Source organism: Arthrobacter ipis, from assembly GCF_014694315.1.
In the GTDB taxonomy this organism is placed as follows: domain Bacteria; phylum Actinomycetota; class Actinomycetes; order Actinomycetales; family Micrococcaceae; genus Arthrobacter; species Arthrobacter ipis.
In genome coordinates this window covers 264,579-307,908 of sequence record NZ_JAAOXD010000003.1, presented here as the reverse complement: position 1 = coordinate 307,908, position 43,330 = coordinate 264,579, and the positions used below count along the sequence as shown (strand labels likewise).

The window sequence follows — 43,330 nt, the reverse complement described above, 5'->3', positions numbered from 1 at the left end:
CGGAGGCGGATAGGCCCGGCAAATTCAACCAATTTAATAAAAAATCGGTATCAACAAACTTGGCACACTATTGAGTTCTCAAACAACAGACACACCCGGCACCACCCAAACCAACGTTCAGGATCGCTCCGGAGCAACTTTTCAAACTTACCCGCTCGCTTCATCCGAGTCAAATCGGCGGTTTCCATCCGGCCCAGCCTGTTGGCTTCCGGATCACCTTGCCGACTCGCTCCGGGGAGCGGCGCGGAAATAAACTCTACCACTACCTTGGCGGAATGCCAACTGCGCCGGAGCAACGCCGAGGAGGGCCCGGAATCCCACGGGATTCCGGGCCCTCCTCCTAGAGAAACAACCATCCGGGTCTCCGGCTTCCGCTGGGTCTTAGGCCAGCGGTCCGCCAGGACTTAGACGAGCATTCCGGTGAGCGGTGCGTCGGGACTCAGGCGAGCGGCCCGCCGGGCAGCGCCGCCTTCCCGGTCCCACCCTTCGGTGCAGCAGCCTTCGGCTCGGCACCGTTCGGTTCAACAACCCGGGTCCCGGCAGGCCGTGTCTCAGCGGCCCGAGTCTCAGCGGCCCGAGTCTCAGCAGCCCGAGTCTCAGCAGCCGTGGGCGCGGCAAAGACTGATTCAGCCTCGGTAACCTTGGCCTTGGCTGCGGCCGCCGAGGTGATCACGCTGGACTCAGCCGGCTTGAAGTACGCGGCGCCCAGCGGAGGCAGCGTAACCGTAAGAGTTGCCGGCTGGCCGTCGATGCCCTCGTCCTCCGCGGTCAGCGTGCCGCCGTTGAGGACGCCCGATCCGCCGAAGTCCTCGGAGTCCGTGTTCAGGACTTCGGTCCAAGCTCCGGTCGAGGGCACGCCCAGGGCGAACTCCTTGTGCGGGCCGCCGGAGAAGTTGACGGCACAGACCAGCGGGTTGCCCTCGGTGTCCCAACGGACAAAGGTCAGGACGTTGCGGTCAGCGTCGGCCCCGTTGATCCACTGGAACCCGCCGGGCTCGTTGTCCCGGGAGTACAGTGCCGGCGTGGACTTGTACAGCTCGTTCAGTTCCTTGAGCAGCAGCTGAATGCCCTTGTGCGCCGGGATGTCGGCGAGCCACCAGTCAAGGCCGTGCTGTTCGGACCACTCCGCTTCCTGGCCGAATTCCGTGCCCATGAAGATCAGCTGCTTGCCCGGGTGTGCCCACTGGTAGCCGAGGAAGGCGCGGAGGTTGGCCAGCTGCTGCCAGCGGTCGCCCGGCATCTTGCGGAGCATGGACCCCTTGCCGTGGACTACCTCGTCGTGGCTGATGGGCAGCAGGAAGTTCTCGGTGAATGCGTACACCAGGGAGAACGTGACCGTTCCGTGGTGCCACTTGCGGTTGACCGGATCTTCGGAGGTGTACTTGAGCGAGTCGTGCATCCAGCCCATGTTCCACTTGAGGCCGAAGCCGAGGCCTCCCTGGCTGGTGGGCGCTGTGACGCCGGGGAAGGCGGTGGATTCCTCCGCGATCATCACGGCGCCGGGGTGGGTTTTGTACACCGTGGCGTTGGTCTCCTGGAGGAACGAGATGGCCTCCAGGTTTTCCCGGCCGCCGAAGCGGTTGGGCTGCCACTGGCCGTCTTCACGCGAGTAGTCCAGGTACAGCATGGACGCGACCGCGTCCACGCGCAGGCCGTCGATGTGGAACTCTTCGAGCCAGTACAGCGCGTTGGCCACGAGGAAGTTCCGGACCTCGGTGCGGCCGAAGTCGAAGATGAGGGTGCCCCAGTCCGGGTGCTCGCCAAGGTTCGGGTCAGCATGTTCGTAGAGCGGCTGCCCGTCAAACTGCGCCAGGGCCCAGTTGTCCTTCGGGAAGTGCGCCGGCACCCAGTCCAGGATCACCCCGATGCCTGCCTGGTGGAGCGAGTCCACCAGGAACCGGAACTCATCGGGATGCCCGAAGCGGGACGTGGGCGCGTAGTAGGAGGTGACCTGGTAGCCCCAGGAGCCGCCGAAGGGGTGCTCAGCCACGGGCATGAACTCGACATGGCTGAAGCCGAGCCACTTGACGTACTCGACGAGTTCCTTGGCAAGTTCACGGTAGTTCAGGCCCAGGCGCCAGGATCCGAGGTGGACCTCGTAGACGCTCATGGGCGAGTTGTGCGGATCCCGGGCTGCACGTTCCTTCATCCAGTCCGCGTCCTGGAACCGGTAGTGGGACTCGACAACCCTCGACGCGGTGAGCGGCGGCACCTCGGTGCCGAAGGCCAGCGGGTCGGCCTTCTCTACCCAGTAACCGCCCTTGGTTTTGATTTCGTACTTGTAGCAGGCGCCGGCCGGGACACCCGGGATGAACAGTTCCCAGACGCCCGAGGAGCCGAGGGACCGCAGCGAGTTTTCCCGCCCGTCCCAGGCATTGAAGTCGCCCTTGACCCGGACCGCTTCGGCGTTGGGCGCCCACACGGCAAAGGACACGCCGTCAATGTCGCCCATCGAGGACTTGTAGTGCTGCACGTGCGCGCCCAGCACGCTCCAGAGCTTCTCGTGGCGTCCTTCGCCGATCAAGTGCAGGTCCACTTCGCCCACGGTGGGAAGGTAGCGGTACGGATCGTCCAGGGTCACCGGAGCGGCGCCCTCGTACGTCACCTCGAGGCGGTAGTCCGGCACGTGGCCGTGCTGCAACGGCTCGAGCACCGCCACCCAGACGCCCTCGGCCTCGTGGGTCATGGGCACGGTTCCGGCCTGGGTCACCACGTTGACCGCCTCCGCAAGGTGCTTGACGGTGCGGATGGTCACGTGACCGTAGTCGTCCAAATGGGCACCAAGCACGGAGTGTGGCGCGTGGTGTTCACCGGCCGCAACGCGTGAGAGCGTGTGCGCGTCCACGTGCAACGGTGCGTGGGGGCTGTCGGTGTGTGCAGAGCCTGTCATGTTCTTACCTTCCGCTGCTGCTCCGGCCGGTTCGCCGGAGCTTTTAGTGCTGAGGAGCCGCCTGGCCGCATTCACCGGAATGGCCAGCCAGCCCGGCCGGTTGCGCAACTCGTACACGACTTCGTAGAGCGCCTTATCCAGCCACAATGCCACAAAGAGCGGCGAATTACGGTCCACCGTTCCGGGAGTTACTTCCGCGTAGCCTGCAAGGAAGGCCTCGGTGCAGTCGTCAACCCAGGATTCCGGGACACGGACGTCCGGCTGTTCGCGTTCGGCGGCGCCCGCCGCATAGTCAAAGGAGCGCAGCATGCCCGTCACGTCCCGGAGCGGGGCGTCGGGGAAGTTGCGCTGCGAGATCGGCCGGAGCGGCTCCCCCTCGAAGTCGAGGATGGCCCACCGGTCATGGCCGCCTTCGGCGCCGGGAACCTGGAGGATCTGGCCGAGGTGGAGGTCGCCGTGGATGCGCTGAAGCGCTCCGACGGGGGTGCCTTCGAGCTGGCTGAGCAGGGTTTCCAGCGCTTCTTCGTAAGGCCCGACGACGGGTCCCGCCTCCGCCCACATCTGGCGCACGCGCTGGGCTACTCCGGGGGCAATATCCCCGCCCGGAACCGCTTCGGCGGACACACCGAGCGTTTCGGCGAGCCTGCGGTGGACAGTGGCCGTTGCATGGCCAAGGGCATGCGCTTCGGCCGTGAAGTCCACTCCCCCGGCCGCCGCGTCAACGGCGAGCCGCCAAGCGTCCCGGCCGCCGGCCAGGAATTCGTGGGCCACTGCCAGTTCGCCCTGGGCAGGGCCGCCCGATGCGGGTTCGCCCTCGCGAAGTTGCCCCTGCGGGTACCACTCGCCGGTGACCCAGCCCAGCGTGGCGGGGACCTCCGGGGTGCGGGCCGCGGACAGCGCGGCGCCGACCTCCACCTCCGGGTTTCGCCCGGCCGAAAGCACACGGAAGAACTTCACAATGGCCGCGGAGTCGCCGTCGTCCACTATCACCGACGTGTTGGACTGTTCGCCGGACAGGACACGGACCGCGCCGGAAGCCTGCGGCAGCGGCTGTCCTCCCCCGGAAAGGTGGCCGCTGGCGGTGCCGACGGCTTCCTCCCTCCGGATCAGATCCAGCCATGCGGCAATGAAGGCGGGGTCGTGGACGGCGTCGTAGACCCAGCGGTGCCCCAGTTCGGGGTTGTCGCTTTCACCGATCAGGGCGCGTTCGGCCCCCGGCAGCGGCTGGCTGCGGTAGCTGAGCGGGATCTGGACGACGTCGGTGCGGGAGACGCCGTCGGCCGTTTTGGACTCAACGGAGGCGAGGAACACCTCCAGGCCGGCCTGGCCGGTAGCGTCCTCCAGGACCAGGCCGCCCACCGGCGCCAGGGTGAAGTCCGGGGACTTCACGGGGAACCACCGCTGGCCCGGAAGCCAGTCGCGGAGCAGGTGTTCGAGTGTGGGTGTCAGTGTTGTTTGGATCATCTCATCCCTCAATCGACAGTATCGGCATCGCTTGCGTAAAGGGTGAAGCGGGGTTGGAAGCAGCGGCCCGCACGCGCAGCCAGAAGAAGTCGTGGCTGCCCAGCGTCAGCGTCAGATGGCCGTCGTCGCTGATGCCGGGGAACGGCTGGCCCCCGAAAACGTCCCGCAGGCCGCGGCCGGAAAAGTCCGGAAGCCTCAGGGTGGAGGACACGGGGTGCTGGGAAAGGTTGAAGACACACAGGATGGATTCAGCCGGCTCCCCGGCCGTGTTGCCCTCCGGCAGTTCGCGCAGATAGGCCAGCACCACCTCGTGATCGGCCTCCACGTGCTTGAACGCCCCGAGGCCGAACGCCGGATGGTTCTTCCGCACGCTGAGGATCTGCCGGGTCCAGCGCAGCAGCGATCCGGAATGGGCGGCCTCGGCCTCCACGTTCGCCATGGCGTAGTTGTAGACCAGCGACTGGATCACGGGGAGGTACAGCTTGCCGGGATCGGCGTTGGAGAAGCCGGCGTTGCGGTCTGGGTTCCACTGCATGGGAGTGCGGACGGCGTCACGGTCCTCGAGCCAGATGTTGTCGCCCATCCCGATCTCGTCCCCGTAGTACAGGAACGGGCTGCCCGGCAGGGACAGCAGCAAGGCGTTGATGAGCTCGATTTCCGCCCTGGAGTTGTCCAGCAGGGGTGCCAGCCTGCGCCGGATGCCGATGTTGGCCCGCATGCGCGGATCCGGCGCGTACCAGCCGAGCATGGCGGCCCGCTCATCGGCGGTGACCATTTCCAGCGTCAGCTCGTCGTGGTTGCGCAGGAATGTTCCCCACTGCGCACCTTCCGGGATGGCCGGGGTGTCGTGCATGGTCTCGATGATGGGGGCGGCCTTCTGGTCGCGCAGCGCGTAGTAGAGCCGCGGCATGATCGGGAAGTGGAAGGCCATGTGGCATTCCGGTTCCTCCTCGGTTCCGAAGTACTCCACCACCTCGTTGGGCGGCTGGTTGGCCTCGGCGATGATGACTCGTCCCGGGTAGCTCTCGTCCACCATCTTCCGCAGCTTGCGCAGGAACTCGTGCGTCGCCGGCAGGTTTTCGCAGTTCGTCCCCTCCTCCTCGAACAGGTACGGGATGGCGTCCGCCCGGAACCCGTCGATCCCCTGGTCCAGCCAGAACCGCACGACGTCGAACACGGCGTCGATGACCTTCGGGTTCTCGAAGTTCAGGTCGGGCTGGTGGCTGAAGAACCGGTGCCAGAAGAACTGCCGCCGGATGGGGTCGAAGGTCCAGTTGGATTCCTCCGTGTCCACGAAGATGATTCGCGCGTCCTGGTATTTCTCGTCCGTGTCGCTCCACACGTAGAAGTCGCCGAAGGGACCCTCGGGGTCCTTCCTGGACTCCTGGAACCAGGGGTGCTGGTCCGAGGTGTGGTTCAGCGGGAGGTCGATGATGACCCGGACGCCTCGTGCATGCGCCTCGGCCACCAGCCGCTTGAAGTCGCTGATGGTGCCGAACTCGTCCAGGACGGAGTTGTAGTCCGAGATGTCGTACCCGCCGTCCCGCAGGGGTGACTGGAAGAACGGCGGCAACCACAGGCAGTCCACGCCCAGCCACTGCAGGTAGTCCAGCTTCTCGATCAACCCGTGGAAGTCGCCCGAACCGTCGCCGTTGGCGTCCGCGAAGCCCCGGACCAGCACTTCATAGAACACCGCTTTCCGGTACCACAGCGGATCATGCTGCAAACCCGGTGCATTGAGCTCAAACGTGCTCTTGGGGGTGAAGTGTTGGGTGGAGCCCTGCGGACTGAAACTCACTGGCGGCTACCTCCGGATGCTCAGGATGTGTGCAGGTTCAACATGTGCATCCAGCCGCACGTAGTTGTACTCGCCCCATTCCCAAGACTCACCGGAGATGAGGTCATCCACCCAGAATCCGCCGTTCGGAGTGAGGTCTGCCGGGTCGAGGCCCAGCGCGGACAGATCCAGCGAGACCATGCCTTCCCTAGCGCTGTGCGGGTCCACGTTAGCCACCACGATGATGGTGTCCTTCGTGCCGTCCGGGAGGGTCTTGTGCTTCGAGTAGACCACCGTGGCGTCGTCCGTGCTCTGGTGCACGGTGAGGTTCTGCAGGTCGCCCAGCGCGGGGTGGGCCTTGCGGATTTCGTTGAGCCTGGTCAGGTACGGCGCGAGGGTCCGGCCGGAGGCGGAGGCTGCTTCCCAGTCGCGGGCTTTGTACTCGAACTTCTCGTTGTCGATGTACTCCTCGGCACCGGGCCGGGCCACGTGCTCGTACAGTTCGTAGCCGGCGTACACGCCCCACAGCGGGCTCGCGGTTGCTGCAAGGGCAGCACGGATCTTGAACGCCGCCGGCCCGCCGTACTGCAGGTACTCGGTCAGGATGTCCGGCGTGTTGACGAAGAAGTTGGGCCGGAAGAAGGCCGCCGACTCACGGCTCACGTGGTGGAAGTACTCTTCGAGTTCCTTCTTGGTGTTGCGCCACGTGAAGTAGGTGTAGGACTGCTGGAAGCCTGCCCTGCCCAGCGCGTGCATCATGGCGGGGCGGGTGAAGGCCTCGGCCAGGAAGACGACGTCGGGGTCCTTCTTGTTCACCGTGCCGATGAGCCACTCCCAGAACCACACCGGCTTGGTGTGCGGGTTGTCCACCCGGAAGATCTTCACGCCGTGGCTGACCCACAGCTCGACGATCCGCAGGATTTCCCTGGACAGGCCCTCGGGGTCGTTGTCGAAGTTGAGCGGGAAGATGTCCTGGTACTTCTTCGGCGGGTTCTCGGCGTACGCGATGCTGCCGTCCACGCGGGTGGTGAACCATTCCGGATGCTCGGTGACCCAGGGGTGGTCCGGGGCGGCCTGGAGTGCCAGGTCGAGTGCCACTTCCAGGTTGAGCTCCTTCGCCCGCGCCACGAAGGCGTCGAAGTCCTCGAACGTTCCGAGGTCGGGGTGGATGGCGTCGTGCCCGCCTTCCTTGGCGCCGATGGCCCACGGCGACCCGGGATCGTTCGGGCCGGCGATCAGCGTGTTGTTGGGGCCCTTGCGGTGCTGCACGCCGATCGGGTGGATCGGCGGCATGTAGATGACGTCAAAGCCCATGCCGGCCACGGCGTCCAGCCGGTTCGCGGCGGTCCGGAAATTGCCGGACGTCCAGGCGCCGGTGCCGGGGTCGCGCACCGCGCCCTCGGAGCGCGGAAAGAACTCGTACCAGGAGCCGCGGCCTGCGCGGTCCCGCTCTACGAGCAGGGGAAACGGTTCGGAGACGGTGACAAGCTCACGGATCGGCTCGCGCTCAACCACGCCGGCGACGTCCCGGCTGAAACCTGCAGCCAGGCGGTCCTCCGGTGAAAGGGAGGTGTCCGCGAGGATGGTGGCGGCGGAGCGCAGCGTCTGGCGGTCCGAGTCGTTCCGGTCCGGCTCCTCGGCTGCCTGCGACAGCAGCGCGGCTCCCTCGGCAAGCATCAGCTCGACGTCGATGCCCGCGTCCACCTTGACCTCGGCATTGTGGTGCCACGTGCCGTAGCGGTCGTGCCAGGCCTCGATGACGAACGACCAGTTCCCGGTGGATTCCGGCGTGAGCAGGCCTTCCCAGAGGTCGGTTCCCTTGCCGCGGTCCCCGGGCGGCGGCTGGAGCCTGACCCGCTGGCGCTCGTTGCCCTTCGGGTCCAGGAGGACAGCGCTGACGCCCAATTGGTCGTGGCCCTCGCGGAAGGACCTGGCGCTGACCACGATTCCTTCACCGGGCAGCGCCTTGGCCGGGAACTTCCCCCCTTCGACAACAGGCTGAACGTCCGTGATAGGGAAACGGCCAAACCGAAGGCCTTCCGTGATCGAAACCTTCGGCGTTTGCTTTGCTGGGGCGCTGGTTCGCGTGTTAGTCGTCACAGGCTCGACGTTAGCGAGAAATGGGGCGAATTGCTAAGCCTGCGAACTTAATTAGTGAAGCGATTCGTCATTTACCGGAAAGTAATCAAAAGCGGTTCCTGCCGTTCACCCAGTCGGTTAGTGTGGCGCAGGTGAAGGCAATCCGCAGATTTACCGTCCGTACCGTTCTTCCCGAGCCGATCCGGCCACTGGCCCGGTTGGCGACCAACCTCCGCTGGTCCTGGCACCGGCCCACGCGGGAGCTTTTCGAAAGCTTGAACCCGCGCGTCTGGGCCCAGTGCGGCAATGACCCGGTCAGCTTCCTGGGCCTGGTGGGCCGTGAGGAGATGCACCGGCTCGCGATAGACCAGGACGTGGTGGCCCGGGTGCAGGCGGCAGCAGCGGACCTGGACAGGTACCTGACGGAACCACGCTGGTACCAGGGCCTGGGCAGCGACGCGCCCGCCTCAATCGCCTACTTCTCCCCGGAATTCGGCATCACCGAAGTCCTGCCGCAGTATTCCGGCGGCCTCGGCATCCTCGCCGGCGACCACCTCAAGGCCGCCTCCGACCTCGGCGTGCCGCTGATCGGCGTCGGTCTGCTCTACCAGGCCGGCTACTTCAAGCAGTCACTCTCCCGGGATGCGTGGCAGCAGGAGACCTACCCGGTCATCGATCCCGACGGCCTGCCGCTGACGCTGCTGCGGGAGCCTGCCGCAGACGGGAACGGCAAGCCGTTGGAGATCTCACTGCCTCTGCCTAACGGCCGGTGCCTTCTGGCACACATCTGGCGTGCCGACGTCGGACGCGTCCCTCTCCTGTTGCTGGATTCCGACGTTCCCGGAAACGACGACGCCGCCCGCGGCATCACTGACCGCCTGTACGGCGGCGGCGGCGACCACCGTCTACAGCAGGAACTGCTGCTCGGCATGGGCGGGGTAAAGGCGCTGCGCGCCTACCAGAAGCTCACCGGCACGCCCGCGCCCGAGGTGTTCCACACGAATGAGGGCCACGCCGGATTCCTCGGCGTCGAACGGATCCAGGAGCTGATGGCCGGCGAGCAGGCGCTCACCTTCGACGAGGCCCTCGCCGCCGGACGCTCGTCCACGGTGTTTACAACGCACACGCCTGTTCCGGCCGGAATCGACCGCTTCGAAGCCGCACAGATCCAGCACTTCTTCGAAGCCGGCCTGGCGCCGGACGTGCCCACGTCGCGGATTCTCGACCTGGGCCGGGAGAACTTCAGCGAGGGCAACCCCTTCGTCTTCAACATGGCCGTGATGGGCCTGCGCCTCGCACAGCGGGCCAACGGTGTTGCCAAGCTCCACGGCGAAGTCTCCCGCGGCATGTTCTCGGCGCTGTGGCCGGGATTCGACCACTCCGAGGTGCCCATCACCTCCGTGACCAACGGCGTGCACGTGCCAACCTGGGTTGATCCCCGCATCGCGAAACTCGCCCGGGAGCGGTTCGGACCCGAAGCTGAGGTAATGGGCCGCTGGGACCTCGCGTACAACGTCTCCGACGCCGAGGTCTGGGCGCTCCGGCGTGAGATGCGCGTTTCCCTCGTGGAGGATGTGCGGCGCCGGCTGCGCGCTGCGTGGAAGAAGCGCGGCGCAGCCGATGCCGAGCTGGCATGGACGGACTCGGTGCTGGACCCGGACGTCCTGACCATCGGGTTCGCCCGGCGCGTGCCCACGTACAAGCGGCTGACCCTCATGCTGCGGGACCCGGAGCGCCTGAAGGCCCTCCTGCTGCACAAGGAACACCCCATCCAGCTGGTCATCGCCGGCAAGTCCCATCCCGCGGACGACGCCGGCAAGAAGATGATCCAGGACCTGGTCCGCTTCACCGACGATCCCGCCGTCCGTCACCGCATCGTCTTCCTGCCGAACTACGACATCGCCATGGCCCGCACGCTGTTCCCGGGCTGCGACGTGTGGCTGAACAACCCGCTGCGGCCGCTCGAAGCCTGCGGCACCTCAGGCATGAAGGCCGCGATCAACGGATCCCTGAACCTGTCTGTCCTGGACGGCTGGTGGGATGAGATGTACGACGGCGAAAACGGCTGGGCGATCCCCACGGCCAACAACGGCGCTTCCGCCGATGAGCGGGACGACATCGAGGCCGCGGCGCTGTACGAGCTGCTTGAGACGCAGGTGGCGCCGCGGTTCTACGGCAACACCGTCTCCGAAGCGGCCGGGGCCGCAGGGCCGTCCGAGTCCGGCCACGAGAAGATCCCCACGCACTGGGTTTCCATGATCAAGCACACCCTGGCACACCTCGGCCCGGCGGTCTCGGCCGAGCGGATGCTGCAGGACTACGTCAACGTCCTCTACCGGCCCGCGGCGGTCTCGGGACGCGAAGCGGTGGCAGGCTCCTACGCCCAGGCCAAGGCGCTGGCGGCGTGGGTCGCCAAGGTCCGGGCGGCCTGGCCCCAGCTGCACGTGGAGCACGTGGACTCGCTGGGCGTCTCGGAGGACCCGCAGATCGGTGACACCCTGCAGGTCCACGCCTATGTGGGACTGCACAACCTGTCCCCGCAGGACGTGGCGGTGGAGGTGGCCTACGGGCAGGCAGCCGAAAGCGACGAGCTGGCCAACGTGACAATGGTGGAACTGGAAGCCAAGGAGGAGCTGGGCAACGGCCGTTTCCTCTTCGCCGGGTCCATCGTCATCGACCGCTCCGGGTCCTTCGGCTACACCGTGCGGGTACTCCCCAAGCACGATGCCCTCGCGTCCAAGGCCGAGCTGGGGCTGATCGTCAACGCGTAAGTGCCTCTAGCCCGCCGCAGGCGGGTCATCCTCCGTGTGCTAGCTCGTTCCTCGCTTTTGACGCACGCTTCCGGACAACCCGCCTGCGGCGGTGCCGTTAAACCAGCACCGCGATGACGGCGAGGTCCTTGCCGGCGTAGCTCTCTGCTTCTTGGAGGATCTCGCAGATGACGCCGAACGAGCGGTCGCCGCGGAAGGCTGCGGGGACCTGCCAGATCACGGTCAGGGGCTTCGCGCCGTCGTCGGAAATGGCGTCGGCGAAGTCATGCAGTGAGTCGTTGAGCGCATCGAGGTTCACCCCGAAGTGTTCCGGAAAATCCAGGGCCTCGCCAAACGCTGCGAGCACGGACTTCTTGGAGTCGGCAGCAGGGACCAGCAGGCTCCGGCGGCCGGCGTCGGCCACCTGCTCCCGGAGTTCCTCAAGGGTCCAGGTGTCGCCGGAATAGATCTTCATGGGCTATTTGCCTTCTGCTATGAACTTGAACGATACGTAGTGGTCCGCCGTGTAGTACTTGTCGCCGGCCTGTCCTGCCACGATCCTGCGGGCTCCCCGGTCCGACTCGCCGGGCGTCGGCACCGTGTACTCCTTGTAATATCCGCCGGCCTTGCGCGGCAGGATGCGTTCAAAGTTTCCGAATGTCACGCCGTCGCGGGGGTACGGGTAGGGTCCGCCCTGCCGGATCAGCGTCAGTGTCCGCCGGCCTTCCGCCGGCAGCTGGGACTCCCGGATGGTGGAGAGCCCGGACACGCTCGGGACGCCGGTGACCTTGCCGGCCGACGACGGCGGCGCTGCGGCGGGTGCCGACGTCGGACGCGCGGCGGGTGCCGACGTCGTCGTTCCCTGGACCCCAATGGGCGGCGTGCCGCCCGGTGCGATGAAAAGGTTGAAGACCGCGAGGGCAGCCACGGCAAGCCCCAGCAGCAGCGTTCCGATAGTCCAACGCCTGCGCATGCCCGTTTCCCCGTAAGTTAAGTGCGGTAAATGTTGATGGTGTAGGCCTGCACCTCGTCAGGCTCGCCGGAAGCGACCAAGGCGCCCTGGCGCCGGTCGTGGAGCTCGGACGTGGTGAGGCGCAGATCGAAGACCCGCTTGCCGGTGCCGTCGTCGTTGGTCACCTGCGGAAGGGTGACCTCGATGTCCTCCGGACCGCCGTTGACCACGATGAGCCCGGCTTCGTGCCCGTCATCGGAGCCGAGCAGCAACTGAACCACCCGGTTTCCGGAATCGTTCCACCGTTCCATGGTCATGGGCTGCCCGCCCTGGTCGTACCAGTAGAGGTACGAGCGGGCGTCGCGGACCGGGTAGTCGGGCGGCTGGGCGGTCAGGAACTCCCGGCGGAGCCGGATAACGCGCTTGGTGCTCCGCAACATGGCATGGGACTCCGGCGTGCTGGTCCAGTCAACCCATGTGAGGGGATTGTCCTGGCAGTACGCGTTGTTGTTGCCCTGCTGGGTGCGGCCAAGCTCGTCCCCCGCCGTAATCATGGGAACGCCGAGGGAAATCATGAGCGAGGCCATGAGGTTGCGCTTGCTCTGGTCGCGGCGCGCCAGGATGCCCTCGTCCTCGGTGCGTCCTTCGAAGCCGTGGTTGTAGCTTCGGTTGTCGCCATGCCCGTCCCGGTTCTGCTCGCCGTTCGCCTCGTTGTGCTTGCGGTCGTAGGACACGAGGTCGGTCATTGTGAAGCCGTCGTGCGAGGTGATGTAGTTCAGCGAGGCCAGCCGCGAGCGGCCCGACGGTTCGAACAGGCTCGCCGAGCCGGACAGGGCATCGGCCAGCCGGGCCACGGACGCGCCCCGGCCTCCGTTGTCGAGCGCTGCACGGTCCGCCACCCAGAAGGAGCGCACGGCGTCGCGGTAGTGGTCGTTCCAGTCCACCCAGCCGCTGGGGAACCGGCCGGTCTGCCACCCGCCGTAGCCCACGTCCCACGGTTCGGCGATCAGTTTGACGCGGGAGAGCACCGGATCCGCGGCGACCGCCACGAGGAAGGGGTGGTGGGGATCGAACTCGTTGGCTGCGTTCCTGCAGAGCGTGACTGCCAGGTCGAACCGGAAGCCGTCGATATGGAACTCATCCACCCAGTACCGCAGGGAGTCCAGCACCATCTGGATCACGCGGGGTTCGCCGAAGTTAAGCGTGTTGCCGCAGCCTGTGGTGTCAACGTATTTTCCGTTGCCGTCTGTGCGGTAGTACTTCTGCTCGCCGAGGCCCCGGAAGCTCAGGGTATGGCCGTCGGGCCCGCCTTCGGCGGTGTGGTTGTAGACGACGTCAAGAATGACCTCGATGCCGGCCGCGTGCAGCAGCTTGACCATTCCCTTGAACTCGTCCTGGACGGCCTGCGGCCCGGCTTTCTGGGCCGACTTGGTAGCGTACCCGGGGGACGGTGCAAAGAACGCTGCTGTGTTGTAGCCCCAGTAGTTGGTGAGGCCGAGGTTCTGGAGGTGTGGCTCGTCCAGGTGGAAATGCACCGGCAGCAACTGCAGGGCTGTGATGCCAAGACCGGTGAGGTGCTCGATCATCGCGGGGTGGGCCATGCCGGCGTACGTGCCGCGCAGGGCCTCCGGGATGTCCGGATGGAGCATGCTCTGTCCGCGGATGTGTGCCTCGTAGACGATGGTGTTGCGCCACGGTGTATTCGGCTTTTCGTCAGCGGCCCAGTCGAAGTCCGAAGACATCCTGACGCTGGTCAGGAATCCGTCGCGTTCGTCCACGGCTCGGCCGTAAGGGTCCAGCAACAGCGGTTGCCGGCTGCCGTCGTCGTCGTCGAAGTCAATGGTGGGAACCGCAAGCGGCAGAACCTCTTCACCCTTGGGAACCGAGCGGAAGCCGTACCGTGATCCCGCGGGGAACCCGTCCACCACGCCGTGGTGGACGCCGTTCGGAAGGCCGGACAGGGTCTGAAGGCGCCAGCTTTGGCCTGGCGCCTGGTAAGCCACCTCCAGCTTGGTGATGCCGGGCGCATAGACCGCAACTCTTGCACGGTCGCCTGATACCCCGTCCCCGCCCGGAACTTGGCGCGCTTCGCTGACCCCGAGGGGAAAGGCCTGGGGGTCGTCCACCGTCAAGGCTGTGTCTAAAAGGGGCATTACCATCAATTAAAGCTTAGCTGTCACATCGAAATAGCTGATCTATTCCGGCATGTTACGCATGCGGGGAACGTGACGGCACGCTGAACGCCGTAATGACGCACCGACGTGGAGGTTTTCGTGAAGATTGCATTGGCTCAGATCATCACCGGCAGGGATGTGGCCGGGAACCTCACCGTGGTCGAGGAATATGCCCGCCGCGCCAAGGACGGGGGCGCCGAGATGGTCGTTTTCCCTGAGGCGACGATGCGGGCATTCGGCAATTCACTGGTGGACATCGCCGAGCCTCTGGACGGCCCCTGGGCCAGCCGCGTCCGCTCGATCGCTGACGATTTGGGGATAGTAATCGTTGCCGGAATGTTCACCCCAGGTTCATCGCCGTCCGCAGGGCAGACGAAAGTCCGCAATACGCTGCTGGTGGCCGGGCCGGGGGTGGCCGCCAGCTACGACAAGGTGCACCTTTTTGACGCCTTCGGGTTCCTGGAGTCGGACACCGTGGACGCCGGGACCGGCCCCGTAACGTTCGACGTGGGCGGCCTCACCTTTGGCTTGGCCACCTGCTACGACATCCGCTTCCCGGCCCTCTTCACGGCCAACGCTGATCGCGGAGCCGTGGCCAACATCGTCTGCGCGTCCTGGGGTTCCGGCCCCGGCAAGGTCGACCAGTGGCAGCTCCTCGCCCGCGCCCGCGCGGTGGACACCACCACGTACGTCCTCGCCTGCGGCCAGGGCGATCCCGCCACCCAGGGCATCGAACAACGGGGCGCGGCGCCCACGGGCGTCGGGCACAGCGCGGTTGTCTCGCCTTTCGGGCAGGTCCTCGAAGAGCTCGACGGCGCCCCCGGCCTGATCTTCGCCGACCTGGACCCCGATCTGGTCAAGGAAGCCCGCGCGAAGCTCCCGGTCCTGGCCAACCGCCGCGAGTTCTAGAGGACAACCCCTTCCTCAGATCCTGCAGGAAAAGAGCAAACCCTCCCGCACCTTTGTGAGGAAGGGTTTGCCGTTTCGCTGCGAAAGCTGAGGAAGCGTCAGGAGTTCCCAAGGTGACTCAACCGCTATAGCGCCCATAGCGGTGGACTGCACCGAACAACGGCGGTCCCGACAGGCTCGACCAGCGAAGAGCTACTTGGCGGAGCGCTGGCGGGAGACTTCGTAGAGGGAGATGCCGACGGCCATGGAGGCATTCAGGGATTCCATGGCGGAGTCGATCGGGATGGAAACGATCTGGTCGCAGTTCTCCCTGACGAGGCGGCTGAGGCCCTTGCCCTCGGAGCCGACCACGATGCACACGGGTTCGGTGGCAACGGTGAGGTCCGGCAGCGAGACGTCGCCGTCGCCGTCGAGCCCCAGCACGAAGACGCCCATGTCCTTGAACTGCTTGATGGCGTTGTTCAGGTTGGAGGCGCGGGCCACGGGAACGCGGACCGCCGCGCCGGCGCTGGTCTTCCATGCGGCGGCCGTGACGCCCACGGAGCGGCGCTCAGGGACGATGACACCGTGGCCGCTGAAAGCCGAGACCGAGCGGATGATCGCGCCGAGGTTGCGGGGATCGGTGATGCCGTCCAGGGCGACGAAGAGGGGCGCATTCGCGATGTGTCCCTTCTTCCAGCCTTCCACGGTCTCTTCGGCCAGGTCGTAGGCGTCCTGGTACTCGTACGGCGGGATCTGCAGGACGAGCCCCTGGTGCACGGCGTCGTCGGTCATCCGGTCCAGCTCGGGCTTGCCGGTCTCCAGCAGCGGGATGCCCCGTTCGGCGGCGATCTTCAGCGATTCCTTGACGCGGTCGTCCATCTCGATGCGGATGGCGACGTGCAGGGCCTTGGCCGGAATTCCGGCGCGCAGGGCTTCGACGACGGAGTTGCGGCCGGTGACGACCTCTTCGGTGGCACGCCCCTTCGGGCCCGACCGGGCACCGGCACTGCGGGCGCCGCCGGCACCAGCTGGCCGCTTTGCTGCAGAGCGATCCGCGAGCTGCTTGTTCTTGTGCGCCTTGTGGTACGGGCGGTCCTCGGCCTTGGGGGTTGGCCCCTTGCCTTCGAGAGCCTTGCGGCCGTGGCCACCGGTTCCGGTGGTGGGGCCCTTCTTGAGCTTGCGGACTGCGCCCGGGCGACCTTTGTTGGCCATGAATTCCACCCTTGGTTGTATTGAGTAAGTCTGGACTCCAGTCTACTGACTGGCCTCAAATCGTTGACCGGGCGGGCGCTGAGCCCCGGAGGCTAGCCGCGCTGCAGGCTCCAGGTGGCGCCATCGGCGTTGTCTTCGACCAGGACGCCGGCCGCGGCCAGGGTGTCCCGGATGGCGTCGGAGGCGGCCCAGTCCTTCTTGGAACGGGCTTCGGCGCGGGCGGCGAGCTGCGCTTCAATGAGCGTCCCGAGCGCACTGGTGGCCTGGTCGTCGACGGGGGGCTGCGCGGCTTCGCTGATGCCCAGGACCCTGAGCATGTCGGTCACGCCGGCCAGGGCCTGCCGCGTCGCAGCCAGGTCGCCGTCGGTAAGGGCTGAGTTTCCGGCCCGGACCGTGTCGTGCAGAACCGCGAGGGCCTGCGGGACATTGAGGTCGTCATCCATTGCAGCCGCGAACGCCTCCGGAACGGTGCCGTAGCTGAAGAGGCCGGCAGCGCCGTCTTGCGTCATCGTGCTCCGAAGGGCGCGGCTGATGAAACCGTCAATGCGTTCCACGGCGGCCGCGGCCTCCTGCAGCGACGTCGGCTGGTAATCCAGAACCGAGCGGTACTGTGCCTGGCCCAGGTAGTAACGAACCACGCGCGGCGGCGCGATTTCCAGCATCTCGGCCGGGCTGACGGTGTTGCCGACGGACTTCGACATTTTCTCGCCCTGGTACGTGACCATGCCGTTGTGCATCCAGAAGTTCGCGAAGCCGTGGCCCGCCGCCTGGGACTGGGCCATCTCGTTTTCGTGGTGCGGGAAGCGCAGGTCCAGGCCGCCGCCGTGGATGTCGAATTCGGTGCCAAGGTATTTCGTGACCATCGCCGAGCATTCGAGGTGCCAGCCCGGACGGCCGGTGCCCCACGGCGAAACCCAGCTCGCCGTCGTCGGCTCCCCCTCCTTGTAGCCCTTCCAGAGGGCGAAGTCGCGGGGGTCCTTCTTGCCGCGCGGGTCCGCGTCCGTGGCACCCTGCATGTCATCAATCTTCTGCCGCGTCAGCGCGCCATACTTGTTCCAGGAGCGCACGTCGAAGTAGACGTCCCCGGAGCCATCGAGGGCGGGGTACGCGTGCCCGCGGTCGATCAGCTGCTGGATGAGCGCATGCATCTCCGGGATGTGGCCGGTTGCCCGCGGCTCGTACGTTGGCCGGGACACCCCGAGGGTGTCGTAGGCCTTGAGGAACTCCTGCTCGTAGCGGTAGGCCAGCGCCCACCATTCCTCCTCCGGCACGGCACCGGGCTCCTGCTCGAAGTCCGGGTGGAAGGAGGCCTCGGACTTGGCGAGGATCTTGTCGTCGATGTCGGTGACGTTCCGGACCACCGTGACGCGGAAGCCGCGGTATTCAAGCCAGCGGGTGAGCTGGTCGAAGGCGATGGCGGAGCGGATGTGCCCCACGTGCGGCATGCCCTGCACCGTGGCACCGCAGTAATACAGGCTTACCTTGCCCGGTACCAGGGGAACAAAGTCGCGGACTTCGGCGGATGCAGTGTCATAAAAGCGCAGGGTCACCGCTCCAGATTAGCCGATGCCAATGTCCCGGCTTACTTGCAGACTTCACCGATCCGGTTGTTCTGCCTGGCGAGTTCAGCCGTCTGCTCCGAGCTCTTGTTTCCCAGCGAGGTGCCGGCCACCTGCTTCATGATGTCGGCCATCTTCTGGATGGGGTCTGCGACGTCCTGGGCCACCTTGTCGGCGACCTCCTGGTAGTGCTTGGCGATCTGGTCGGCCTGCTGCTGCTGGTTGCCCGTGGGCCTGAACGTGTCGCCCTGCAGGAACTTGCAGCTCTCCTCCACGCTCATGCGGGGGCTGCCGGCACAGCCGGCCAGAAGCATCGCTGCGATCACGACGGCGGGAAGCAGCTTTTTCACGGCGGGTCTCCTGGGATTGCGGTACTGGTGCTTATTCCAGCGTAGGTGATTTGGCTGTAGGGGCGGACAGCCCTCCTGCCGACCGGTTACGTCGGGGCAGCTACGCCGCCGGGTAGACCAGGGCCGTGGCCACTGCAGAAATGCCTTCGCCGCGGCCGGTGAAGCCGAGGCCGTCGCTGGTGGTGGCGGTAACGCTGACCGGGGCGCCCGCGGCCTCGGTGAGGACGCGCTGGGACTCTTCCCGGCGCGGGCCGAACTTGGGCCGGTTGCCCACGAACTGCACCGCGATATTGCCGATCTCGAAGCCCGCTGCCCTGACGATCCGCGCTGCTTCGGCCAGAAGTGTGACTCCGGAGGCCCCGGCGAATTCGGGCCGGTCTGTGCCGAAGTGAGTGCCCAGATCGCCGATCCCGCAGGCGGAGAACAGGGCGTCGGCGGCGGCGTGGGCCACGGGATCGCCGTCGGAATGGCCGGCGAGGCCCCGCTCCCCCTCCCAGAAAAGCCCGCCCAGCCAGAGCGGCTGCGGGTCGCTGTCCGGGGCGAAGCCGTGCACGTCGATGCCGATGCCTGTCCGGGGCAGGAGTACCGGGGTCCGCGAAGCGTTGTGGGTCATGGCGCCTTCCGTCATGTGCTTTGTCAGCCCTCCACCCAGCGGGCGCCGAGGGGTCCCTCGAGCAGGCCCTCGGCGATGATGAGGTCCAGCGGTGTGGTGATTTTCAGGGACTGGCTGGCTCCCCGGACGGCGTGCACGGGAACGCCGAGGAGCTCCACCAGCATGGCGTCGTCGGTCACCGCGGCGGCCTGGCGCTCATCGAAGCCCGAGGCCGCTTGGTGCGCCTGCCGCAGCACGGAGAGCTTGAAGCCCTGCGGGGTCTGGACTGCCCGGAGCTCCTCCCGGGGCGCGGTTCCGGTGACGAGTTCAGGTGCGATGTCCGTGGCGGCCCCCTCGGTGGCGGCGACCGTCTTGACCGTGTCCACCACCGGAATCACCGGAATCACTGCATCGGCGCCGGCAGCCAGAGCCTGGGCCACCCGGTGGAAAACCTGCTCCGGTGCAAGGGCACGGGCGGCGTCGTGGACCAGAACCGCTTCCGTGCCGTCCTCGACGGCGGCCAGAGCGGAACGGACGGAATCCGCCCGGGACGCCCCGCCGTCGACCATTGTGAGGAGCGGGCCGCCGTCGACCAGCTCCACCCGGAAGTCTTCGCAGAGCCGGCGGAGCTCCTCATCACCGGCCGGCAGCGCGATGCACACCTGGCTGGCAATGCCTGCCGCGACGATCCCGCGGAGCGCGTGCATCAGGATCGGTTCACCGCCCAACGGCACGGCGGCCTTGGGCATGCCATACCCCAGCCTCTGCCCGGACCCGGCGGCGACGAGGATCACGGCGGTCACGGGGCGCTTGGGTGCAGTGTTCATGCGCTCTAGCCTACGTCCCAGCCGCACTCCCCCTCCATGACCCAGCTGCTCCCAACTAAGTAGCAGCTGCGGGCGTTTTCACTGCTGGGAACGCCGTCAGGTGCTACCTGGATGGGGGTTTTTGGGCAAGAAGAAACCCCGGCGGCACTCTGCCACCGGGGTTCAATTCTTGTTAGGAAGCCAAGACCTCGTCGAGAACGCTTGCAGCCTTCTCTTCGTCGGTCTTTTCAGCCAGGGCCAATTCCGAAATCAGAATCTGCCGGGCCTTGGCCAGCATTCGCTTCTCGCCTGCGGAAAGGCCCCGGTCGTGATCCCGGCGCCACAGGTCGCGGACGACCTCTGCAACCTTGATAACGTCACCGGAAGCAAGCTTCTCCAGATTTGCCTTGTAACGACGCGACCAGTTGGTGGGCTCCTCAGTGAACTCGGCACGGAGCACGTCAAACACGTGCTCCAAACCGTCTTTGCCCACTACGTCGCGAACCCCAACAAGGTCAACGTTCTCTGCTGGAACTTCAATGGTCAGATCACCCTGAGCCACCTTGAGCTTGAGATACATCTTCTCTTCGCCCTTGACAGTGCGCATCTTGATCTCTTCAATTTTTGCTGCACCGTGGTGAGGGTAAACTACTGTCTCGCCGACCTCAAAAACCATGTGGACTTTCCCCTTTCCCGCAGACCAGTTTATCACGATTAAGGCATATGACTGGCACGGAAACGGTCCAGGAACCCCGTAAATCCGCGGAAAATAGCCGAAATCGACCGCTCAGACCCCTTGACGAATGCGAACAATAGTGCATCGCATGCAGGCCCACAAGCGTTACGCGCGGGTAGCTGCGGGTCCCCGCCGGCGGTCGCGGGGGTGGCTTAAGTCGCGGCGGAGGGGCCGGTCATGTGGAGGGGCCGAATCCTTGTTTGGTCCTCTTTGCCGATAGGCTATGCCTGAAAACTGTTTCAAGACTTTTCGAGGAGTGCGTGACGTGCGTTTCACTGCGATGAACCGGGGCCAGAGCGGCAAGATGGCAATGGCGGCAGCCGCCCTGAGTGCCGGCCTGCTGGCCCTGACGGGCTGCGGCTACATCAACGCCCAGCAGACCTCTCACCAGTACGCTGCCTCCGACGGAACCCGCGCCGACGTCGGACCGGTGCAGCTGCGAAACATGCTGATCGTTTCCGCGGGCGAGAACCAGCCGGGCCGCGTCATCGGCGCCGTCTACAACTCCTCGTCGAAGGACGTCAAAGTCACCCTCAAGGGAGCCGAAGGTGCGCAGACTGAAGTTTCCGTCAAGCAGAACGCCTACACCCTGCTGAACGAATCAGCGGACAAAGCCATCCTGAGCACCTCCGGCGGTAAACCCGGGTCCCTCGTGGACGTCCAGGTGACCGAGAACGGCACCAACGTCAACAAGACCGTGAAGATTCCTGTGGTGGACGGCACGCTGAAGGAATACGCCACCTACCTGCCCGGCAGCACGCCCAGCGGGTCTGCGACGCCGAGCGGGTCTGCCACTTCTAGCCAGACCGCAACCCCGGGCGAGACTGCAACGCCGAGTGACACCGCCTCGGCCACGCCCACCGAAAGCCACTAGCAGCGCAGGCCACTGACGGCCGCTTGCTAGAACAGCAATACAAGAAGGAGGGGTTCCCAGCCGGGAACCCCTCCTTCTTCGTGTTTATCGGTGCTTCGCGTTGCCGGTGCCGCGCCCGGGCGCCTCGCCCGGGCTGGAAACAAGCTTCTACGGCTCGAACTTGTAGCCCAGTCCGCGCACGGTGACGAGATACCGCGGCAGGGACGGGTCGGGCTCGATCTTGCTGCGCAGCCGCTTCACGTGGACGTCGAGCGTTTTGGTGTCGCCCACATAGTCGGAGCCCCAGACCCTATCAATCAGCTGGCCCCGGGTCAGCACGCGGCCGGAGTTGCGCAGCAGCATCTCCAGCAGTTCAAACTCCTTCAGCGGCAGCGACACCTGCTCGCCGTCGACGCTCACCACATGCCGCTCGATGTCCATCCGCACAGGGCCGGCGTGGACGGTGGACGCGATGAGTTCCTCCGGTTCGCCCTGGCGCCGCAGTACGGCGCGGACGCGGGCCACCAGCTCGCGGGAGGAGTAGGGCTTGGTGACGTAGTCGTCCGCGCCCAGCTCCAGCCCGACGACCTTGTCGATCTCGGTGTCCTTGGCCGTCAGTATGATGACCGGGACGGTGGAGCGCTGACGCAGCTGCCGGCAGACCTCCGTGCCGGACTGTCCCGGCAGCTGCAGGTCGAGCAGCACGAGGTCTGCCCCGTTGCGGTCGAATTCCGTGATGGCGTCGAGGCCGTTGTCCACGACCTCCACCTCGAATCCTTCCTTGCCCAGTAAATAGGACAGGGGATCGCTGAACGACTCCTCATCCTCGACAATAAGAATCCTGCTCAAGCGTTAGCTCCTCGTTCGTGGACGCCGGCGGCGTCGCGTGGGTCGTTGGCCTGTTGCGGCCGGTCGTGCCGGCCCTGCGGTGAGTCGGGGGCCAGCGTTCTGACTTCCTGGGCAGCGCGGGCGCGCGGTTCCGGCGCCGACGTGCCTTCCTGCCCTTCCATCTCCGGCAGCCGGAGGGTGAACGTGGAGCCCTGGCCGGGCTGGGACCAGAGTGTGACTTCCCCGCCGTGGTTGGAAACGACGTGTTTGACGATGCTCAGGCCCAGGCCGGTTCCGCCGGTGTGGCGGGACCGGGCCGCGTCCACCCGGTAGAAACGTTCGAACACCCGCTCCTGGTCCTCGGGTGACAGGCCCTCGCCCTGGTCCGTGACGGAGACGGAAACCAGTCCTTCCCTGGACCGCACACCGATGCCCACCCGGGTGTTCTCCGGCGAGTACCGGATCGCGTTGTCGATGAGGTTCCGCAGCGCCGTGACCAGCAGGTCCTGGTCACCGTAGACCTTCGCCTCCGCACGGCCGCCAATGACGATCTGGATGTTCTTGCTTTCGGCGGGCAGCTGCGACCGGTCGACGGCTTCGGAGATGACGTCGTTGATGTCCACAGTGTGCCCCTGCTGCGCCACGTTCGCGCCCTGCAGCCGTGACAGCTCAATGATGTCCTGCACCAGCGCGGCGAGGCGGGCCGACTCCTTGTGCATGCGTTTGGCGAAGCGGCGGACGGCGTCCTCGTCGTCCGCGGAAGATTCCAGCGCCTCAGCCAGCAGCGAGATGGCGCCCACCGGCGTCTTCAGTTCATGGGACACGTTGGCCACGAAGTCGTTGCGGATCTCCTCGGTCCGGGTGATCTCCGTCCGGTCGTCGGCCAGCAGGACAATGTATTCCTCACCCAGCATTGCTGCCCGGACCTGCACGATGATGGTTCCCTGGCCGAGCGGCCCCCGGGGCAGTTCAAGCTGCCTCTCCAGGATCACGCCGTCCCTCCGGACGTTCGCCGTCATCTCCAACAGCTCGCGGTGCACCACCGTGTGGCCGCGCACCAGGCCGTAGGCGTAGGCCGCCGGGCTTGCCCGGACGACGCCGTCGATCGCGTCCACCACCACAAACGCCTGCCCGACGACGGCGAGGACTTCCGCGGACCCCTGGGGCAGCGCCGGTTCGTCGTACTCAATGTCTACGAGCTCGCGCTGCTTCTCGCTGGCCCGGAAGGCGAGCACGCCAAAGACGCCGAACGACAGGCCCAGCAGGCCGGCGATGACACCTAAGAGCATTGGATCCACGCCTCCAGCTTATGCTTCCGGGAACCCCCGATATCCGATAAACGGCCCACGCGGTGCGGATTCAGCTAACGTTCATCTTGAGGTGTGTAACAGTTCACCGAAGACTGGAAGAGTGTGCGGTTGGACTGCCGGAACGGTGACACGAAATTCTGACCGCCGCGGCGGGGCGGAGTTTCCAAGGAAAGGACGCCTACGTGCGCAAGGTTTTTCAGGAGGAGCTGGCCCACGTGGGCGAGGACCTCATCGAGATTTCAAAGCTGGTCAGTGAAGCGATCGGCAAGGCTACGACGTCGTTCGAGAGCGCCGACGTCGATCTGGCACAGGACGTCATCGCCGCGGACGCCAGGATCGACTTCCTGCAGAACAGCCTCGACGAGCGCGCCATCGACATCCTCGCCCTGCAGGGCCCCGTGGCCAGCGACCTGCGCATGATCGTCGGGTCGCTGCGGATGAGCGCCTCCTTGGAGCGCATGGGCGACCTCGCCCGCCACATTGCCCAGCTGGCCCGGCTGCGCTTCCCCGCCATGGTGATCCCGGAGTCCCTGACCGGGACATTCAAGAGCTTCGCCGAGCAGGACATCGAGATCGCAAACAAGCTCACCCAGCTGCTGGAGACCCGTGACCTCGAGGTTGCCCGCGACATCCTCAAGGCCAACTCCGCAGTCAACGACCTCCACCTCAGTGTCTTCAAGGCGATCGCACGCCCCGACTGGCAGGAATCCCCGGCCACCACCGTGGACGTCGCCCTGGCCAGCCGCTACTTCGAGCGGTTCGCGGACCACGGCGTGTCCGTGGCGCAGAAGGTCACCTACCTCGTGACCGGAGCCTGGCACCCGAACAGCATCGAGCACGGCTAACGATAACTTCCAGTGCATTAAACGGACGACGCCGGCTGGTCACCTGAGGTGACCGGCCGGCGTCGTCCGTTTTGGTTTCGACAGGCTCAACCCGCGGAGTTTACTTCTTGCCCTGGTTGGCGACGGCCAGGATGGCCTGCTCGGCTGCCTCGGGGTCGAGGTAGGTGCCGCCGGGGGTGAGCGGCTGGAAGTTCTCGTCCAGGTCGTAGACCAGCGGGATGCCGGTGGGGATGTTCAGGCTGGCGATGGCGTCGTCGCTGATGCCGTCCAGGTGCTTGACCAAAGCGCGCAGTGAGTTGCCGTGGGCGGTGACCAGGACCGTCTTGCCTGCCTTCAGGTCTTCCTTGATGTCCGATTCCCAGTACGGGAGCAGGCGGATGAGGACGTCCTTGAGGCACTCGGTGCGGGGCAGGTCGTCACCGAGGTCCGCGTAGCGCGGATCGCGGGACTGGGAGAACTCGCTGCTGTCGTCCAGGGGCGGCGGCGGGGTGTCGTAGGAGCGGCGCCACAGCATGAACTGGTCCTCCCCGAATTCGGCGAGGGTCTGGGCCTTGTCCTTGCCCTGCAGTGCACCGTAGTGACGCTCGTTCAGGCGCCAGTCGCGCTTGACGGGGATCCAGCCGCGGTCAGCCTTGTCCAGAGAGATGTTGGCCGTGTTGATGGCCCGCTTCAGGAGCGACGTGTAGAGGATGTCCGGGAGAATGTTGTTCTCAACCAGCAGTTCCCCACCGCGTGCTGCTTCCTCGCGGCCCTGGTCGTTCAGGTCTACATCCACCCAGCCGGTGAACAGGTTCTTGGCGTTCCATTCGCTGTGGCCGTGGCGCAGCAGAATCAGCTTGTAAGTCATGATTTTCATCCTAGCCGAGCGGGACCCGTGGGTGCCGAGAGTTACATCACGCGGCAGGACCGCCCGCATCCCGTACGCAGGGTACCCCGTTAAGCTGGTGCCGTGGTGCAGAAAGCAGAGCGGGTGGTGACCAACCGGAGCAGCCGGGGCAGGCCGGTGGGAAACGTGACCCGCGGCACCACCAACCCGAACCGCATGCGCCGGCTGGACCGCTGGCTGGCCGGCCCGCAGGCCTGGCGCCTCCGGAGGGCGGCCGACCCGCTCGTGGTGGACCTCGGTTACGGCGCTTCGCCGGCCACCGCCGTCGAACTCTTTGAACGGCTCCGGACGGTACGGCCGGATGTGCGCGTCTGCGGGATCGAGATTGAACCGGAACGCGTGCGTGCAGCGAAGGCCTTGGAGCGCCCGGGCCTGAGTTTCCACAACGGCGGATTCGAACTTCCGGTGCCCGGGAACCCGGTGCTTGTGCGGGCGTTCAACGTGCTGCGGCAGTACGAGGAAGCGGATGTCCGCGGCATCTGGGAACTGGTGCAGGGCCGGCTGGCTCCGGATGGCCTGTTCATCGACGGGACGTGCGACGAGATTGGCCGGCGCTCCGCCTGGATTGCCCTCGATGCTGAGCGGCCACTGAGCCTCACCATGTCAGTGCGCTTCGGGAGTTTCGGGTTGCCGTCCGAGATCGCGGAACGTCTGCCCAAGGCCCTCATCCACCGCAATGTTCCCGGCGAACGGATCCACACGCTGCTGCAGGCGATGGACCGGGCATGGCTCGAGGCGGCGCCGCTGGCGCCGTTTGGGAACAGGCAACGGTGGACGGCCATGTGCCGGGCGCTGCTCGACGGAGGGTGGCCGGTGCAGGATGGCCCCTCGCGTTGGCGGTTGGGGGAACTTACCGTCGGCTGGAAAGCTGTGGCGCCAGACTAAGGCGGCGGCCCAAAAGCGCGGTCACCAGGGGCCGTACGGGCCCATGTTTCTGCTGCCGCCGCGGCCGGCGTCCTTCACGGCCGGGCGGACGTCAGCCAGGTAGACGGAGGCCGCAACCACGGCTCCGAGGCCAAACAGGCCAAGCGGGCCGAGGAGACCGCCCGATCCGCCGCCCAGCACAGACAGTGCGCCGACGGCCAGGCTGCCGCCGGTCAATGCAAGCCAGAAGGTCTTGGTGCGCTTGCCGACAGCTTCAAAGGCGTTGGCCCGGTGGCGGACGCAGTCAAAGAAGGCCCACACCTCGAGGGCCAAAGCAATCAGCCCCAGGATGTAGTAGACCGTGCTCTCAACGTAGAAAATCAGTAGTCGTCCGTCCACCAGCCCAGCCTATCGGTCCAGGGCGTCCAGCGCCTGCTTCAAGTCGGCCCAGAGGTCCTCTACGTTTTCGATGCCAACGCTCAGGCGCACCAGGTTTTCGGGGACGCTGACGGGTTCCGCAGCGTGCCGTCGCCGCCGCTCGATGAGCGACTCAACGCCGCCAAGGGAGGTGGCCGGCAGCCACAGGTTCAGGGCACGCACCAGCTTGTCCGCGGTGTCGGAAGCGCTGAGTCCGCCGGCGGCGGCAACCTGGACGCAGAGAATCGACCCAAAGCCTGTCATCTGGGACTTGGCCAGATCGTGGCCGGCATCCGACACCAGGCCCGGGTAGCGCACATTCTCCAGGGCCGGATGTGCGCTGAGACGTTCGGCCAGCACCGCCGCCGACGCCTGCGAACGCTCAATTCGCAGGGCCAGCGTCCGCAGGCCGCGCAAGGCCAGCCACGCTTCGAAGGGACCGGCGATTCCGCCATGGATGATGCGGTGGTGAAGAAGTGTTTCGCGCAGTTCCGCGTCAGAGGTCACCAGGGCGCCCAGCACCACGTCGGAGTGGCCGGCCAGGTACTTGGTCACCGAGTGAAGCACGACGTCGGACCCCAGGCTGAGCGGCTGCTGCACCAGAGGCGTGGAGAAGGTGTTGTCCGTGACGACGACGGCGCCGGCGTCGTGGGCGGCCTGGGTGAGCGCCCGGATGTCCGCGATGCCGAGCATCGGGTTGGTGGGGCTTTCCAGCCACAGCATGTCCGCCGCCTTGCCATCCTGCGGCGCTATCTGGGCCCGGACAGCTTCGGTATCCGCGATGTCCACGGTGCGGAGTTCGAGGAGGCCTTTTTCGGCCAGTTCGGCGGCCATGACCAACGAACCGGAATAGCTGTGGGACGGCATCACCAGGACGCCGCCGGTGGGGATCAGGGAGAGCGCGGAGCTGACCGCGGCCAGGCCCGAGGAGTACAGCAGTCCCGGCAGCGAGGCGCCTTCGAGCTGGCCGAGGGCCTCTTCGAACGGGTCCCACGTGGGGTTCGAATAGCGGCCGTAGCCCCGGTCGCCGTCGTCCAGCGCGCCGGTGCCAAAATAGGTGGAGGAGAGCACGATGGGCGGGTTGACGGGCGCATCGTGTTCGCGGGGCGGACGGCCGGCGGCCACAACCACCGTTTCGGCAGACAGGGATGCGGCATGCTCATCGGAAAGACTCATGGTCACAGGGTACGTTGGGTGCCAGCCCGCTGCGAAAGCGGCTGCTACCGGCGGGATGCACAAGCGGGCGCGGGGCATCTTCGTCGGTGGAAATCGGTAGGCTGGACAGGTGAATACGCAGAGCTCCGGACTTTTCATCGCCTTCGAAGGCGGTGACGGTGCCGGCAAGTCAACCCAAGCCGCCCGGCTGGCCGGCTCGCTGGAATCGCGCGGCCTCACCGTGCTGCGTACCCGGGAACCCGGTGGGACACCCATCGGCGAGAAGCTCCGTTCCCTGGTGCTGGACCACGGCCACGGCCACATCGACGCCCACACCGAAGCCCTGATCTTCGCCGCCTCCCGGGCCGCGCACGCCAGCCAGGTCATCAGGCCGGCCCTGGCCCGCGGCGAGGTGGTGCTCACGGACCGCTACATCGACTCCTCGGTGGCATACCAGGGCGCCGGCCGCGCCCTCGGCACAGACGCCGTGCGGAGCGTCAATGAGTGGGCCACGTCCGGTCTGCAGCCGGACCTGACGGTGCTCCTGGATGTCCACCCGGCAGAGGGCCGCAGCCGCCGCACCGCCGGGGATGCTGCCGAGGACCGGCTGGAATCGGAAGCCGACGAATTCCACGCCCGGATCCGCCAGGCCTTCCTGGACCTCGCCGCGGCCAGGCCGGATAACTACCTGGTGCTGGAGGCAGGACAGCCCGTCGAGGACATCGCGGGACTGATCCTGGCGCGCGTCGAGCAGCTCCTCGCACGAACAGGCGCCGACCGGCAGGGGCAACCATGACCGTCTGGGATGACCTGCAGGGCCAGCCAGCCGTCGTCGCCCAGCTGCGGCAGGCCGCGATGGGTGAAGGGCTCACGCACGCCTGGCTGTTCACCGGGCCTCCGGGCTCCGGCCGTTCCAATGCGGCCAAGGCCTTCGCCGCGGCACTGAACTGCGACCAGGACGACGTCACCATGCGCGGCTGCGGCACCTGCCCGGCGTGCCTGACCATCCTGGGTGAAACCCACGCCGATGTCTCCTTTGTCCGCACCGAAAAGGTGACCATCAGCATCAAGGAGGCCCGCCAGCTCGTGGCCACGGCGGGCAACCGGCCCTCCTCTGCCCGGTGGCGGATCATCGTGGTGGAGGATGCCGACCGCATGGAGGAGCGCACCACCAACGTGCTGCTCAAGGCCATAGAGGAGCCCACCCCCCGCACCATCTGGATGCTGTGCGCCCCCTCCCCCGCGGACGTCCTGGTGACCATCCGCTCGAGGTGCCGGGCAGTGGCGCTGCGGCTTCCCCCCGCCGCAGACGTGGCGGCGCTGCTGGTGAAGCGCGACGGCGTGGACCCGGCCCTTGCTGAGCGGGCTGCGCGGGCCGCCCAGAGCCACGTTGGCATCGCCCGCCGTTTGGCCCGCGATAGCGAGGCCCGGGAACGGCGCCTGGAGACCGTCCGGTTCCCGCTGGGCCTGCGCGGCATTACGGCCGCCGTGATGATGGCTGATAAACTCGTGAAGATCGCCACCGAGGAGGCCACCAGCTCCAATGAGGAGCGCGACGCCGCCGAGAAGGCCGCCCTGCTGGCAACGCTGGGTGCCCCGGAGACCGGGACCCTGCCGCCTGCCATGCGCAGCCAGGTCAAGCAGCTCGAAGACGATCAAAAGAGGCGGGCAAAGCGTTCCGTCACCGATTCACTCGACCGGACGCTGACTGACCTTCTCTCGTTCTACCGGGACGTTCTGATCATCCAGCTGGGGAACGCCGTCGAACTCGTGAACGTTGAACTCAGGAGCGAGCTGGAGGAGTTTGCCCAACGGTCCGGGCCGGAAGTGACACTCGCCCGGATGGACGCCATCAACAACGCCCGCAAGCGCATCACCACCACCAACGTCGCACCCCTGTTGGCCGTAGAGTCAATGGCCGCGAGCCTGATCTAAGCCACGCACCGCCCGCCCTCTGACTGACCACGCTGACGCCGCCTACAAGGAGAACACCGCATGATGTCTGCACCGCCCCTGTCCTCGCGACCCCGGACCCTCGCGGGCGGGATGCGGGCGGCCGGCGCCATGGCGCTGGCCCTGCTGCTGGCATCGTGCAGTGCCCTTGGCCTCTCCAAGGACGAGTCCTCCCAGGGCGGCTCCACCGGGCAGGCCGACCCCTCCATAGCGGCGGCCGCCCCCGAAGGGCTGAAGGACTTTTACTCCCAGACGATTGTCTGGAAGCCCTGCGAGGACAAGCTGCAGTGCGCCAAGGTCAAGGTGCCGGTGGACTACGCGAAACCGGACGGCGACACGATTGAACTCGCTGCCGTGAAGATTGCCAGCACCGGGAACAAGAAGCAGGGCAGCCTGCTGGTCAACCCCGGCGGACCGGGCGCATCCGGCTACGACTTCGTCAGGGACGCCGGCAACAGTAATTTCTCCGAGACGGTGCGCGCCAACTACGACCTCATCGGTTTTGATCCACGCGGCGTCAAGCGCTCGGCACCCGTCACCTGCCTCACCGACAAGGAACGGGACGAGGCGCGGGCAAAGGTCTACACGCCGGAAACCGACGCCGGGCTGGCAGTTCTCCGCGCCGATAACAAGGCCATCGCCGCCAAGTGCGCTGAGCAGACGGGCGCGGTGCTTGGCCACATTGACACCGTCAGCGCGGCCAAGGACCTGGACGTCCTGCGCGCCGTGCTCAACGACTCCAAACTCAACTACATGGGTTTTTCCTATGGCACTTTCCTGGGCTCCACCTACGCGTCGCTCTTCCCGGACAACGTGGGGCGCATGGTCCTCGACGGCGCTATCAATCCGTCCCTCAGCGCTGAGGAGCTGACTCTGGGCCAGGCCCGGGCCTTCGAGAAGGCCCTGCGCGCCTACGTGGAACATTGCCTCGGGGAGGAGGGGTGCCCCCTGCGCGGAACGGCGGACGACGGCCTCCAACAGATCCGCGACCTCATTAACTCCGTGATCCAGACTCCGCGGACGGCCAAGGACGGCCGGCTGGTGGGCGGCAATGCCTTCGTCAGCGGCATCGTCGTTCCGCTGTACGCCAACGAAAGCTGGCCGGCTCTGACGCAGGCACTGGACGCGGCCATGAAGGGCGACGTCAGCCTCATGCTTCGCCTGGCCGATCTGGGCGCGAACCGGTCCCCCAACGGCAAATACACGTCCAACACGGCTCTTGCCTTCAGCGCCATCAACTGCCTGGACTACCCCACGAACAGCGATCCCGCGGCCATGCGTGCCGAGGAGCAGCGGCTTCGTGAGGTCTCCCCCACGCTGGGCTACTTCTTCGCATACGGCGGGGCGAACTGCGCGGACTGGCCGTACAAGAACGTCCGGACCCCGTCAGCCGTCAAGTACAGCGGCTCCGCACCGATCGTCGTCGTCGGTACCACCGGCGACCCGGCAACGCCGGTGGAGTGGGCGAGCGAACTGCGGAAGCAGCTGGGCAACGCGTCTCTGCTCACCTTCAAGGGTGAGGGCCACACCGCCTACGGCCGGTCCAACACCTGCATCAGCAGCGCCGTGGACAAGTACCTCGTGGACGGCAAGGAGCCGGCGGACAACACCGTCTGCTGACTCCGAACCTTAGGTTGCCTGGGAAGCGCGCCGCTCCAGAAGCGCCGGGAAGTCCCTAATGGAGGGCAGGATGTCGGTGGCACCCGCGCCGCGAAGTGCCGCCTCGGAGTGCGAGCCGGTCAGCACCCCGGCAGCCACGGAAGCCCCCGCACGCAGGCCGGAATGGATGTCCGCGGCGGAGTCCCCCACCACGGCCACCTTCCGGACGTCGTCAATGTCGAGGGCCAGGAGCGCTGTCAGCACCATGTCCGGGAACGGCCTGCCCCGGCCGGCGTCGGCGGGGCACAGGCTGAGGTCCGCCAGGCCCATCCAGCCCAGCGATTCGAGCACCATGTTTTGTGTGTGGCGCCCGAAGCCGGTAGCCAGGCAGACCTTGATGCCGGCGTCCCGGAGCCACCCGATGGTGTCCTCGGCCCCCGGGACGGCCCGGACTCCGCCGTCGGCGATGAGTTCGTCGCAGTTCAGCTCAAACCTCCTGTTGGCGCTTGTGGCCGCCTGGGGGTCGTCAAACAGTTCAGCGAAAACCGTCATCCGGGAGATGCCGGAACGCTCCCGCGCATAGCGCAGCATGCCCTCAAAACGGGCAGAGTCGGCCGGGACTCCCTGCTCCACCAGCGTGCTGGACATCGCGCGGTCCATGAGCCCGCCGTCGTACACGGTTGTCCCCACCATGGCCAGCACCGCCAGCCGGACGGGCTGGCCCTGCTCCGCCGCGTCCGCGGCCGCCGAGAGGGAACTGCGTACTGTGCTGCCGGTTGAAATTGTGCTGTTAAGTGTCATGGTTGAGCTCCTTTGCCGCTGGTGCGCGGGCATGCTGCGCCACATTGTCGGGGTCCAGCATTCCCGCCGCTGCTGAGGGTGGCCTGAACCGGATACAACGGCGGAATGAACGTCCTGCCAACGTCAAACGCAGCCTGCGGGGCGCTCATTTTGACCCGGGCACAGGGACTCTATTACAGTTGACTCTTGCATGAACCGGCCGGTTTCCCGGCTGTTTGGTGCGGTGCTTCCTTAGCTCAGTCGGTAGAGCGTTTCACTCGTAATGAAAAGGTCATCAGTTCGATTCTGATAGGAAGCTCGGGACAAACCCCCTAGAAATCAAGGTTTCTGGGGGGTTTTTCGCTGGCTTGTGGACAAGCGGGGAATCTTATGCATTCCCCGCTTTTCCTGTCTCTTCCCGGCGTGTTCGTCACTTTTTCGTCACCGGCATATAGCTGCGGCCAAGGGTAACAAGATGATCGTTCTGCCCTGCCGAGTTGTAGACCCTGCCTTGTATCGCTTTTGCTCGCCGTCGCCATGCTCGGCCGACGCTGAGACTAGGACGCTTCACATGAGTGTCTGGCGAGGCCTGCTCTCCCAAGGTCCTTCCCGGCATCGGATACAGTTCCGATAAGCAAGGCGCAGTGAAGAACAAAGAGTTGAACGGGGAACAGTCACAACATGTCTGGTAGCGAGCGGGCCATAGACCTCTATGTAGGGGAGATACTGCAACAACTGGCGACCGGGCATGCGAGGGAACATGCCTATAGGCCAGCTTTCAAGGACTTGATGGAGTCCTTGGAGAACATACGAGCGGTTAACGATCCCAAGCGGAGTGAGAACGGAAACCCGGACTTCATCTTCCTCTCAGCTAGTAACGCAGGCATCGTGCGTGGTTACGCCGAAGCCAAGGATGTGACCGTTTCCCTTTCTTCCGTTTCAGATTCTGAACAGATGCGAAGGTACGCAGGCTACAAGAGCCTCATACTGACGAACTACATCGACTTCATCTTTTACCGCGCCGGTGAAGCTTATAAGACTGTTAGCCTAGGCACGCTCAGCGGCAGTCAGCTGGTGGAGAATGCAGGTGCTCGCGACGAACTCCTGCGCGAGCTCAAAGCCTTTGTGCAGCTTCCTCCCGCTGCCATTAGAAGTGGAAGTCGGCTTTCCGCAATCATGGGCAGCAACGCTTTGCGTATCAGGGAAAGCGTCAGCTACTTCCTCTCCGAAAACGACGATCCTACGGGTGAGTTGCAGCGGATGCACAAGGTCGTCAAGAATCTTCTCGTCCACGACCTGAGCATCAAGGACTTCGCCGACATGTATGCCCAGACGCTTGTCTATGGACTTTTCATTGCCAGGTACGGGGACGAGTCACCTGAGAACTTTTCACGCGCCGAGGCCCGCGAACTGATTCCGGCGACTAACCCTTTCCTGCGGTCCTTCTTTGATCATATTGCTGGTACCGGTTTTGACGTTCGGCTCAGGTACATCATCGACGACTTGTGTGACGTCTTTCGGGCAAGTGACGTCCGCTACGTGGTGAACCGACACTTGGGTGTACGTCGGGAAAACGGGAAGGACCCCAAAGATCCCATCATCCACTTCTACGAAGACTTCCTCGCCAGTTATGACCCCGATAAGCGAAGAGCGCTGGGCGTCTACTACACACCTAGGCCAGTCGTAAAGTTCATTGTTCGACGAGTGAACGATGTTCTGATCCAACACTTCGGAATAACGGACGGGCTTGCTGACACCACTCAGACCAAAGCAGCGGTAGCGCTTCAGGGCAAGACCAAGACAGTCTCGCTACCGCGTGTTCAGATACTTGATCCAGCTACGGGAACTGCCACCTTCCTGGATCAGATCGTTCGTTTCGTTCGCGAGCGATTTGAAGGCCAAGAAGGTGCTTGGTCTACCTACGCAAAGTCGAAACTGCTGCCACGGTTGCACGGCTTCGAATTGATGATGGCGTCGTACACGGTCGGACATCTCAAGCTGGGGATGACTTTGGCTGAAACCGGAGTCACCGGCGTGACCGATCGACTTGGCATCTACCTGACAAACACCTTGGAGGAAGGCAGTTCTGCTGCCCCTGACCTTTTCAGCACTCTCGGACTCTCAGCAGCCATCACGGAAGAAGCGAGGAGAGCCGCTGAGCTGAAGAACGACCATCCGGTAATGGTTGTTATAGGAAATCCACCCTATTCCGGTGTCAGCTACAACAAGACCGCCTATGCAGACGGACTCATAGCGGCCTACAAGCGGGAACCTGGCAGCAAGAGCAAGTTGAAGGAGAAGAAACACCGCCTCGACGACGACTACGTCAAGTTCATGGCGTTCGCGGAATCGGTGATCAACAGGAACGGCGATGGTGTGATGGCGATGATCACAAACCACGGCTACATCGACAATGCCTCCTACCGAGGCATGCGATGGCACTTGATGAAGTCCTTTGACCACATCTACATCTACGATCTCCACGGCAACATGACCAAAAAGGAAGTCCAGCCGAACGGGTTGCCGGATGAGAACGTCTTTGACATCAGGCAAGGCGTCAGCATAATCATCGCCTGCAAGAATGGTGATCAGGGGACAAAGCTGGCAAGGGTCTACCACACCGACTTATGGGGTACCAGGCAGGAAAAGTTCGACTTCTTGGATAGCGGCGTTCAAGTGGACGAAATCGAACCCCACAAGCCGTTGTACCTCTTCAACCGCCGTACCTTCGAAAACGCAGCTTACGAGGATGGTGTCCAAGTCGATCAGCTCTTTACTCTCGGGTCAAGTGGTGTTCAGACGTCTAGGGATAGTCTCGTGGTCGACTTCACCAAAGAGGAGCTGATCTCTCGGCTGAAGGACTTGTCGGACATTCGCCATACGGACCAAGAAGTGCGAGACAAGTATTTTCCGAAAGCGAAGTCAGCAAAGTTCCTGCCGGGGGATACGCGGGGTTGGAGACTTGCCGAGAAGCGCGTCCTCATCCGAAAGTCGGAGCTAGAAGAGGATGTGCGGCCATATGGCTACCGCCCCTTTGATAAGCGATACGCCGGGATCGGACCTCTTTACGCCGACTGGCCTCGGACCAGCGTTATGTCAAACATGGACTACGCGAACGTAAGCCTTGTCGTGGGGCGGGAGGGCAAGGCAGTAGGTGACGGTGAATGGAATATTGTCTTTGTTGAGGACGTAGTGTCCGACCTCAATCTTTTCTACCGGGGTGGGGGCGTCGTCATGCCGCTCTACCGGTACGCCAGTGACGGCCGTTTCTTGGGCGCTAACATCGATTCAAGCGCTCTGAAACAGCTCTTAAGAAAAATCGGGCGATACCAGTTTTCGGACGTAATTTCTGATGACGCCGAAGATGCGATTGGTGATTCCATCACCCCGCTACAGGTGTTTGATTACGTCTACGGCATCTTGCACTCGACAGAGTACCGCCAAGCGAATAAGAACTACTTGGACGTTGCCTTTCCGAAGATCACGCCACCTGAAAACAAGGAGTTCTTCGTCCGCACGGCTGCCACGGGCAGAAAGATACGCAGACTGCATCTAGGACTCGAGCCGCTCCCCCACAACCTGGGTACGACCTACCCAGTTGCAGGTTCAAACGTAGTTGGAGCCATCAAGAGACAAGATTCGAAGATATGGATCAACGACACTCAGTACTTTGGGGGCATCGACGATGAGACTTGGGAGACTCATGTCGGGGGTTATCAGGTCATGCATAAATGGCTGAAAGACAGGATCGGCCGTGAACTGACCGATGACGACATACGGCACTTTCAGACCATCGCTTACCGGTTGCGGGCTGTGCGCGAAGCCGTCGAGCTGTACACCCTTGAGGAAGCGGTGGCGGCAGATGAAGCAGGCACACCCGAGGTGACTGAAGGCTCATTCACGGGGTAGCCAAAGCTTTAGCCACATCATAACCGGCTGATTTGGAAAGATTTTGGCGCGCCCTGTCGTATCGCCGTGTAGTCCGTGGGTCAGCATGCCCCATACTGTCCTGCAAATCATGCAATGCGGCCCCTGCATCCAGTGCCAGCGTGGCGAACGTATGACGCAGGGAGTGTGGACTGATCCGCCCCTGGACACCAGCAATCCGAGCCAGGCGTTGCACGGTACGGAATGCCTCAGAGGCTGCCCAGCGCTTGCCTGTGGCTGTGGTGAACAGCGGCAGGCTGGCACCTGCCGTGCCTGGCACAAGTTCCCTGCCGGTCGTTTCGAGGTAGGCATTCAGTGCTTCCACCGCGGGGGCCGGCACGGCGACCTTTCCTTCTTCGCCGCCTTTGCGCCGGATGCTCAGTGTCCTGTGGCCGGCGTCGTGGCCATAGTCCGTTGCGTTGGCGTTCAGCGCTTCACTGATACGGATCCCGGTGAGTAGCAGGAGGGACACGAGAGCGTGTGAGCGCGGGCCGTCAGCCCGTGCCACGGCCAGCAGGGCGCGTGCCTGGGCTTTCGTCATGCCCTCAGTGCTGGAATGGTCGGCGTTCACTTTCGGACGCTTCACCAGCTCGACAGGGTTTCCACCTGTCAGCACGTCAGCGGATACCGCGTAACGGTAGAAGCTGGAGAGCGCGGCCAGCTTAGCCGCGACGGTGGCCGGTGACAGGGCAGCCAGCGTATGCCGGTAGCCATCGATGATCGGACGCTTCACCGTCAGCAGGTCCATCCCCCTGGCGTCCAGCCAGGAACAGAAGTCCGTCATGCTCCTGCTGTAGGCACGGAGTGTGTGGGGTGAGTTTTGCGCCAGCTTCCATGCCGCGATGACGTGGCCATGCCGTTGTTCATTTCCTACTGGGAGACTGATCGCTTCAAGGTCCATGGCCACATGATAACTGACATTATCGTGCGGTCGACACCTGCGAGTTCCTCTTGGCAATGCCCAGGAAGAGGAACCAGGACAACGGCCCCACAAAGGCACGAGGATAACCAAGGGGACTGCCCCATGCGCCGAAAATCGAGACTGCTAGGAAATGACGTCCGCATGCCCATATTGGCATGCAGGAAGTTGTGTCCTCGCACTTGGGACTACATCTCCGGGTAGCATCTTCGATATGACCGAACACGATAACTGGGCACGTGATTACATACTCGACGCCGATCCGGTGCAGATCGCATCAGCAATGATCGCCTTGGCGGACGAAGTACAACAGGCGTCTGACGAAGCTCGCTCTATCGAAGCGAGGCGAGCGGTTGAAAGGAGCCGAGCGTGGGCCAGGCTCGCCGCCCTTGTCAACGCGACGGGTGAGGTTGAGTGGAAGTCATCTCAGACGATGTTCACGCTCGCCCGACGGACGGCGGAGCTGAAAGCGCGTCAGTAGTTCATTACCTGAATCCAGGTTCGCAGAGGGCTCGGTCCGTGGTCCCTTGCCCGGTCGCGGCGGGGTGGGGAAGCTCCGGTCAACGACCTTCCTGACCTCGAGCAGCCGGCCCCTCTCCGCGGCCCGTTACGCGGTGAGCTGGGCCGCGGTGTCCCGCTGACATTATCATGTGGACGCTTCCCGCGTTTCCAGCGGGATATGATGACCCTTAAAGTTGGTAACCACCAGTCAGGAACTCCGTAAACAAGAACCCTATCGCTACTGCCCTCGTCTGGATCGGAGCCCTTGTTTTTGCTGTGGGCTGCATTGTCGGGCTCACGCCTCTGATGCTTAATGAGGATGAGAGTTGCGGGTCCGCTTGGTTCCCCGGAAGCTGCGTCCCGGGGATGCATAATTCCTCGATGGCTATCTCAATGGTCCTTTTGCTTATCGGTGCAGCGGCCGGCATCGCTGGCATGGTCCTTCACGGCCAGCGCCAACCCTCGAACAAATAAACCAAGGTCGGCGGCCCCGGGGGGAGGGACTCCCTTGCGGTCGTCCCGTCCCCCGGTGGTTGTTAGCACCTTTTATGGCGTACGGGTTAGAAGCTCTTCCGATACGGATTGATACTCAAGGGCTGGAGCCACGTCCATATCTGAGGGCAACCGGTAGACCCGAGCAAACATCCTTTCTTTGTCTGTTCTGCTCAAGTTATCAATAGCGAGGACGCCGGAGGGAGCCATGCCAAACAGCATCCTTGAGAAAGCAGTTATGGCTTGATGCGCCTCCTTAGTAAGTGGTGTGAGATGCCCCGGGCGCATGCACAGAGGCTTCTGACACTCATGGTGCATCTCATGAGCATTGGGTATTGGTCCCACAAGGTGCATATACAGCCACCGATGGACGCTTATCCACCTTCCATTCACCATGATTTGGGCATAGCCATCCTTTTTGTTGCCATGCCAGATCCAACACCCGTCCCGGTCTGGCACAATCCAAGCGGTAAGTATCATTTCGATCTCCAGCAGCGTCTCTTCCGCCAACTGCTCGTACAGAGCGTATTGATGGCTGGCGCAACGACCGCGCGCCAGAACCTCGTTCGGACACTCCACGACCGTGCAACACAAGGGCTTTCTTGGTAGCCCCGTATTCACCAGGTCATGGTTTCGGTGCTTGTAGCAGAGCTGGATGGAGGCCAGCCGCCACTTGGTGTGACAACCACGTACACGGCAAAGCTTTCCCTGTTCTTTAGTTGCCACGGGGCACCGCCGAGCGATGAGTCATGACCAGGCGTTCGCGCTGATGCTGCCTTTGCATCTGCGCCTTGGTCTTAAGTGGCCTTCGCCCCGCAGCCTCAGCGTGCCACTGCAGGTGTTCTACATTGGCCGCGAACTGTTCATCGCTGAGTTGAAGCTTGCGCCATGCGACAGGTCCGTCAGCGCTCATCACTTCTTCCACCAGAGGCCAAAGCTGCGACGCAAGCACCAGCAGCCAAGACTCGACGGTACGCACGTTGGCCGTAAGGGAAGTTATGCGAAGGGCATCTTCGGTAGCAAACAGGCCTTCGTCCGGAAGCTCACGGTAAAAAGCTCCTGGTCCACTTAGGTCCCGTCGCCGAAACAAGTCCGGCATCCCTCCCCCATCTCTTGGGGTCATCCGCTCCGAACGTTTTGATCGGGGACCGAGATTCCGTTGTTCCGGTAGGTGCCATGTGGTCGGGCGATTGCCATAAGATTGCCGGCCCTTAATTATCCTTCCGGCTGCCGCGAGGCGGCCAAGGGACCGGTTGACGGTCTTATGAGTTACGCCAGTCCGCTCCGCTAATTGCCTGATAGACAAAGTAGAGGCCCCATGAGCCGTCACCTGGTTTTCCAGTTCTCGAAGGAGGACCACATCCGTAGCCAGCGTGGTTGATGTTCTTTGTTTCACCGCCGCACCTGCTGCTGCCGCGCCCACTGAATAACGTCGTCGACGTGGTACCGGCAGTGGTTTCCGAACTTGTGGAAGTCTGGCCCTGTTGCCCTACCTGATTGTGCCAACCACTTCTCGGACACCCTCAGGAAAGCGGCGGTCTCCCGCCGCGTCATGAACGGCGAAGCTTGCTGCCCCGCCTGCGATGTATCGGTATGGCCGATACGAAACTGCTTGTGCAATGCGTTCCTTTCGATTGTTTTCACACAGTTGGCTTGGCAAGCAAACCGTGCTTACCGGAACGTTAGTACAGTTTACTTGGCAGCGCAAAAGTGCGGGGCACAGTTTGCATGGTAACCGGACCGTGTTACGCTTTGGCCATGGAAACCACACCGCTACCGCCCCTCCCTCCCGGCGTGGAGTGTCGAACCCCGAATGGTCCGAGACTCGACGAATACGAGGACGGAGGAGAGACTTTCCCGATGCTGACGGCGGAGTATCGGGTTCACGGTTTGACGGTCCAGATCAGTTGGGTTATCGGCCACGTAATGGGCAGCTTCCGAGAACCGAACAAAATGACAATCGACTTTGATTCGTTCGACTACGCCCAGGAACTGGAAGAGACGGGCGAAAATGAGAAGCCCGAGGTGTTCGACGGCATTACAACTTCTCTGCTGAGGTCAATCCCGATGGCGCACGCCCGTGCGCTGATGCGGGACCAGTACGAACAAATTGCTGTAGCGGGTGTGCGTTCAGAGGTAACGCCGCTGCCATCCCGCGTGGAGAAGGACGAGGACTACGTGCACATCGCACAGGCTTATGTTTCGCTCGTCCAAGTCTCGGTCGAGCCCATCAAGCGGCTCGCCGAATGGACGAAGGAAAAGAGTCCCGACACCTGGTCGGCAAGACTGCGCCGAGCTAGGGCACGCGGTGTGCTGGTTGGAAAGGGACGACAAGCCCGGATTGCTCCCGCTTATCAAGCGACGGCGAACGAGATACTCGCAGGGTTGCGTGCACAAAAGGAAGGAAGCCATGGCAGTTAACAAACTGGCCAGCGGCGTCAAGCGCTGGCAGGCGGACTGGACTACGGCTGACGGCGTGCGCCAGCGTAAGAGGTTTGCAACGAAGCGGGAAGCGGAAGATTTCCTGCACACCACTGTTCGAGCAATACGGGGCGGGACGTTCATCGACCCCCGCACTGCCAGCAAAGTAACCGTTTCGCAACTCTACGCTGAGTGGATAGAGAGGATCGCGCAGGTAGGCGCGAATGGAAGAAAACCCGCCAGTCCGAAGACAGTGGATAACTATCGCCGTTGTTATGACAACTACGTGGCCCCTCGATGGGCGCACACGCCGGTCAGTAACGTGCGGTACGACGACGTGGCCGAATGGATTACAACACTCAAAGGACAGGACGGTCTTCCAGCAGGCGTAACTACCCGTCGTGAGGTCGGTTTGTACTTTGGCCGACTCATGGGCCATGCCGTCAAGAAGCGACTACTTCCCAGCAACCCAGCCAAAGATCCGCTTGGCCAAACAGACTACGTACCTGCCAAAGAAAAGCAGCGGCAGCATGTATATCTGACCATGCCGCAACTCACGGCGCTGGCCCGTGAGTGTGAGGGCTTCGAGCTATTCGTGATGCTGGCAGGAACTGGCGGCCTTCGATGGGGAGAGATAACAGCGTTGTCCTTGGACGACTTTGAATTTGGCGAGACGCCTTCTGTCGCGGTTCGTCGGGCCTTCTCCGAGGTCGGTGGAAAACTAGTGCTCGGACCGACAAAGGGCGGGGAAAGTCGCGTCGTGCCACTCCCGCGTCTGATTGCCCGTAGGTGTGAGCAAATGGCTAGCGCGAGTATCGGCAACGAACGGATGTTCATAGGTGGGCGTGGTTCTGTTCTGCGCAATAACACTTGGACTAAGCGCCACTATGCTCCTGCAATCGCCAGAGCCATGGCAGCCGATCCTGCCTTTCCACGACCAACATTTCACGACTTGCGCCACACTGCGGTTAGCCTTGCGATCAGCCACGGAGCAAACGTGAAGGTCGTACAACGAATTGCAGGTCATGCCAGCGCAACCATGACCCTGGACACTTACGCTGGGCTCTTTGACCACGATCTTCACGACAGTGCTGAGCGCCTGAATGGCGCGCTCGTGAACTTGGCTTGGAACTAGTCCGTCACTTTATCGTCACCCCACTGAGGTTTATCCCTAGTCCTGTAAGACGAAACACTACTTCTCGTAATGAAAAGGTCATCAGTTCGATTCTGATAGGAAGCTCGGGAAGAACCCCGTATTGTCGCTCGTTCGGCGGCGGTACGGGGTTTTTTGCTGGTTTCGCCCGAAGGCGCCATTTGTCTGGGGCACATCTTTGGCGCCCGTCGGCGCACACATCCGTTTCACCCGGATCCACGCACGTCGTTTGAGACCTAGGCCAAATCTGGCATCGCACGCCGCGGGGCGGGTTTTTCTTGAGCCAGAATTGATCGGCATCCGATGGGACCTTGAGCCAACCACGGCAAAGTGTTGGTTACCGGCATGGAGGATCGGTCGAACGAAGTCCGCCGGTCGGGCTCCACAAATAGCCCCCCACACGTCCCCTCCGTCGTTTGGCCCCAGAACCGCGGCGGAGGGGGCCCATCCGTAAGGCAGCATGCCACGACTACTAGGCTGGGGCGCACGCCGCCGTCACAAAGTCGTAGATCTGCCCACGCAGTGCCGTCCCGGCCGGGATCTTTAGCTGCCCCTCGCGTTCTCCCACACCCACACGCAGGGGCAGCAGCGTGCCCACCTTGTCCTCGGCGATGGCATGCGGATCACAGCGGGCAGGCCGGATCCGCAGGCGCAGTTCGGAGCGCGGGGCGCCCTGCGTAATGCGGATGTTCCGCGGCCAAGGCTCGTCCGCCGGCGCGGCAATCAGGGTGGTCCCGTCGATGCTCGCGATGGTCATCGACCTTACGTCCGTGCCCGCACCGTCCGCTTCCTTCGGGGTGATGACCAGCCGGACGACGGCGGTGCGGGAGTCCGGCGCAACCTCAAGACTGCGGTCCAGGACGATGTCCGTCACGGCGGCCACCTCCGCCGCCAGGCATAGCTCCCTGTTGTTCCGCTCCAGGACCCCGAAGGGGTCGAGGGCGACCGGCGCCACCTCCCGCAGGCCGGCCCGCCCGGGCTCCGAATACCTCACGGTGGCGACTGGCTGCTGAATGGTCGTTTCATGCGTGGTTGATTGCAGCGCGGTTGATCGGTCCCGGTTGCAGACCGGGGCCGGTAGCCGGGCAGGAAGGCTCTTAGGCTGGCCGGGAGGGAGTTCGAGGCTGCCGCCCGTCCGCTCCCACAGGATGTCCCCCTGAAACAGTGGCGATGCCAGTTGTGCCGCAGCCACCGTCAGGGGCCCGCCGGACATGTTGGTGAGCAGGAGCTGGATGGCCTGTTTGCCGTACTGGTCGCGCGACTGGTTCACCTCCACCGCTATCGGCAGCGGTCCGGCAGACTCCTGCGGCTCCGGCGCGGTGCAGCCTGCCAGCGGAGGGACCGCCGTCGCCATGGCAACCGCCGCCAGAACAGTCCGCCAGCGGCGCGCGCGCACACGGGAGCCGCTCACAGGCGACTTCTGCGGAAGGGGCCCCTGCACATGAGGGCACGAGCCGTGGACCTGTTGTTCAGACAACGGTCCCACGGCCCATGGTTTTCTAGAACTGCCCGGTGGGGCCGCTGTCCTCGACTTCGCCGCGCCAGCCACCGGTTTCTGTGCCGCGTGACTCGATGAAGTCCTTGAACTTCCGCATGTCGGCCTTGACCTGCATTTTGTCAATCTTCAGGGCCGCACCTGCTTTCTCCGTAACGGTTTCCGGCGCCCATTCAAAGTGGACCTTCACCTTGGTGTGATTGGCATCCAAGGGGGTGAACCTGATGATGCCGGCATGGGACTTGCCGTCGGTGCTGCGCCAGGCGATCCGATCATCAGGCTCCTGGTCAACTATCTCCGTATCGAATTCCCGTTTCACGCCGCCGACCTTCGTGACCCAGTGATTGGTGGTATTGCTCAGCTGGGTTACGGATTCGACGCCGGACATGAACTGCGGAAATGATTCGAACTGCGTCCACTGGTTGTAGGCCGTATGGACCGGAACTGCGACATCAACGGTCTCTTCAACAGTTTCCATCTGCTTCCTCCTGTCATCACGGATGGGCCCGATTTCGGACCAGCGGCAGCCGTCGTCGTCCTCCGCAGCTACCGCCACCTGAACGGTAGGTCCGGCGGCTTCCCGTGTCCAGACCCTGCAGGTGACTGGGATCAGGGGCTGCGGACTGTGCTCCCGGCGGTGACCAGGAGGTCCCCAACCTGGACGCCATCAAACAAATGATCACCTGTTGCCTCATAGCAA

36 protein-coding genes, 1 tRNA gene and 1 pseudogene are annotated in these 43,330 nt (G+C 64.2%); 14 read left to right on the top strand and 24 right to left on the bottom strand.

Going from position 1 to position 43,330, the window contains the following annotated elements:
• Positions 1-439: 439 nt before the first annotated feature.
• Genes G9E11_RS08435 through G9E11_RS08425 form a run of 3 tightly spaced genes read right to left on the bottom strand, consistent with a single transcriptional unit; the run spans position 440 to position 8,231 of the window.
• Entirely contained in the window at positions 440-4,354 is a 3,915-nt protein-coding gene (locus G9E11_RS08435) for a 1,4-alpha-glucan branching enzyme (protein ID WP_190604727.1), read from the bottom strand.
• 1 nt (position 4,355) lies between these two features.
• Positions 4,356-6,152 carry a maltose alpha-D-glucosyltransferase gene (gene treS, locus G9E11_RS08430; protein WP_190604725.1) on the bottom strand — a complete coding sequence of 599 codons (1,797 nt, stop codon included), beginning with the start codon at positions 6,150-6,152 and terminating at the stop codon, positions 4,356-4,358.
• A gap of 6 nt (positions 6,153-6,158) precedes the next feature.
• The gene (locus G9E11_RS08425) at positions 6,159-8,231 is read right to left on the bottom strand and encodes an alpha-1,4-glucan--maltose-1-phosphate maltosyltransferase (protein ID WP_190604723.1); all 2,073 of its coding nucleotides are present in this window, start codon (positions 8,229-8,231) and stop codon (positions 6,159-6,161) included.
• Between the two features lie 131 nt (positions 8,232-8,362).
• Between G9E11_RS08425 and glgP the strand changes: the two genes are divergently transcribed.
• Positions 8,363-10,981 (top strand): alpha-glucan family phosphorylase, encoded by a 2,619-nt coding sequence (glgP, locus tag G9E11_RS08420; RefSeq protein WP_190604721.1) that lies wholly within the window; start codon positions 8,363-8,365, stop codon positions 10,979-10,981.
• Positions 10,982-11,078: 97 nt separating this feature from the next.
• Here the strand turns inward: glgP and G9E11_RS08415 are convergent, their stop codons facing one another.
• From G9E11_RS08415 to glgX, 3 genes are read right to left on the bottom strand one after another with little or no spacing between them, the layout of a single operon-like run.
• Positions 11,079-11,435 carry a barstar family protein gene (locus G9E11_RS08415; protein ID WP_190604719.1) on the bottom strand — a complete coding sequence of 119 codons (357 nt, stop codon included), beginning with the start codon at positions 11,433-11,435 and terminating at the stop codon, positions 11,079-11,081.
• Between the two features lie 3 nt (positions 11,436-11,438).
• Positions 11,439-11,933: a guanyl-specific ribonuclease gene (locus G9E11_RS08410; RefSeq protein WP_190604717.1), complete on the bottom strand. Its 495-nt coding sequence runs from the start codon at positions 11,931-11,933 to the stop codon at positions 11,439-11,441.
• A gap of 17 nt (positions 11,934-11,950) precedes the next feature.
• The gene (gene glgX, locus G9E11_RS08405) at positions 11,951-14,071 is read right to left on the bottom strand and encodes a glycogen debranching protein GlgX (RefSeq protein WP_190604715.1); all 2,121 of its coding nucleotides are present in this window, start codon (positions 14,069-14,071) and stop codon (positions 11,951-11,953) included.
• Between the two features lie 114 nt (positions 14,072-14,185).
• Between glgX and G9E11_RS08400 the strand changes: the two genes are divergently transcribed.
• Entirely contained in the window at positions 14,186-14,995 is an 810-nt protein-coding gene (locus G9E11_RS08400) for a carbon-nitrogen hydrolase family protein (RefSeq protein WP_190604713.1), read from the top strand.
• Between the two features lie 192 nt (positions 14,996-15,187).
• Here the strand turns inward: G9E11_RS08400 and rlmB are convergent, their stop codons facing one another.
• The 6 genes from rlmB to G9E11_RS08370 form a co-directional block, all read right to left on the bottom strand.
• Complete coding sequence (gene rlmB, locus G9E11_RS08395; protein ID WP_190604711.1) at positions 15,188-16,189, bottom strand: 23S rRNA (guanosine(2251)-2'-O)-methyltransferase RlmB; 1,002 nt, start codon at positions 16,187-16,189, stop codon at positions 15,188-15,190.
• Between the two features lie 92 nt (positions 16,190-16,281).
• Complete coding sequence (gene cysS / locus G9E11_RS08390; RefSeq protein ID WP_190604709.1) at positions 16,282-17,739, bottom strand: cysteine--tRNA ligase; 1,458 nt, start codon at positions 17,737-17,739, stop codon at positions 16,282-16,284.
• Between the two features lie 32 nt (positions 17,740-17,771).
• Positions 17,772-18,098 (bottom strand): hypothetical protein, encoded by a 327-nt coding sequence (locus tag G9E11_RS08385; protein WP_190604708.1) that lies wholly within the window; start codon positions 18,096-18,098, stop codon positions 17,772-17,774.
• A gap of 100 nt (positions 18,099-18,198) precedes the next feature.
• Complete coding sequence (gene ispF / locus G9E11_RS08380; RefSeq protein WP_190604706.1) at positions 18,199-18,711, bottom strand: 2-C-methyl-D-erythritol 2,4-cyclodiphosphate synthase; 513 nt, start codon at positions 18,709-18,711, stop codon at positions 18,199-18,201.
• 23 nt (positions 18,712-18,734) lie between these two features.
• A complete protein-coding gene (gene ispD, locus G9E11_RS08375) occupies positions 18,735-19,517 on the bottom strand; it encodes a 2-C-methyl-D-erythritol 4-phosphate cytidylyltransferase (protein ID WP_190604704.1) in 783 nt (260 codons plus the stop codon).
• Positions 19,518-19,689: 172 nt separating this feature from the next.
• Positions 19,690-20,172 carry a CarD family transcriptional regulator gene (locus G9E11_RS08370; protein WP_003801164.1) on the bottom strand — a complete coding sequence of 161 codons (483 nt, stop codon included), beginning with the start codon at positions 20,170-20,172 and terminating at the stop codon, positions 19,690-19,692.
• Positions 20,173-20,497: 325 nt separating this feature from the next.
• Between G9E11_RS08370 and G9E11_RS08365 the strand changes: the two genes are divergently transcribed.
• Positions 20,498-21,106 (top strand): hypothetical protein, encoded by a 609-nt coding sequence (locus G9E11_RS08365; RefSeq protein WP_414635179.1) that lies wholly within the window; start codon positions 20,498-20,500, stop codon positions 21,104-21,106.
• Positions 21,107-21,253: 147 nt separating this feature from the next.
• On the opposite strand, the gene G9E11_RS08360 is transcribed toward G9E11_RS08365, so the two are convergent.
• Positions 21,254-21,934: a response regulator transcription factor gene (locus tag G9E11_RS08360; RefSeq protein ID WP_190604702.1), complete on the bottom strand. Its 681-nt coding sequence runs from the start codon at positions 21,932-21,934 to the stop codon at positions 21,254-21,256.
• Positions 21,931-23,202 carry a sensor histidine kinase gene (locus G9E11_RS08355; protein ID WP_190605902.1) on the bottom strand — a complete coding sequence of 424 codons (1,272 nt, stop codon included), beginning with the start codon at positions 23,200-23,202 and terminating at the stop codon, positions 21,931-21,933. Before G9E11_RS08355 ends, G9E11_RS08360 begins: the two co-directional genes overlap by 4 nt.
• 203 nt (positions 23,203-23,405) lie before the next feature.
• Between G9E11_RS08355 and phoU the strand changes: the two genes are divergently transcribed.
• Positions 23,406-24,068: a phosphate signaling complex protein PhoU gene (phoU, locus tag G9E11_RS08350; protein ID WP_190604700.1), complete on the top strand. Its 663-nt coding sequence runs from the start codon at positions 23,406-23,408 to the stop codon at positions 24,066-24,068.
• A gap of 100 nt (positions 24,069-24,168) precedes the next feature.
• On the opposite strand, the gene G9E11_RS08345 is transcribed toward phoU, so the two are convergent.
• Positions 24,169-24,915: a phosphoglyceromutase gene (locus G9E11_RS08345; protein ID WP_190604698.1), complete on the bottom strand. Its 747-nt coding sequence runs from the start codon at positions 24,913-24,915 to the stop codon at positions 24,169-24,171.
• 102 nt (positions 24,916-25,017) lie between these two features.
• Between G9E11_RS08345 and G9E11_RS08340 the strand changes: the two genes are divergently transcribed.
• Positions 25,018-25,839, top strand: a complete 822-nt coding sequence (locus tag G9E11_RS08340) for a class I SAM-dependent methyltransferase (protein ID WP_190604696.1) — start codon at positions 25,018-25,020, stop codon at positions 25,837-25,839.
• Between the two features lie 21 nt (positions 25,840-25,860).
• Here G9E11_RS08340 and G9E11_RS08335 read toward each other — a convergent pair whose 3' ends face one another.
• Together G9E11_RS08335 and G9E11_RS08330 are read right to left on the bottom strand one after the other, a co-directional pair.
• Positions 25,861-26,217, bottom strand: a complete 357-nt coding sequence (locus tag G9E11_RS08335) for a DUF2516 family protein (RefSeq protein ID WP_190604694.1) — start codon at positions 26,215-26,217, stop codon at positions 25,861-25,863.
• A gap of 9 nt (positions 26,218-26,226) precedes the next feature.
• The gene (locus G9E11_RS08330; RefSeq protein ID WP_190604692.1) at positions 26,227-27,411 is read right to left on the bottom strand and encodes a trans-sulfuration enzyme family protein; all 1,185 of its coding nucleotides are present in this window, start codon (positions 27,409-27,411) and stop codon (positions 26,227-26,229) included.
• 109 nt (positions 27,412-27,520) lie between these two features.
• Here G9E11_RS08330 and tmk point away from each other — a divergent pair, with 109 nt between their 5' ends.
• The 3 genes from tmk to G9E11_RS08315 all read left to right on the top strand — a co-directional run bounded on the left by tmk (position 27,521) and on the right by G9E11_RS08315 (position 30,963).
• Positions 27,521-28,186, top strand: a complete 666-nt coding sequence (gene tmk / locus G9E11_RS08325; protein ID WP_190604690.1) for a dTMP kinase — start codon at positions 27,521-27,523, stop codon at positions 28,184-28,186.
• On the top strand, positions 28,183-29,325 hold the full coding sequence (locus tag G9E11_RS08320; RefSeq protein ID WP_190604688.1) for a DNA polymerase III subunit delta': 1,143 nt from the start codon (positions 28,183-28,185) through the stop codon (positions 29,323-29,325). The genes tmk and G9E11_RS08320 overlap by 4 nt, the downstream gene beginning before the upstream one ends.
• A gap of 63 nt (positions 29,326-29,388) precedes the next feature.
• Complete coding sequence (locus G9E11_RS08315) at positions 29,389-30,963, top strand: alpha/beta hydrolase (protein ID WP_190605899.1); 1,575 nt, start codon at positions 29,389-29,391, stop codon at positions 30,961-30,963.
• 9 nt (positions 30,964-30,972) lie between these two features.
• Here the strand turns inward: G9E11_RS08315 and G9E11_RS08310 are convergent, their stop codons facing one another.
• The gene (locus tag G9E11_RS08310) at positions 30,973-31,743 is read right to left on the bottom strand and encodes an HAD family hydrolase (RefSeq protein ID WP_190604686.1); all 771 of its coding nucleotides are present in this window, start codon (positions 31,741-31,743) and stop codon (positions 30,973-30,975) included.
• Positions 31,744-31,968: 225 nt separating this feature from the next.
• Between G9E11_RS08310 and G9E11_RS08305 the strand changes: the two genes are divergently transcribed.
• A tRNA-Thr gene (locus tag G9E11_RS08305) sits at positions 31,969-32,041 on the top strand.
• 362 nt (positions 32,042-32,403) lie between these two features.
• Complete coding sequence (locus tag G9E11_RS08300; RefSeq protein WP_190604684.1) at positions 32,404-35,631, top strand: type ISP restriction/modification enzyme; 3,228 nt, start codon at positions 32,404-32,406, stop codon at positions 35,629-35,631.
• Here G9E11_RS08300 and G9E11_RS08295 read toward each other — a convergent pair.
• Complete coding sequence (locus tag G9E11_RS08295) at positions 35,621-36,550, bottom strand: tyrosine-type recombinase/integrase (RefSeq protein ID WP_190604682.1); 930 nt, start codon at positions 36,548-36,550, stop codon at positions 35,621-35,623. The two genes, G9E11_RS08300 and G9E11_RS08295, sit on opposite strands and share 11 nt — an antisense overlap.
• 232 nt (positions 36,551-36,782) lie before the next feature.
• On the opposite strand from G9E11_RS08295, the gene G9E11_RS08290 reads away from it, so the two are divergent.
• Positions 36,783-37,049 (top strand): hypothetical protein, encoded by a 267-nt coding sequence (locus G9E11_RS08290; protein WP_190604680.1) that lies wholly within the window; start codon positions 36,783-36,785, stop codon positions 37,047-37,049.
• A gap of 566 nt (positions 37,050-37,615) precedes the next feature.
• Here the strand turns inward: G9E11_RS08290 and G9E11_RS21635 are convergent.
• A complete protein-coding gene (locus G9E11_RS21635; protein ID WP_414635192.1) occupies positions 37,616-37,879 on the bottom strand; it encodes a hypothetical protein in 264 nt (87 codons plus the stop codon).
• A 48-nt stretch (positions 37,880-37,927) separates the two neighbouring features.
• Here G9E11_RS21635 and G9E11_RS21055 point away from each other — a divergent pair, with 48 nt between their 5' ends.
• Positions 37,928-38,170, top strand: coding sequence for a hypothetical protein (locus G9E11_RS21055; RefSeq protein ID WP_246468825.1), 243 nt, complete (start codon positions 37,928-37,930; stop codon positions 38,168-38,170).
• A 106-nt stretch (positions 38,171-38,276) separates the two neighbouring features.
• On the opposite strand, the gene G9E11_RS21050 is transcribed toward G9E11_RS21055, so the two are convergent.
• Both G9E11_RS21050 and G9E11_RS21630 read right to left on the bottom strand, forming a co-directional pair.
• On the bottom strand, positions 38,277-38,540 hold the full coding sequence (locus G9E11_RS21050; protein ID WP_246468824.1) for a hypothetical protein: 264 nt from the start codon (positions 38,538-38,540) through the stop codon (positions 38,277-38,279).
• A gap of 249 nt (positions 38,541-38,789) precedes the next feature.
• Positions 38,790-38,891: pseudogene (locus G9E11_RS21630) on the bottom strand (winged helix-turn-helix domain-containing protein); the annotation flags it as partial.
• A gap of 428 nt (positions 38,892-39,319) precedes the next feature.
• Here G9E11_RS21630 and G9E11_RS08275 point away from each other — a divergent pair.
• Together G9E11_RS08275 and G9E11_RS08270 are read left to right on the top strand one after the other, a co-directional pair.
• Complete coding sequence (locus G9E11_RS08275) at positions 39,320-39,982, top strand: hypothetical protein (protein ID WP_190604673.1); 663 nt, start codon at positions 39,320-39,322, stop codon at positions 39,980-39,982.
• On the top strand, positions 39,972-41,117 hold the full coding sequence (locus tag G9E11_RS08270; RefSeq protein WP_190604671.1) for a tyrosine-type recombinase/integrase: 1,146 nt from the start codon (positions 39,972-39,974) through the stop codon (positions 41,115-41,117). Before G9E11_RS08275 ends, G9E11_RS08270 begins: the two co-directional genes overlap by 11 nt.
• A gap of 490 nt (positions 41,118-41,607) precedes the next feature.
• On the opposite strand, the gene G9E11_RS08265 is transcribed toward G9E11_RS08270, so the two are convergent.
• Entirely contained in the window at positions 41,608-42,546 is a 939-nt protein-coding gene (locus G9E11_RS08265) for a hypothetical protein (protein WP_311764322.1), read from the bottom strand.
• Positions 42,547-42,634: 88 nt separating this feature from the next.
• Positions 42,635-43,108, bottom strand: coding sequence for an SRPBCC family protein (locus tag G9E11_RS08260; RefSeq protein WP_190604668.1), 474 nt, complete (start codon positions 43,106-43,108; stop codon positions 42,635-42,637).
• Positions 43,109-43,330: the final 222 nt, after the last annotated feature.

Bases quoted from the DNA above. Each gene is read 5' to 3' on its own strand.
- G9E11_RS08435 (WP_190604727.1), bottom strand. From the start codon at position 4,354: ATGATCCAAACAACACTGACACCCACACTCGAACACCTGCTCCGCGAC.
- G9E11_RS08415 (WP_190604719.1), bottom strand. From the start codon at position 11,435: ATGAAGATCTATTCCGGCGACACCTGGACCCTTGAGGAACTCCGGGAG.
- G9E11_RS08410 (WP_190604717.1), bottom strand. From the start codon at position 11,933: ATGCGCAGGCGTTGGACTATCGGAACGCTGCTGCTGGGGCTTGCCGTG.
- glgX (WP_190604715.1), bottom strand. From the start codon at position 14,071: ATGGTAATGCCCCTTTTAGACACAGCCTTGACGGTGGACGACCCCCAG.
- rlmB (WP_190604711.1), bottom strand. From the start codon at position 16,189: ATGGCCAACAAAGGTCGCCCGGGCGCAGTCCGCAAGCTCAAGAAGGGC.
- ispF (WP_190604706.1), bottom strand. From the start codon at position 18,711: ATGACCCACAACGCTTCGCGGACCCCGGTACTCCTGCCCCGGACAGGC.
- ispD (WP_190604704.1), bottom strand. From the start codon at position 19,517: ATGAACACTGCACCCAAGCGCCCCGTGACCGCCGTGATCCTCGTCGCC.
- G9E11_RS08370 (WP_003801164.1), bottom strand. From the start codon at position 20,172: ATGGTTTTTGAGGTCGGCGAGACAGTAGTTTACCCTCACCACGGTGCA.
- G9E11_RS08355 (WP_190605902.1), bottom strand. From the start codon at position 23,202: ATGCTCTTAGGTGTCATCGCCGGCCTGCTGGGCCTGTCGTTCGGCGTC.
- G9E11_RS08345 (WP_190604698.1), bottom strand. From the start codon at position 24,915: ATGACTTACAAGCTGATTCTGCTGCGCCACGGCCACAGCGAATGGAAC.
- G9E11_RS08330 (WP_190604692.1), bottom strand. From the start codon at position 27,411: ATGAGTCTTTCCGATGAGCATGCCGCATCCCTGTCTGCCGAAACGGTG.
- G9E11_RS08320 (WP_190604688.1), top strand. From the start codon at position 28,183: ATGACCGTCTGGGATGACCTGCAGGGCCAGCCAGCCGTCGTCGCCCAG.
- G9E11_RS08315 (WP_190605899.1), top strand. From the start codon at position 29,389: ATGTCTGCACCGCCCCTGTCCTCGCGACCCCGGACCCTCGCGGGCGGG.
- G9E11_RS08310 (WP_190604686.1), bottom strand. From the start codon at position 31,743: ATGACACTTAACAGCACAATTTCAACCGGCAGCACAGTACGCAGTTCC.
- G9E11_RS08300 (WP_190604684.1), top strand. From the start codon at position 32,404: ATGTCTGGTAGCGAGCGGGCCATAGACCTCTATGTAGGGGAGATACTG.
- G9E11_RS08295 (WP_190604682.1), bottom strand. From the start codon at position 36,550: ATGGACCTTGAAGCGATCAGTCTCCCAGTAGGAAATGAACAACGGCAT.
- G9E11_RS08290 (WP_190604680.1), top strand. From the start codon at position 36,783: ATGACCGAACACGATAACTGGGCACGTGATTACATACTCGACGCCGAT.
- G9E11_RS21635 (WP_414635192.1), bottom strand. From the start codon at position 37,879: ATGCACCATGAGTGTCAGAAGCCTCTGTGCATGCGCCCGGGGCATCTC.
- G9E11_RS21055 (WP_246468825.1), top strand. From the start codon at position 37,928: ATGGACGCTTATCCACCTTCCATTCACCATGATTTGGGCATAGCCATC.
- G9E11_RS08275 (WP_190604673.1), top strand. From the start codon at position 39,320: ATGGAAACCACACCGCTACCGCCCCTCCCTCCCGGCGTGGAGTGTCGA.
- G9E11_RS08270 (WP_190604671.1), top strand. From the start codon at position 39,972: ATGGCAGTTAACAAACTGGCCAGCGGCGTCAAGCGCTGGCAGGCGGAC.
- G9E11_RS08260 (WP_190604668.1), bottom strand. From the start codon at position 43,108: ATGGAAACTGTTGAAGAGACCGTTGATGTCGCAGTTCCGGTCCATACG.